This is a genomic window from Spirosoma profusum (assembly GCF_014699005.1).
Classification (GTDB): domain Bacteria; phylum Bacteroidota; class Bacteroidia; order Cytophagales; family Spirosomataceae; genus Spirosoma; species Spirosoma profusum.
Map to the genome: position 1 here is coordinate 403701 of NZ_JACWZY010000002.1, position 57671 is coordinate 461371.

At 46.9% G+C, this 57671-nt stretch carries 45 protein-coding genes (2 of these 45 cut by a window edge); 34 read left to right on the plus strand and 11 right to left on the minus strand.

Going from position 1 to position 57671, the window contains the following annotated elements; genetic code table 11:
• The 15 genes from IC229_RS04015 to IC229_RS04085 all read left to right on the plus strand — a co-directional run.
• Positions 1-1525, plus strand: the 3' portion of a protein-coding gene (locus IC229_RS04015; RefSeq protein WP_190885633.1) for a S46 family peptidase. 635 nt of this gene lie to the left of the window's left edge; 1525 of the gene's 2160 nt are visible here — the last part of the coding sequence; its start codon lies beyond the left edge, outside the window; the stop codon is at positions 1523-1525.
• A gap of 179 nt (positions 1526-1704) precedes the next feature.
• Positions 1705-2238: a DinB family protein gene (locus IC229_RS04020; RefSeq protein WP_190885634.1), complete on the plus strand. Its 534-nt coding sequence runs from the start codon at positions 1705-1707 to the stop codon at positions 2236-2238.
• Positions 2231-4438 carry a S9 family peptidase gene (locus tag IC229_RS04025; RefSeq protein ID WP_190885635.1) on the plus strand — a complete coding sequence of 736 codons (2208 nt, stop codon included), beginning with the start codon at positions 2231-2233 and terminating at the stop codon, positions 4436-4438. Before IC229_RS04020 ends, IC229_RS04025 begins: the two co-directional genes overlap by 8 nt.
• 4 nt (positions 4439-4442) lie before the next feature.
• Complete coding sequence (locus IC229_RS04030; protein ID WP_317171521.1) at positions 4443-5321, plus strand: phosphodiester glycosidase family protein; 879 nt, start codon at positions 4443-4445, stop codon at positions 5319-5321.
• A 152-nt stretch (positions 5322-5473) separates the two neighbouring features.
• A complete protein-coding gene (locus IC229_RS04035; protein WP_190885636.1) occupies positions 5474-6127 on the plus strand; it encodes a hypothetical protein in 654 nt (217 codons plus the stop codon).
• Positions 6128-6304: 177 nt separating this feature from the next.
• Positions 6305-6985, plus strand: a complete 681-nt coding sequence (locus IC229_RS04040) for an NUDIX hydrolase (protein WP_190885637.1) — start codon at positions 6305-6307, stop codon at positions 6983-6985.
• 155 nt (positions 6986-7140) lie between these two features.
• Entirely contained in the window at positions 7141-7575 is a 435-nt protein-coding gene (locus IC229_RS04045) for a nucleoside deaminase (protein ID WP_190885638.1), read from the plus strand.
• Positions 7576-7627: 52 nt separating this feature from the next.
• The gene (locus tag IC229_RS04050) at positions 7628-8452 is read left to right on the plus strand and encodes a hypothetical protein (protein ID WP_317171522.1); all 825 of its coding nucleotides are present in this window, start codon (positions 7628-7630) and stop codon (positions 8450-8452) included.
• A 60-nt stretch (positions 8453-8512) separates the two neighbouring features.
• Complete coding sequence (locus IC229_RS04055) at positions 8513-9484, plus strand: polyprenyl synthetase family protein (RefSeq protein WP_190885639.1); 972 nt, start codon at positions 8513-8515, stop codon at positions 9482-9484.
• Positions 9485-9556: 72 nt separating this feature from the next.
• Positions 9557-10177 (plus strand): rhomboid family intramembrane serine protease, encoded by a 621-nt coding sequence (locus IC229_RS04060; RefSeq protein WP_190885640.1) that lies wholly within the window; start codon positions 9557-9559, stop codon positions 10175-10177.
• 36 nt (positions 10178-10213) lie between these two features.
• On the plus strand, positions 10214-11110 hold the full coding sequence (locus tag IC229_RS04065; protein ID WP_190885641.1) for a LytR/AlgR family response regulator transcription factor: 897 nt from the start codon (positions 10214-10216) through the stop codon (positions 11108-11110).
• A 136-nt stretch (positions 11111-11246) separates the two neighbouring features.
• Positions 11247-11945 carry a DUF2306 domain-containing protein gene (locus tag IC229_RS04070; RefSeq protein ID WP_190885642.1) on the plus strand — a complete coding sequence of 233 codons (699 nt, stop codon included), beginning with the start codon at positions 11247-11249 and terminating at the stop codon, positions 11943-11945.
• Positions 11946-12148: 203 nt separating this feature from the next.
• The gene (locus tag IC229_RS04075; RefSeq protein WP_190885643.1) at positions 12149-12730 is read left to right on the plus strand and encodes a cupin domain-containing protein; all 582 of its coding nucleotides are present in this window, start codon (positions 12149-12151) and stop codon (positions 12728-12730) included.
• A 105-nt stretch (positions 12731-12835) separates the two neighbouring features.
• Entirely contained in the window at positions 12836-13861 is a 1026-nt protein-coding gene (locus IC229_RS04080; RefSeq protein ID WP_190885644.1) for a sensor histidine kinase, read from the plus strand.
• A gap of 317 nt (positions 13862-14178) precedes the next feature.
• Complete coding sequence (locus IC229_RS04085; RefSeq protein WP_190885645.1) at positions 14179-14949, plus strand: LytR/AlgR family response regulator transcription factor; 771 nt, start codon at positions 14179-14181, stop codon at positions 14947-14949.
• Positions 14950-14956: 7 nt separating this feature from the next.
• On the opposite strand, the gene IC229_RS04090 is transcribed toward IC229_RS04085, so the two are convergent.
• The 3 genes from IC229_RS04090 to prfB all read right to left on the minus strand — a co-directional run bounded on the left by IC229_RS04090 (position 14957) and on the right by prfB (position 17651).
• Complete coding sequence (locus IC229_RS04090; protein ID WP_190885646.1) at positions 14957-15658, minus strand: SGNH/GDSL hydrolase family protein; 702 nt, start codon at positions 15656-15658, stop codon at positions 14957-14959.
• Positions 15659-15781: 123 nt separating this feature from the next.
• Positions 15782-16465, minus strand: coding sequence for an SDR family NAD(P)-dependent oxidoreductase (locus IC229_RS04095; RefSeq protein ID WP_190885647.1), 684 nt, complete (start codon positions 16463-16465; stop codon positions 15782-15784).
• Between the two features lie 111 nt (positions 16466-16576).
• Positions 16577-17651, minus strand: a protein-coding gene (gene prfB / locus IC229_RS04100; RefSeq protein WP_190885648.1) for a peptide chain release factor 2 whose coding sequence is annotated in 2 segments (ribosomal slippage) — positions 16577-17590 and positions 17592-17651 — 1074 coding nt in all. Because the reading frame shifts where the segments join, the coding sequence is not laid out codon by codon here.
• Positions 17652-17873: 222 nt separating this feature from the next.
• Here prfB and lpdA point away from each other — a divergent pair.
• From lpdA to IC229_RS04175, 15 genes are all read left to right on the plus strand, one after another.
• Positions 17874-19274: a dihydrolipoyl dehydrogenase gene (gene lpdA, locus IC229_RS04105; RefSeq protein WP_190885649.1), complete on the plus strand. Its 1401-nt coding sequence runs from the start codon at positions 17874-17876 to the stop codon at positions 19272-19274.
• Positions 19275-19580: 306 nt separating this feature from the next.
• Entirely contained in the window at positions 19581-22148 is a 2568-nt protein-coding gene (locus IC229_RS04110; RefSeq protein ID WP_190885650.1) for a TonB-dependent receptor domain-containing protein, read from the plus strand.
• 85 nt (positions 22149-22233) lie between these two features.
• Complete coding sequence (locus IC229_RS04115; protein WP_190885651.1) at positions 22234-22947, plus strand: LolA family protein; 714 nt, start codon at positions 22234-22236, stop codon at positions 22945-22947.
• A 525-nt stretch (positions 22948-23472) separates the two neighbouring features.
• Positions 23473-24144 (plus strand): RNA polymerase sigma-70 factor, encoded by a 672-nt coding sequence (locus IC229_RS04120; protein ID WP_190885652.1) that lies wholly within the window; start codon positions 23473-23475, stop codon positions 24142-24144.
• Positions 24145-24210: 66 nt separating this feature from the next.
• A complete protein-coding gene (locus tag IC229_RS04125; RefSeq protein ID WP_190885653.1) occupies positions 24211-25221 on the plus strand; it encodes a FecR family protein in 1011 nt (336 codons plus the stop codon).
• 19 nt (positions 25222-25240) lie between these two features.
• Complete coding sequence (locus IC229_RS04130; RefSeq protein WP_190885654.1) at positions 25241-28426, plus strand: SusC/RagA family TonB-linked outer membrane protein; 3186 nt, start codon at positions 25241-25243, stop codon at positions 28424-28426.
• Positions 28427-28440: 14 nt separating this feature from the next.
• Positions 28441-29886, plus strand: a complete 1446-nt coding sequence (locus tag IC229_RS04135) for a RagB/SusD family nutrient uptake outer membrane protein (protein ID WP_190885655.1) — start codon at positions 28441-28443, stop codon at positions 29884-29886.
• 165 nt (positions 29887-30051) lie between these two features.
• Entirely contained in the window at positions 30052-31218 is a 1167-nt protein-coding gene (locus tag IC229_RS04140) for a YncE family protein (protein ID WP_190885656.1), read from the plus strand.
• Positions 31219-31415: 197 nt separating this feature from the next.
• The gene (locus tag IC229_RS04145) at positions 31416-32039 is read left to right on the plus strand and encodes a YhcH/YjgK/YiaL family protein (protein WP_190885657.1); all 624 of its coding nucleotides are present in this window, start codon (positions 31416-31418) and stop codon (positions 32037-32039) included.
• A gap of 183 nt (positions 32040-32222) precedes the next feature.
• Positions 32223-33164, plus strand: coding sequence for a D-2-hydroxyacid dehydrogenase (locus tag IC229_RS04150; RefSeq protein WP_190885658.1), 942 nt, complete (start codon positions 32223-32225; stop codon positions 33162-33164).
• 131 nt (positions 33165-33295) lie between these two features.
• Positions 33296-34423 carry a zinc-dependent alcohol dehydrogenase family protein gene (locus tag IC229_RS04155; RefSeq protein WP_190885659.1) on the plus strand — a complete coding sequence of 376 codons (1128 nt, stop codon included), beginning with the start codon at positions 33296-33298 and terminating at the stop codon, positions 34421-34423.
• Between the two features lie 103 nt (positions 34424-34526).
• A complete protein-coding gene (locus IC229_RS04160; protein ID WP_223833841.1) occupies positions 34527-35990 on the plus strand; it encodes an NAD-dependent succinate-semialdehyde dehydrogenase in 1464 nt (487 codons plus the stop codon).
• 190 nt (positions 35991-36180) lie between these two features.
• Positions 36181-37440 (plus strand): MFS transporter, encoded by a 1260-nt coding sequence (locus IC229_RS04165; protein WP_190885660.1) that lies wholly within the window; start codon positions 36181-36183, stop codon positions 37438-37440.
• 251 nt (positions 37441-37691) lie between these two features.
• Complete coding sequence (locus tag IC229_RS04170; protein WP_190885661.1) at positions 37692-39578, plus strand: aldolase/citrate lyase/malate synthase family protein; 1887 nt, start codon at positions 37692-37694, stop codon at positions 39576-39578.
• Positions 39579-39592: 14 nt separating this feature from the next.
• Positions 39593-42313, plus strand: coding sequence for a PQQ-dependent sugar dehydrogenase (locus IC229_RS04175; protein ID WP_223833842.1), 2721 nt, complete (start codon positions 39593-39595; stop codon positions 42311-42313).
• A gap of 162 nt (positions 42314-42475) precedes the next feature.
• Here the strand turns inward: IC229_RS04175 and IC229_RS04180 are convergent, their stop codons facing one another.
• The 3 genes from IC229_RS04180 to IC229_RS04190 all read right to left on the minus strand — a co-directional run bounded on the left by IC229_RS04180 (position 42476) and on the right by IC229_RS04190 (position 45859).
• Positions 42476-43723 (minus strand): NAD(P)/FAD-dependent oxidoreductase, encoded by a 1248-nt coding sequence (locus tag IC229_RS04180; protein WP_190885662.1) that lies wholly within the window; start codon positions 43721-43723, stop codon positions 42476-42478.
• Between the two features lie 82 nt (positions 43724-43805).
• Positions 43806-44810, minus strand: coding sequence for a 4-hydroxyproline epimerase (locus tag IC229_RS04185; RefSeq protein WP_190885663.1), 1005 nt, complete (start codon positions 44808-44810; stop codon positions 43806-43808).
• A gap of 137 nt (positions 44811-44947) precedes the next feature.
• Positions 44948-45859 (minus strand): dihydrodipicolinate synthase family protein, encoded by a 912-nt coding sequence (locus IC229_RS04190; protein WP_190885664.1) that lies wholly within the window; start codon positions 45857-45859, stop codon positions 44948-44950.
• Between the two features lie 132 nt (positions 45860-45991).
• On the opposite strand from IC229_RS04190, the gene IC229_RS04195 reads away from it, so the two are divergent.
• From IC229_RS04195 to IC229_RS35250, 3 genes are all read left to right on the plus strand, one after another.
• Positions 45992-46873, plus strand: coding sequence for a helix-turn-helix domain-containing protein (locus IC229_RS04195; protein ID WP_190885665.1), 882 nt, complete (start codon positions 45992-45994; stop codon positions 46871-46873).
• A 173-nt stretch (positions 46874-47046) separates the two neighbouring features.
• Positions 47047-48051, plus strand: coding sequence for a class 1 fructose-bisphosphatase (gene fbp, locus IC229_RS04200; RefSeq protein WP_190885666.1), 1005 nt, complete (start codon positions 47047-47049; stop codon positions 48049-48051).
• Between the two features lie 403 nt (positions 48052-48454).
• Positions 48455-50854, plus strand: coding sequence for a PAS domain-containing sensor histidine kinase (locus tag IC229_RS35250; protein ID WP_223833843.1), 2400 nt, complete (start codon positions 48455-48457; stop codon positions 50852-50854).
• A gap of 480 nt (positions 50855-51334) precedes the next feature.
• Here the strand turns inward: IC229_RS35250 and IC229_RS04220 are convergent, their stop codons facing one another.
• From IC229_RS04220 to IC229_RS04230, 3 genes are all read right to left on the minus strand, one after another.
• Entirely contained in the window at positions 51335-52597 is a 1263-nt protein-coding gene (locus IC229_RS04220) for a hypothetical protein (RefSeq protein ID WP_190885667.1), read from the minus strand.
• The gene (locus IC229_RS04225; protein WP_190885668.1) at positions 52585-53013 is read right to left on the minus strand and encodes a hypothetical protein; all 429 of its coding nucleotides are present in this window, start codon (positions 53011-53013) and stop codon (positions 52585-52587) included. The genes IC229_RS04220 and IC229_RS04225 overlap by 13 nt, the downstream gene beginning before the upstream one ends.
• A 519-nt stretch (positions 53014-53532) precedes the next feature.
• Positions 53533-54426: a hypothetical protein gene (locus tag IC229_RS04230; protein ID WP_190885669.1), complete on the minus strand. Its 894-nt coding sequence runs from the start codon at positions 54424-54426 to the stop codon at positions 53533-53535.
• A gap of 530 nt (positions 54427-54956) precedes the next feature.
• On the opposite strand from IC229_RS04230, the gene IC229_RS04235 reads away from it, so the two are divergent.
• Complete coding sequence (locus IC229_RS04235; RefSeq protein WP_190885670.1) at positions 54957-55895, plus strand: DUF5677 domain-containing protein; 939 nt, start codon at positions 54957-54959, stop codon at positions 55893-55895.
• 184 nt (positions 55896-56079) lie between these two features.
• On the opposite strand, the gene IC229_RS04240 is transcribed toward IC229_RS04235, so the two are convergent.
• Positions 56080-56895, minus strand: a complete 816-nt coding sequence (locus IC229_RS04240; protein ID WP_190885671.1) for an HAD hydrolase-like protein — start codon at positions 56893-56895, stop codon at positions 56080-56082.
• Between the two features lie 6 nt (positions 56896-56901).
• Positions 56902-57671: the 3' portion of a dCTP deaminase gene (locus tag IC229_RS04245; protein WP_190885672.1), read on the minus strand. 79 nt of this gene lie beyond the right edge of the window; the window shows 770 of its 849 coding nt (coding positions 80-849); its start codon lies off the right edge, out of view; its stop codon occupies positions 56902-56904.

Genomic DNA, 57671 nt, shown 5'->3' on the forward strand with positions numbered 1-57671 from the left:
TAACGACGTGCGTCTGGTGTTTATGCCCGAATTGCAACTTGGCTTTTTCGGGGGCGATTACGACAACTTTACGTATCCACGTTACGCGCTGGATTGTTCGTTCTTTCGGGTTTACGACAACGGCAAGCCACTGCAAACGACGCACTTCTTCAAATTCAATCCGAATGGTATTCGTGATGGCGAGCCAATTTTTGTAATTGGTAATCCGGGCCATACCGAACGGCTCAAAACCGTTGCCGAACTGGAAATGGACCGCGATATGCAGACACCTGCTACCATTCAGCTTTTACAAAATCGGTCGGCGGCTTTGAAAATCTATAATGCAACGGCCAAAAGTGACAGCGTTCTCAACGAAATTTTTAGCTATGATAACAGCCTGAAAGCCTACGGCGGACAACTGGCTGGTTTGAAGGATGCGAGTTTGCTGGCACGTAAAGGCGTTTTCGAAAACCAGTTTAAAGCCGCAGCCAAAACCAAAAATCTCCCAGCCGATCAGCTTAAAACCTGGGATGATATTGCCGCCAACACTGCGCAAATGCGTAAGCTGTTCAATGATGCCAACTACCTCGGTCCCAGCGAACGTACCATGGGCGAGTTGATGACCTTTGCGAACGTAGTGTCTCAATACAGCGAGTTGCTCGCTTCCCGGCCACAGGACGCCGAACGGGCACGTGGCCTGATGATATCTCCGCCTGTGAAAAGTCTGGCGCTGGACGAGGCTTATCTGGCGGCTCACCTAGCCGAAGCACAACAGGCACTCGGAAACGACGACCCTTACGTAAAAACGGCTCTGACTGGTCCTGATGGCAAGATGCGTACGGCGAAAGAAGCGGCCGCCTATCTGGTTAAGAATACCAAACTGCAAGACCCTGCTTTTGTGAGCGAACTGGCTACGCGCCCCTATGCCGCCAGTGTCTCCGACGACCCAATGCTGGTGCTGGCGCGTATCGGTTTTTCGCGTTATCGAAATGCCGCGTTACAAATGCGCGATCTGGGTCAGAAGCAGGAAGTGCTACGTGGTCAGTTGGGCCGGATGCTGTATGATGTGTATGGAACCGCCGTTCCGCCCGACGCTACGTTCTCGCTACGTATCAACGATGGCGTTGTGAAATCGTACGATTACAACGGCACGAAAGCCCCCATTCTCACTACGTTTGCTGGGTTGTATGACCGGAATTATTCGTTTGCTAACAAAGCTCCGTGGGATTTGCCGGCTCGCTGGAAAAACCCACCAGCCGAATTGCTGAAACAGCCGATGTGTTTTATTTCGACAAACGACATTATTGGTGGTAACTCGGGAAGTCCGATGATTAACAAAAACCGGGAAGCGGTTGGACTGGCTTTCGATGGCAATATGGAAAGCCTGCCGGGCGAGTTTATTTTCGTGCCCGACGCCAACCGGACCATTTCCGTACATACGGGCGGCATCGTGGCTGCGCTACGTTACATCTACAAAGCCGACCGGCTGGCTACCGAACTCGTTGGCGCTCCGGCTACTGCAAAACCGGCCCCGACAAAAAAATGAGCGTTTTTGTCATGCTGATGCACGAAGCATCTTAACGTTTCCTAACATTCAAATAAGGAAACGTTAAGATGCTTCGTGCCTCAGCATGACAAAAAATCCATCCTTAGTCATCACTTTTATGCAAACTCCTCGAAAGTCAGTACTTTCGGGGAGTTTGTGTTTTGAATTACTAACCTGAAATGAAAAAGTCTGACATTCCGGTTCTGCCGAAGTTTTTCGACCGGTACATTAACATCGCCGATAATACGTTTATTCTGGATGCGCTGGAGCAAGGCGCTACGTTTGAGAAGCTGATTCCTGCCAGAACTCTGGAAGATCTGGGTGAACTCCGCTACGCTCCCGGCAAGTGGACGGTGAAAGATATTGTCCAACACATCATTGATAACGAACGTATTATGACGTACCGGGCGATGCGTTTTTCACGTAATGACCAAACGCCGTTGCCTGGTTACGACGAAGAATTGTTTGGTCAGTTTGCCAACGCCAACCATCGTACGATAGCCGACCTTTACGATGAATACGCTTCACTACGTCAGGCGAGTATTGCTCTTTACAAAAGTTTTGATGATGAGATGCTGCTACGTAGTGGCGTCTGTTTCAATCAAACCATTACGGTGCTGGCGCTGGGTTTTGTGCTCGTGGGCCACGCTACGCACCATATCAACATTATCAAAGAGCGCTATCTTCCTCTTCTTTCAACAAACAATGCTTAAACGAACACTTCTGCTAATCGCCATTACGGCGCAAACCGTTTGTGCGCAGACAAAATCGAAAGTTACCGTTACCGACCTGACACGTATTAAACAGGTAGGCGGAATCGAAATTTCGCCGGATGGTCAACGGGCGGTGTATATCCTCACGACGATTGAGGCCAACCCCGACCAGAAGGAGGAATACGACTACAAAACGCACATTTACCTGACCGATCTCAAGCCCGGTGATACAAAAGCCTTGACACGCGGTCCGGAGTCGGCACGTCAGGCAACCTGGTCGCCGGATGGGAAACGTATTGCGTTTGTACGTACCATAAAGGCTAAAAGCCAGATTTTCGTTATGCCGCTGGATGGGGGCGAAGCGTGGCAACTGACGAATAGTACGTACGGAGCAACGACTCCACTCTGGTCGCCGGATGGGAAACGTATCGCCTTTACGTCGGGTGTCGGTATGGCTCAGATGCTGACGGATTCACTGCTGAATCCGTCCAAAAATGGGCCTTCCTGGTCGCTGGAGAAGCCGGGTTTCGTGAACAACAACTTTGTGAAAGTCGATAAAAAAGTGAAGCCTAATCCTGATGGCTCACTGGCCGAAATCCGGGCGTATCTGAACAAAGACGTTGAAGATAAAAAAGCAAAAGTCATCAATCGACTCAATTTTCAGGGTGAGTTCACCACCGAACCCGACATTACGTTCTCTCACCTTTACGTTATCGACGTAGCAGAAAACGCCACCCCCAAACCGCTGACCCGTGGATTTGCTTCCTACCAGGCCGCCAACTGGCTTCCGAACGGGCAGGGTTTGCTGGCCGTTACCGACCGCGATTCGCTTAAACACCCAGATCGTGAGCAGGATAACGCCATCGTATTTGTTTCATCCGACGCATCGGGCAAACAGAACGTAGTGCTTGGCGAGTCCGGAAAAAGCTATGGCGCACCAGAGATTTCGCCGGATGGGAAACAACTAGCATTTCTGGTCAGTCCATCCGAAGGGGTGAACTTTCCGTCAATTGGATTAGCTACTTTAAACGGTACGTCGGCGTCTAATCCCCAACTCGTTACGTTCGACCGGGCCGCCGGAAATCTGGTCTGGACTGCTACGTCGACAGCGGCAAAAGGGAAAAAGACAACGACTGAATACGCCATCTATTTCACAGCCAATTCCAACGGTGGTGCTCCGCTTTATAAACTCAATCCGGTAACCCGCCAGGTCGCTCAGTTGACTGATTTTGAAAGCGGTGTAACGAATTTCGACATTGTTGGAAATCGGGTTGTACTGGCCAAAACGGAAGTCACCAATCCTTCGGAATTATACGTAACGGACGGGATTGCAAAAAGCCAGACGAAGGTGAGCAATCATAACGATTGGGTAGCACAACGACAACTCAGTTTCCCGGAAAAACACACATTCAAAAATTCAATCGGGCAGGACGTCGAGTACTGGATTGTGCGGCCCGTAAATTTTCAGGCGGGTAAAAAATATCCCCTGTTGCTGAATATGCACGGTGGGCCAACGGCAATGTGGGGGCCGGGCGAGCAGTCGATGTGGCACGAGTTTCAGTACATGGCCTCGCAAGGTTACGGCATCGTGTACGCAAATCCGCGTGGCTCGGGTGGCTATGGTCTTAATTTTCAGCGTGCCAATATAAAAGACTGGGGAACTGGTCCCGCCGAAGATGTATTGACGGCGGCAACGGCAGCCGCTAAAGAAGCCTGGGTCGATACCACTCGGCAAGTAATTACGGGTGGTTCTTATGCGGGTTATCTCACCGCCTGGATTGTCGCACATGACAATCGATTCAAGGCTGCTTTTGCGCAACGTGGTGTGTATGACCTCACTACGTTTCTGGGAGAAGGCAATGCCTGGCGGCTGGTTCCTAATTATTTCGCCTATCCGTGGACTCCAGAAGCTAAAGTACTGGATGCCAATTCGCCGTATACGTTCGTGCAAAACATCAAAACGCCGTTGCTTATTAAACACGGTGAGAACGACCTACGTACCGGCCCGATCCAGAGCGAAATGATGTATAAAAGCCTGAAAATTCTGGGTAAACAAGTTGAATATGTTCGAATGCCGGGCGCGACACATGAGTTAAGCCGGACAGGGAATGTTCGTCAACGTATCGATAGAATCCTGCGGATTTACGAATTCTTCGAACGGTATATTGGCCCAGATTCGCAGGTTTTAACCCAGAAATAACGTAGTGGTGTTACGTTATCAGATCATACTGATAGTCATTACGTTGCTTGCTGCTACGTTCAGCATAAGTAACGTGTCGGCGCAGTCAACCTCGGATTCGCTACGTATCAAAAACGCTTCCTGGCGAACTACCCGGCTGAGTCGGGAGGTGGTTTGGCGGGAATCACATTTTGATACCTTGTTCGGCTCGAAGCAGAATATTAATCTGATTGTTCTGAAAAATCGTCGGCGCAAACCCCAGATTGCATTGGCTTCGGCTGGCGACAGTTTGAAACCTACAAGCTGGTTTGGTGAGAAATTCGGGGCGATGGTAGCCCTGAACGGTACGTTCTTCGATACCAAAAACGGCGGCTCTGTTGACCTGATAAAAATTGACGGGAAAGTCATAGACACAACGCGCGTAACGGGTAACAAACTGATTGAACACCAGCAGGCCGCCATTGTCATTCACCGGAATCGAGTACGTATCAAATTCGGTGGCAATCAGTCCGGCTGGGATCGTCAACTTGGCGAAGACAACGTAATGACTACCGGGCCGTTGCTTCTTCAGGATGGTAAGCCCCACGTTTTGCAGAAAAATGCGTTCAACGATAACCGGCACCCGCGCACTTGTATCTGCATTGGCCCCCGCAAACAGCTTATCCTCGCAACCGTAGACGGACGTAACGCGAACGCACAGGGCATGAATCTGCATGAGCTAACGAACCTGATGCGCTGGCTGGGCTGCCGCCATGCCATCAACTTCGACGGTGGCGGTTCTACTACGTTATGGCTGAACTCGGTGGGGCAGGGCAGCAATGGCGTTGTGAATTATCCGTCCGACAGCAAGCAGTGGATTCATACGGGCGAGCGACCGGTGAGTAACGTATTGCTAATACTTTAAAGAGTGAATGAGTGAAAGAGCGGCTGCCGGATGGTTTTCACACTTTCACTCATTCACTCTTTAAAAAGCTGACCGAATACTCAAACGTACTGATACGTAGTAGCCTAATTCCGGTAAGTTTGCCGGACAACAAATCTTTTTCGCTACGTATCATGCGTTACTTTTTTTTCTGCCTACTCTTTTTTGCTACGTCGGCATTCGCGCAGATTGCCAACGACAACACGCTGACCGCCCAGGTTGATGGGAAAGAATTTATGACGCAACCGCGCCGGATCAAGATTGGAAATTTCTGGTGGATTACAGCCAATTCGATTAAACCCGATAAATCGCTACGTATCTGGCTCGGAAGTTTCAACGGACAGGATGCGCTCGAACCTGGAACATACGTAGTGGTCGATGCCAAAGACCCCTATAAAAAGGAGTACCGGAAGAAGTATGAAGATTTAGGCAAATACAAAGGCATTGCCGCTATCCGGTACATTGAAGAAACACGTGAACCACGGATGGAATACCACGTTGGCGATTCGGGAAATAACGACGAAACCATTGTCGTAACGACGGGCACCGACGGTACGTTGGAAGCCACTTTCAGCAGCAAACTGGTGGGAACGTACTGGAAAGAAAAGGCATCGGCTACAGTTTTCGGTGGCGTTGGAAGATTAGTGAATAAACTGGAAGATAAAGCCATTACAAAGACGACGGGCTATGATTCTGACATCGACCCGGAAGGTAATGGCTACAAAAAACAATCTAAAACCGACGAGGTTGTCGTAACGAATGGTAAGGTTAAGTTGAAAATTAAATAAGCAAACTTTTTGTCATGCTGACGCAGGAAGCATCTTTAACTTTCCTTACACATTAATAAGGACAATTTAAGATGCTTCCTGCGTCAGCATGGCAAAAACACTGTTCATAATTATAGTTTACGTCTCCGGGCAGTAAGTCTAGTTTGGAGACGTATTTTATTTTCCGAAATTGCCGGTATGAGTAAGAAGAAAGAATCGCTCGAAGAAGCGCACAAATTCCGTTTCTGGAAACGGCAGGCCGAAGCCAATGGCTTGACTATTAACGAAGTAAAAGATTATTACGTTCGCTATAGGCATAACGGCGAGGTACTATTTGCCATGCTCGAAGTGGATGCCGATACGCCCGAAGGCGATAAAATTCCACCGGCTTTATTCCTGAAAGGTCACGCAGCTTCGATGCTGGTTTGCCTGATCGATAAAGAAACACGCGAAAAATTCGTGGTTTTAGTTCGCCAGCGACGTATCGCCGATGGGTCGCATACATACGAACATCCAGCCGGTATGATCGACGCCAGCGATGCCGCTGATGACGTAGCAGCCCGCGAAATTGGTGAGGAAATTGGTCTAACGGTTTCGGCTAATGAACTAACCAAACTCAACTCCCGGCTCTGGTTTCCGAGTACTGGTACCAGCGATGAAGCTATGCACTTTTTCTGTATGGAGAAAGAAATGTCGCGCGAAGAAATTATGGCGTTTCACCTGAAAAACATGGGTAGCGAGTCTGAACACGAACGTATCACGAGCATAGTCGCTACGTTGCCTGAAGCACAAAAACTTATCACAAACGTAAATGGCCTGTTGCTTAATTTTCTTTATCTGAAGCACATTGGCGATTACGAAACGATGAAGTTGTTATAGATTGACCTAAGGTTGCTGCCATTTTCTAGCAATAGTCCATTTTGTCATGCTGACGCAGGAAGCATCTTAATATTTCCTGACCGGCTAGTTTGTAACTTTAAGATGCTTCCTGGTCAGCATGACAAAAAACACATATAAAAAACGCTGAAAATTTCATGGATGAATTCATGCAGGAGGCCATTCGTCAGGCCCGTAAAAGTTTGAGTGAAGGCGGCATTCCTATCGGCTCGGCACTCATAAAAAATGGAGAATTAGTGGCTTCCGGACATAACAAGCGCGTGCAGGAGAATAACCCGATTCTGCATGGCGAAATGGATTGCCTGAACAATGCGGGTCGGGTGGGCTCGTTTAAAAACACGGTTATTTATTCGACGCTGATGCCCTGCTACATGTGTGCGGGCACTATTGTTCAGTTTAAAATTCCGAAAGTGATTGTGGGCGAGTCGCGGACGTTTGCCGGGGCGCGTGAATTTATGGAACAACATGGTGTTGAGGTTATTGACCTCGATTTGCCCGAATGCGTCGACATGATGAACCAGTTCATTGCCGAAAAACCTACGCTTTGGAATGAAGATATAGGTGAGCTGTAAGTTACCTTTACCAATTTGATACGTCACATGGTCTTATTTCTCAAAGACCATCGTGATCCGTATACCATTTATCTGGACCCTAACAATTTCATTTCTTTTTGGTACGAATGCCTGGGCGCAACGTTCAGAAATCTGGCGTGAGCAACCCGGTACGCAGTTGCTGAATATAGGCGTCGGAACGACCCGATATCTGGGCGATCTGAACGAACGCGATAATCTGGCCCATTTGCAACTTGGGTTTGCGCTCAATGCGGCTTTCGCGTATCGCTACTCGCCCCAGCTCACGCTACGTGCCGAAGCTCAGCTTTACTACGTTCGCGGAAGTCAGGAAGATACCCATCTTTCCTACAATCATTTATCGTTCTGGAGCCTGAATCCGGATATTTGGGCGGGCTTGCAGTGGGACTTCTGGAAGGCCGCTGATCGAAACCATGTCGTGATTCCGTATGCGCTGGCGGGTGTAGGGGTGACCTATATAACGCCTAAAACGAGCTATAAGGGGCAGACCGTCAGCCTCGCTCCCCTGCAGACGGAAGGTGTTGATTACAATCGATTTCCGTTCATACTACGTTATGGTATCGGCATTCCCGTCTTTGCTACCGAACGATTTAAATGGCATCTGGAAGGCACCTACACGCATGTATTGAGTGATTATCTGGACGATGTTAGTACCGTTTATCCCGACAGAGACAAGATGACACCACTAGCGGCAGCATTATCAGACAGACGTCTCGAACTGAATCAATTACCGAACGTAGCAGGCGCCAAGCGAGGCAACGCAAGCAAGCGAGATGGCTACTTTGCGCTATCGGCCCGGATGATCTTTCTGCTTAGTACGTCGTCGCAGCGGAATTACCGACGAATGTTCGGCGGTTAGGCTTTTGGCGGCTTTTCGTCTATTTTTGGGGTAAAACCGGTAGAATGCCGCTCTAACCGAATGAGTCCAACCTACTTTATTGACGCTCTCCAGAACGAACTTTCTCAACTTCAATACGGTCAGCATCCGCCTGAACTTTACGACCCGATTCGCTATATTATGAGTCTGGGAGGTAAACGATTGCGCCCATTGCTGACTTTAATGGCTACGTATCTGTTTACCGACGACTGGCAGAAAGCGATACGTCCGGCGCTTGGTATTGAAGTGTTCCACAACTTCACCCTCCTCCACGACGACATTATGGACAAGGCTCCGCTACGTCGTGGTGAGCCGACAGTACACGAGAAATGGAACGATAACATTGCCATTCTGTCGGGCGATGTGATGCTGGTAAATGCGTATAAATTGTTGCTCCACGTAGAGGCCGATAAACTAAAATCAGTGCTGGCTCGCTTTAGTGAGACAGCCGCCGAGGTATGCGAAGGTCAGCAGATGGACATGAATTTTGAGACGCGCTGGGACGTTACTGAGGAAGAATACGTCGAAATGATTCGCCTGAAAACGTCTGTATTAGTCGGATACGCCCTTGAATTGGGTGGCCTCATTGCTGGTGCCGATGACGACACTAATCGGCATCTGTATGAAGGCGGAATGAATATTGGCATCGGGTTTCAGCTCAAGGACGATTTGCTAGATGTTTACGGCGATCCAGCTAAGTTTGGCAAGCAGGTCGGTGGGGATATCATTGCCAATAAAAAAACGTTTTTACTAATTGAAGCCCTTGAACAAACGACGGGCTCCCTGAAAAACGAACTGATCGAGTGGCTGCAAAAATCAGAATTTGATCGGGACGAAAAAGTGCGGGCCGTGACAGCCATTTATGATAAAGTTGGAATTCGCCAACTGACCGAGAGCCGCATCAACGACTATTTCGCTCGTGGTTTTGCTAATTTTGACGCGATCGATGCCGATCCGAACCGGAAAAATGTACTCAGTCAATTTGCGCGGCAACTGGTTGAACGGGAAAGCTAAACGATGTAGGATATATGATGTATAAAGTAGTTTGAGTCATATAGCCTATATCATACATCCTATATAAAAACTATGGATACTACAGTTATCATTATTGCGGTTACGGTCATCATCAGCCTCCTGGCCTGGAATAATTACGGCCTGATGGATCGTTGGGTGATGAACCCCTATATGATTGCCAAAAAAGGCCAATATTATCGATTACTTACTTCTGGATTTCTCCATGCCGACTGGGCTCACCTGTTGTTTAATATGTTGAGTTTATACTTCTTTGGAGGATACATTGAGCAGATTTTCGGGATGTTATTTGGTGCAGCAGCTCCACTTTATCTTATCGGTTTTTATCTGGTTGGTATTATCGTGTCCGACATTCCCACTTTTCTGAAGCACCGCAATGATTCCAATTACAATTCACTAGGCGCTTCGGGCGGGGTGGCGGCCATCGTTTTCGCAGGCATATTGTTTCAACCGCTGACTAAAATTTGCCTGTACTTCACGCTTTGTATTCCAGGGTTTATTTTCGGTATAGTTTATCTGGGATATTCCTATTACGAGTCCCGGCGGGGTTCAGGAACCATCAACCACGATGCTCACTTTTATGGTGCCCTGTTTGGTGTGCTCTTTATGATTATCGTTTATCCACCCGTACTACCTGGATTTTTTGAGCAGATTGCAAGCTGGCGATTATTCTGACCCGAACAACGTAGCGTCCAGGTCGACAGATAGATTATGTTTAAACTACTTGGTCAACCTTATCCAGCCGACGAGAGTATCAGCGTAACGCTTCGCAAAGCATTTGTGATTGGCCTTTTTGTTGCGTTGTTTCTACTTGTTTTTCAGCCATTTGAGCTAGATCGTTGGGGAACTTCCTACAAAACTCTTAAAATCATTGGGTTTGGCGTAGTCACTACGTTAATTACCTTCTTCAATACGGTTTTCTGGAAACAACTACTTCGTGGGCAGTTTTCAGGAGAAAAATGGACCGTTGGTCGTGAAATCGTATTCATTACAGCCAATTTGGTATTGATTGCCATCGCGAATCAATACTATTTGGCAGCACTTTTAGGGTCAGCGGATATGGGCTACCTGCACAACTGGAGCATGTTCCTGATTACGTTTCTGGTCGGAATTTTCCCAATTACGGGATTAGTCGTGCTCAATTACATTACTCAGCTCAAAAAGTATAGCCAGTCGGCCGCCGAATTGCCAATCCACCATTCTCCATCAATTGATCAGGAAAAAGTCGATACGTTACCTAACGACGTAAGCCAGCCGACGGACGACGTGCTACGTCTGGTAGCAGATAATGAAAAGGATACGTTGAACGTAGCGGTCAACGATTTGCTCTTTGTTGAGTCGAGTGATAACTACTGCACGGTTGTTTATCTAAAAAACGACCGGCCTGCCAGGCCGTTGCTACGTAGCAGCCTGAGCCGGGTAGAAAAGCAGATTGACCGATCGGATATTGTACGTTGCCACCGTTCCTACGTAGTGAATCTGAACCGAATCGAGCGCGTAACAGGTAATGCGCAAGGGTACAAACTCCACTTGCTCAACGGGCAGTTTCAGATTCCGGTGGCGCGTCAGTACAACGAAACACTCGTGGCCCGGTTAAAGGCTTTGTGATACGTCCCACCAATCATCCCAGGGGGCTCATCTTCTTGCCAAACGTCCCTAAGGCTGCTGTCTGGCCCTTTTTATAATAGTTGCGTTCTAAGCGACTGTATGTTTGTCTCAACAAACGACAACCGCTGAACCGATTATGAAAACGCTCGTTACGTCTCTATTGATACTCCACATTGCTACCGGTTCTATTGCCCTGCTGGTAGGAATGATTCCGATGTTCTCGAAAAAAGGAAGCCGGTTACACAATCGTGCCGGACTTGTGTATGTGTATTGCATGATAACCGTTGCTATAACTGCCCTGCTTCTATGCGCCCTGCAACCCTTAACCATGATGCGGCTTTTTCTGACGGGTATTGCTGTATTTAGCTTTTACCTGAGTATGAGCGGATGGCGCGCTACCAAACAAAAGAAATCGGGGCCAACCGTTGCTGATCGAGTGATGATGTACACTACGTTGGCGGTGAGCCTTGCTATGATTAGCATGGGTGTAAATTTGATGAGTCGCCCTGGTAACGTATTCTTTCCTGTCCTGTTTACATTTTTTGGTGTGCTGACGGCCGTTTTTGCCACGCAGGATATTCAGCGATTAAGAAAACCAACCGAGAAGATGCATTGGTTTTTTCAGCATTTCACTCGTATGGGCGGCTCTTATATTGCTACGTTCACGGCGGCTCTTGTCACAAACATAGGGCGCATTTTACCCCCCGATGCCCCCGCCTGGACAGGTACAATTGGGTGGATTGCACCGAGTATTGTCGGAGGAATGCTTATTGGCCGAACGGTACGTTATTACAAACAGAAATTCAACGTAGCAAAAGCAGAGCTGGTGGCTTAAGTAAGGGTTGAACCTGCGTTCATTGGGGCAGGTGCTTGCATCTGCTCCAATGAACGCAAGTTGCTATTAAGCCGTAATTGTCAACCGGTTCTGCATGCGACTGTGACGCTTCGGTCGATCGAAATGATGCTTCGGTAGTTAGCTCCTCTGCCATGATAGTACGCTGGCTCACCTTTGCATCATCAATTCAAAACACCAGGCACATGCAAACGACCAAAACAACAGCTACTGCGTCAGCCAAATCACGTACTATTACCAATCCTGTTCTGAAAGACGAAGTAATCTTTCTGGAAACCAGCCGCGAAAGCAACGGCTATCACACGCTGGTTGAAGTTACCTTAGCAGCCGGAGGGGAAAATCCGCTGCATTACCACGAAGATTTTTCGGAAGAATTTACCTGTCTGGAAGGCGAACTAAGCATTCAGGTGGGCAATGAAATTATTCGTCTCCAGCCAGGCGAGTCGGCCACGGCATCGGCTTATAGCAAACACCGATTTTTCAACCAAAGCAAGCATTCCTGCCGTTTCCAGTGTCGGATTGCGCCGGGTTGCCCTGGTTTTGAACAGACGCTTCAAATTATGTATGGCCTTGCCCGCGATGGTCAAACAAATGCGCAGGGCGCGCCCAAAAGTATATATGCGCTGGGATACACCGTTATGATTAGTGGTACGTATATGACGGGGTGGATGGCTATACTGCAACCCATGCTGCACTGGTTTGGGCGTCAGGCGCTTAAGAAAGGAATTGCCGCTGAATTGCAGCGTCGTTACCTGACAATCTGGTAGTCTGTACAAACCGGCTAAGTGATTTGAACGCAAGCTTAGTCGGCTTGCTACGTTGATTAAGCCACACTTAACCCCTATTTTTGATAGAGAATTATTACTCTTCTTATGAAAAAGTGGGCTACGTTTGACCGCTTCGATTTTCTGGTTTATTTGCTGAATTATCCGGCTGTCATCATTGCCAATTACCTGATTTTTGGACCTACTTATTTTCAGAATAAGTCGCTGTTTATTGGGTCTACACTGATCGTCAATATCTGGGCAGCCTTAATTTTCGTAGGATTAACAACCTGGATGAAATACATGCGGTTCCGTTTTGGCGGACCGGATCAATTTGGTCAGCGACTGCTGTATTCCATGCTCATGTACGTTGGGGTGATGGAGACGACCATTCCGATTGTCTTCTGGATTTATGGCCAATTCGGATATCCCTACAAACCCGAAATAATCCCCTGGATCATGATGATCGGGTTTGTAACCAATGTTATCTCCGCCGGATGCCATGAAGCGATTTTTACGTACAACCAATTGCGGGAAAGCACTCGGCGCGAGTATCAACTGAAGCAACTGCACATGCAGCAACAGATGGACGTACTGAAACAGCAGGTAAATCCGCATTTTCTGTTCAATAGTCTTAATTCGCTGCTAACTCTGATTGGAGAAAGCCCCCAACAGGCCGAAGTTTTTACCGAAGAGTTAAGTTCGGTGTACCGCTACGTATTGCGAGCTAATGAACAGGACCTGACCGATTTAGCAACTGAACTGGATTTCATCAACTCCTACACGCATCTGCTACGTACTCGCTACGGCGCTGGTTTCGATCTGATCATTCAGGTCGATCAGCGTTTTCGAACGTATCAGCTTCCGCCTTTAACGCTACAATTGCTGGTCGAAAACGCGGTAAAGCACAACGTGGTCATGAAAAATAAACCGCTGACCATTGAAATTCAGACCGATGAGTTGGCCAACCTGCACGTTCGGAACAATATTCAGAAGAAAAAACAGAGCGTAGTATCCAACGGAGTGGGATTGACCAATATTCTGGCGAAGTACGAAATGTTGGGCCAGCCCAGGCCATCTGTTCGGGAAGAGACGGGTCAGTTTGTAGTAGCCTTACCCCTGATTCCATCCTGATTTTACTACGTAACGTGAGTTATGAGTAACGAATAGAGTAAAGTGCTGATTTACAGGAAATTGTCGAATTTTTTGTCATCCTGACGCAGGAAGGATCTTAAATTATCCTAGTGTTCTAGTGAGGATACCTTAAGATCCTTCCTGCGTCAGGATGACAAAATTAGCTACCTATAATTCACGTTACGTAGCAAGTCATCCTGTATCTATTCCGCTTCAGTGGTCATTTTGGTACGTTGGTGCATATTTCATTGGCCTAACGCTCGCTCTTAATCTAGTTTAGCAGAACCATTTACCCGTACGGGTAAGCCAACAACTACATGAACGTACTGATTATTGAAGATGAAGATTTAGCCGCCCTTCGTCTAACTAAATTATTAGCTGAAATAAATCCGCAGATACGTATTATACATACCACGTCAAGCGTCGAAGCCTCTGTAGACTATCTACAAACGAAACCAGCCCTTGATTTAATCTTCATGGATATTGAGCTGGCAGACGGGCAAAGTTTCGAGATTTTTGAACAAACGGTCGTTGCTGCGCCGGTCATCTTCACTACGTCATACGATGAATACGCTATCAAAGCTTTCAAAGTCAACAGCATTGATTACCTGCTGAAGCCGATCAAACAACCCGAACTGGTGGCCAGTCTGCAAAAATTTCAGCAATTGACTCAACCTGCTCCGGCACTCCAGCACGAAGCTATCGATGCGCTGGTTGATCAGTTACGTCGGCAGACGTTGCCAGCCGAATATCGCCGTCGTTTTTTGGTGCGTCATCTTTCGCAATGGTTGCCAGTTGAGGTCAGTGAGATTGCCTATTTTCACTCCGAGGAGCGCGTAACGCTGTTCCGTACGTTCAAAGGACAAAAGTTTTCGCTGGATTATACGATGGATCAGGTGATTGATATGCTGGACCCAAATCTATTCTTTCGGGCTAGTCGGCAGTTTATCGTGAACATTCAGGCAGTGCAGCAGATACATCCATATATCAACAATAAGCTCAAGCTGACGCTGAATCCTGCGCCTGATGAAGATGTACTGGTGAGCCGCGAACGCGCTACTGAGTTTAAAAACTGGATGGGTAAATAGTGACAGCTTACTTCATCAACAAGTCTTTAGCCACGGGCAATGCTTTGGTGGCCCATTGTTGCATCTGTTTGCCGGAATAATGCAGTCCATCGGAAGCAAACTGCGAATCATCGCCCGCTGCTGATCTTGTGAGCGGAGTGATGTCTACAAATGGAATGTTCGCTTTCTGGCATTCGTCTTTAGCAATGGCGTTGAACTGGTCGATTTCCTGCCCAATTTTCGTTTTGTTTTGACCCGTTGCATACGGAGAGGCTCCCCAGTCGGGGATGGAGAGCACAAAAACATGGTTGCTATTTCCTCCTGCGAATTTGATAGCTGTCTGAAGTAACTCCTTAAACTCGGTTCGATACCGATCCTGACTTTGCCCTCTGTACTGATTATTTACGCCAATCAGTAGCGAAACCAAGCTGTATGTTTTCTGATTGCCACTGGCTTTAATGGCGTCCTGAAGTTCGGCGGTCGTCCAGCCGGTTCGGGCAATAATATCGGGAGTCGCTACGTCTACACTTTCTTTACGTAGCATTCCGGCCAACTGAACACTCCAGCGGTCGGCTTCCGAAACGCTTTCCCCAATTGTATATGAGTCGCCAAGCGATAAAAAGGAATAGTTGGCTAATGGAGCAGTTGGAGTGGGCATAGCGTCAGAATCAGTGCTACGTTGCACGCAGGCCAGTAGGAGAGGGGCGAAGAAAAACAGCAGTTTCGTCATGGTCGTATTCGTTCATTAAACACTACGTTACGTTCACGAATCGGGTCTAAAATCGGCAGATTCGTGAACGTAACGTAGTGAAATTACGTACGAACGTAACAAACGGATTGTTGTTCTATACGTTCAGGCCCGATTGTAGAGTTTAATAACGGTTTCCCGCATCATTTGGCCGGTATCGTTTAGCAGAAAGCCAATTAATTCGGCGATGTTGCTGGCGGGTACCCATCGACTTGGGTCGGCGTCGGGCATCGCGGTTCGGTTGGTGGGCGTATCGATGGTGCTGGGCACAATAACGGTGGCCGTAATATTTTTCGACTTTCCCTGCGCATTAATAATGTCGGCCAGTTCAAAGACAAGCGTTTTGCTCAACGCATACGCCACTACGTTCTTTCCTTCATTGGCGTGGAGGGCCGGTCGGGCACCGATAAATACAAACTGCCCTTTCCCCTGTTTCTCGAACTTGGCCATCAGCGGTTTGACGAGGTTGAAAACAGATAGGAAATTAACGTCGAACATACTCTGCAACAACGCTGTATCAGTTTCCTGAATGGTTCCCATTGCAAATCCACCCACCAGCAGAATAGCCGCCTGAATCGAGTCGGATTCATGTTCATTCAGAAACGTATTGACACTAGTTTCGTCCACTACGTTCACTTCCTTCGTTTCAACATTTGGTAACGTATCGAATAAATTGACGTGTCGGCCTGAGCCAACTGTAGCTAGTATATGGTATCCTTGCTCATGCAAATGGGTCACTACGTCCTGACCAAGCCCGCCTGATGCCCCGGTAATCAATAGCGTATTCATAAAATTGGTGGTGTTACGTTAAAAATGGGTGTCGATTAAAGCACTAAAGCCAAAATAATCGAAAAACCCTGCCCGAATGTTACGTCAGGCAGGGTTTTTCGATGAATCCTATTACTGATCGAGCAGAAAGGCTTTGATGAACGGGTCCAGATCACCATCTAGAACCGCATCCGTATTGGACGTTTGATGGCCAGTACGATGGTCTTTCACGCGCCGGTCGTCCAGTACGTACGAACGTATCTGCGATCCCCATTCGATCTTCTGTTTACCGGCTTCGACTTCGGCGCGGGCCGCGTTACGTTTCTGAACTTCAATCTCATACAGTTTCGATTTCAGCAAACGTATCGCCACCTCTTTGTTCTGCAACTGACTCCGTTCCTGCTGACATTCAATAATCAATCCAGAAGGCCGGTGGCGCAATCGAACCGCCGTTTCTACTTTGTTTACGTTCTGCCCACCAGCACCGCCAGATCGGAACGTATCCCAGTCAATATCAGCCGGATTCACTTCGATGTTAATGGTATCATCAACCAGCGGATAGGCAAACACCGACGCAAAGGACGTGTGCCGTCGGGCGTTAGAATCGAACGGAGAAATACGAACCAATCGATGAACGCCATTCTCTGATTTCAGAAAACCATACGCCAGCGGACCGTCGACTTCAATGGTAGCCGATTTAATTCCCGCCGTATCGCCTTCCTGGTAATCGACCTGTTTAAGGTTGTAGCCGTGTTTTTCGGCCCAGCGCATGTACATTCGATACAGCATATCGGCCCAATCCTGGCTTTCGGTACCACCGGCACCAGCGTTAATTTCGAGGACGGCGCTGAGCTGGTCTTCCTCGTTACCGAGCATTTTTTTCAGCTCAAGGTCATCGAGCGTGATTAGTACTTTTTCCTTTTCTTCATCGACCTCTTCTTCGGTTACCTCGCCCGCTTCGTAGAACTCAAACAGCGTTTCGAGGTCGCCGAGTTGGGTGTTCAGGTTTTCGTAGCCAGAAATCCAGCCTTTTAGTCCGCGTACCTGCTTCATTACACCTTCGGCGCGGGCAGCATCCGACCAGAATTCGGGCTGAAAGGTTTGTTGTTCGAGTTCGGCTAATTGTTCTTTCTTGTTATCGTAGTCAAAGATACCCCCTTAGAGCCTCTACTCTGGCTCTCAAGTCGGTCAACTGGTCAGTTGTCATGAACTTGTTTTCTTGGTTTGAAAATTTGGTTGTTACGCAGAGGTATTTCTATATTTTTCTCTGTGAATCTTTTTTAACCTCTGCGTAACAATTTTAAATCACAAAGATAGAACAAAAGCAGGTGGTAGAAGGGTTTGGTCTCGGTATCAACTTTTCAACCTACCTTTGCGTTCTCCTTCAAGAGATCGCATTACTCATTTTTCATTATACATTTCATAGATAATGGCTTCACAGTACGATGTAATCGTTGTGGGTAGCGGGCCGGGCGGCTATGTAGCTGCTATCCGGGCGTCGCAATTGGGATTGAAAACGGCTGTCATCGAGCGCGAAAGTCTCGGCGGCATTTGCCTGAACTGGGGTTGTATTCCCACCAAAGCTCTGCTGAAATCCGCGCAGGTTTTTGAATATATCAAGCATTCCGCCGATTACGGCATTACTATTTCGGGCGAGTCGAAACCCGATTTTGGTGCCGTAATCAAACGGAGTCGGGGCGTTGCCGATAGCATGAGCAAAGGCGTTACGTTCCTGATGAAGAAGAATAAAATCGATGTCATTGCCGGCACGGGTAAAGTGAAAAAAGGCAAGAAAGTAGACGTAACGGCTGCCGATGGTAAGGTTACGGAATACGAAGCCAAACACATCATCATCGCCACCGGTGGTCGGGCGCGTCAGTTGCCAAGCGTCCCCATCGACGGCAACAAAGTGATCGAATACCGGAAAGCGATGTCGCTCGAAAAACGGCCTGATTCGATGCTGGTGATTGGTTCGGGTGCCATTGGTGTTGAGTTCGCGTATGTGTATGCCAGCATGGGCACGAAAGTGACCATCATTGAATTCCTGCCGAACGTAGTGCCCGTTGAAGATGAAGACATCTCCAAAGAACTCGCCAAGCAGTACAAAAAACTCGGTATAGACATCTACACAAAATCGGAAGTAACGAAAGTCGATACGAGCGGCAACGGCTGCAAAGTGTTTGTGAAAACGCCCGACGGTGAGAAAACCTTCGACGTCGACGTCGTACTGTCGGCGGCTGGCGTTGTGGCTAACATCGAAAACATTGGTCTTGAAGAAACGGGTATCGCCGTTGATCGGGGCAAAATCGTAACCGACGATTATTACCGCACCAACGTAGATGGTTATTACGCCATCGGCGATTGCACGAAAGGTCAGGCGCTGGCACACGTAGCGTCGGCTGAAGCCATCATCTGCGTTGAGAAAATTGCTGGCTTGGCACACGTAGAGCCACTGAATTACAACAACATTCCGGGTTGTACGTACTGCTCACCTGAAATCGCTTCGGTGGGTTACACGGAGAAAGCGGCTCGTGAAGCTGGTTACGAACTGAAAGTGGGTAAGTTCCCGTTCTCGGCATCGGGTAAGGCGAAGGCCGCCGGTACTCCGGAAGGTTTCGTGAAGGTAATTTTCGATGCCAAATACGGCGAGTTTTTAGGGGCTCACTTCATCGGTAACAACGTAACGGAAATGATTGCCGAGGTAGTAGCTGCCCGCAAACTCGAAACCACAGGCGAAGAAATTCTGAAAGCCGTTCACCCGCACCCCACCATGTCGGAAGCCATCAAAGATGCGACGGAAGCGGCTTACGGTGAGGCTATTCACTTGTAGAATTCGATAGCTTTTTGTCAATGCCGTTAAGTTGTGATACGTAGCAACTTAGCGGCATTTTGTTTTAATACGTAGCATTTCTTTGTCATGCTGACGAAGGAAGCAGCTTAACGTTTCCTTTTTGGCTCGTTCGGATGCCTTATGATGCTTCCTTCGTCAGCATAACAAATAAAATGCATAGCGAAAGAGCTCCTCATTCATTCGTCACCAATAAACCGGCATCCATCCGGTTGAATACTGAGTTTATCCCTTTTCCTTTTTATAGGAATTTATCTGGAGTCACCTTTGTAGCATCAATCTGATGCTATGAAAACGAACATCGCTCTACTCACAACACTTCTACTTGCTCTTACTTTGCTAGGCCCGGTTCAGGCTCAATTCCCAATGGGAGGAGGAAGCACTCAACCCAAAGCCTTACCTGGAACTGCTGGGGACACAAGACCCACAGGAACTGCTAAAATCATTGGCTCTGTAGCCGACTCAGCGCAAGGCAAAGCGGTTGAATTTGCCAGCATTGCTCTCTTCAACAAATCGAACGATAAAGCCGTCGATGGTACGGTCGCCGATGAGAAAGGCAAGTTCACTCTACCAAAACTGCCTGCTGGTCAATATCGGGTGCTGGTTAGTTTTGTAGGTTTTCGCAATAAGACCATCGATAACGTTACGTTGGTCGATGGTCAGAATCTTGATTTAGGGTCTATCAAACTGAGTTCCAGCATTAAAACCCTGGAAGAAGTAACCGTAGTGGGTCAGGCGGCTCTTATCGAAGAAAAAGTTGACCGGCTGGTTTATAATGCCGAGAAAGACATTACCGCTAAAGGTGGAGACGCCACCGACATTCTTCGTAAAGTGCCGATGCTCAGCGTCGATTTGGATGGGAACGTATCACTACGTGGTAGCCAGAATATTCGTGTGTTGATCAACAACAAACCATCGACTATCGTTGCCAACAGCGTGGCTGACGCGTTGAAGCAAATCCCGGCCGATCAGATTAAAACCGTTGAAGTCATTACGTCTCCATCGGCCAAGTACGATGCTGAAGGATCGGGTGGTATCATCAACATCATCACTAAAAAGAACAGTTTGCAGGGTCTGAACCTCAACATTGATTCGGGCGTGGGGAACCGGGGGGCGCAACTGGCGCTAAACGGTAACTACCGCAAAGGCAAAGCTGGCTTTACGCTAGGCGGCTTCGGTCGGGCGATATACAACACAAAAACGTCGACCAGTCTGGACCAAAGCAGTGAAGTAAACGGTGTGCAAACCTTGACTCGTCAGATAGGTGACGGACGTAGTTCGGGTATGTTTGGTCAGTATAATCTGGGATTTGACTACGATCTGGCTAAAGATCAAAGTTTAACGGCGGGAGTTCGCTATGGCGTCCGCAACTTTGCAAACCAACAGGATCTGGTTACTCAGCTATTTAATAACAACTCGCTTACGTCGACGTCGAATCGGAATGTTGATGCCAAAAACCTATCTGGAACTGTCGATGCCAACATCGATTACCTGCATACGTTTAAACCACAACAGGAGTGGAGCATTTCGACCCTATATAGCCGCAACGATCTGACTAACAACTTCGATGCCGATCTTCTGAACAGTTCCAGACAGTTGACGAGTCGTCAGCGGAACCTGAATAGTAATATAAACCAGGAGTTTACGCTGCAAACCGATTACCAGACGCCAATTAAGAAAAACCAACTGATTGAATTTGGTGGTAAAGCTATTTTTCGGGAAGTAAACAGTGATTATAAATACCTGGTGGCTGGCCCTTCTGGTGTTTTCAGTACCGAAGCCAACAATACGTTGGGCGAACTAACGTATCACCAGAACATCGCTGCCGGTTATACGTCCTACACCTACACGACCAAAAATCGCTATACGTTCAAAGGCGGAGCGCGTTACGAACACACCTTTATCGATGCCAGCACCCGCGAAGGAGGTAACTTAGGCGTTGGCGACTATGGCGTGCTGGTACCCAGTGTGAATGCGTCGAAAACCTTTAAAGGCACTACGTTGAAACTGGGCTTTAACCGCCGGATTCAACGTCCTGGTCTGCAACAATTGAACCCCAACTTCAATGCAGCGAACCCACAGGTGATTCAGGTCGGTAACCCAACACTACGTCCTGAGTTAACCAATAATTTTGAACTGGGTGTAAGCAAAACCATCGGCAAAACGTTCGTGAACGCTACGTTCTTTGGCCGGTCAACCAACAACGCGATTACGCAGGTGAGCCAGCCTTCCGATTCACTTCCCGGAGCCATCGTTACTACGTATCAGAACATTGGCCGCCAGCACAGTTATGGCATCAACCTGTTCACGAACATAGCTTTTACGTCGAAAATCAACATGGGTATCTTCCTGAACGGGTTCTATACCAGCTTAACCGGTCAGGCGATGGGCCGCGACAGAGTATCGACCACATTCACCAACACAGGCGTAAACATAAGCGGTGGTTCGTTCCTGAATGCTACGTTCAAAAATGGCTGGGGAGCGCAGGCATTTGGGTTCATGCAGGGAAATCAGGTGCAGTTGCAGGGTACACAGGGTGGTTTTGCTTTCTACACGGTTGGCGTGAAAAAAGAATTCAAGGACAAAAAGGCCAGTGTGGGCTTAGCGGCTGAAAACTTCCTGAACAATCGGTTCAATATTCACACGGTTCTGAACTCGCCGTTGTTTAATCAAACAAATGATGTGTATCTTTATAACCGGGGTATTCGTCTGACGTTTACGTACAAAATTGGTAAGATGACGATGGAAGCGCCCCGCAAAAAAGCGAAATCGGTTAATAACGATGACGTGAAGAGTGACGGCCAGAACCAGGGTGGAGGTGGAACTTCGAATGGGGGCGGAACGCCACGTCAATAAATAAGTAACGCGAACGGTTCACTACAACCGTTCGCGTTACGTTCAAATCCCTAATTACTTAACTTAATCAAACCCCAGTTAACAAATGAAAACCAATAAATTTCTGGCCGCGACACTGGCCGTTTGCTTCTCCGTCGGCGCATACGCTCAGACCGTGGACGAAATCGTTGATAAACACGTTGCTGCCCTGGGTGGTAAGGATAAATTGAGCGGTGTGAAATCAGTTTATACCGAACGCTCGCTATCGGTGCAGGGCATGGATATACCAACCAAATCGACGGTGGTAGTCGGTAAAGCCATGCGTACCGAGTCGTCGGTGATGGGTAATTCGATGGTTCAGGTAGTGGATGGCAGCACCGGCTGGATGATTCGTCCGGCCATGATGGGCGGCTCAGGCGACCCTGAAGAAATGCCTGCCGATCAGGTGAAGCAGCAAATGGGCCAGCTTGATCCGTTTGGGCCGCTGGTTAACTACCAGGAAAAAGGTAACAAGATTGAACTGGTCGGCAAAGAGAAAGTTGACGGTAAAGACGCTTACCACCTGAAAGTGACCACGAAAGAAGGACAGACCGTGGAAGAGTTTGTCGATGCCGATACGTATCTGATCAGCAAAATCAAGATGGCGATGAACGGGCAGACGGGCGAAATCAGCCTGTCGAACTACAAAGAGAAAGATGGTATTAAATTTCCAAATACCATGGAAATGAATTCGCCACAGGGTGCCCTTACATTTACGACCGAGAAAATAACGATCAACGGCCCGGTTGACGAAGCTATTTTCAAGAAACCAGCTAAGTAAATAGCTTATTCGGCACTTCATAATGCTCATTTCAAAACGTCCGCCGGGTCAGTAGCCTAAAAACTGCTGACCCGGCGGTCATTTTGTATTACTACGTAAGGTGAATAATGGGTTAGTGATTTTTTGTCATCCTGACGCAGGAAGGATCTCAAAGTATCCCTACTAGAGAGCTAGGAAACCTTAAGATCCTTCCTGCGTCAGGATGACAAAAAGCACTACGAAACCTTGTTAACTAGGAATTTATCTTATCAAATATTCATAATTCACGTTACGTTACGTATATTCTCGGATGCTCAAAGGTCACAGAGTACTTTTGCTCTGTGACCTTTGAGCATTCTTCCGTACTTAACTAGCTTTCACATTAAAATTCAATAATTCAAAAAAATAATTAAAAATTGACTAAGTGTTTTTGGGAACTTAGTCGTCTTTAGAGAAACGTAGCATTCGTATCTTGTACTTACCGAGTGAAGTCTACGCAACTAACCTAACCTGATATAAAATCAATACTTTCCTCTACCAACCAAAATGGGACCAATTCAGCCGCTACCTGTTTCCCAAAAGATGGTGCATCCAAACTTTTGGAGGGAAGATAATCCTGATTCCATTCCGCTGGAAAAGTCGTATCTGGACACAGAGTTGTTCATTCGCAAAACGTTTGAGCAGGATACCGACAAAGGAATCAGTCTGTTGTTTCGCCAGTACTACGTCGTTTTATGCAGCCATGCTGTGCGCTACGTTGCTTCAAAAGCCATCGCTGAAGATATTGTATCGGATATTTTCTATGAATTTCACAGTGAACTTCGGTTTAAGTCAATAACCACTTCATTTCGGGCTTATCTCTTTACGGCGGTTCGTAATCGGGCATTCGATTACATCCGGGCCGAAATGCGGCAGAGTATTTCGCTCGATAATGCTGAATTTGTGCCCGCCCATAGCACCCAAAGCCCCGATGCCATTACCCAATACGAAGAACTCTACCACGATCTTGAAAATGCCATCAACGAAATGCCTCTGAAACGGCGTCAGATCTACGTAATGCATCGATTTGAGGGCAAAAAATACCAGGAGATCGCCGAGGAGTTAAGCCTGTCGCTTCGAACCGTGGAGTCGCATTTGTATCAGGCCATTCATCAGATTCGAAATGCGCTCAAAAATAAATGGCAGTTTCTACTTTGTCTACTCGCAGGGCTCTGGTAATAAATCCGACATCGACTAAGTGTTTTTCCGGGGCTAAATCGTCATGAGATTACAACTTATCTACACATGAAACCGCAGGTATCGAAAGAATCCCTTTTCAACTATTTTGCCGGACGGGCTACCGCTCTGCAAAAGCAGCAGATTGATGAGTGGGCGAAAGAGGAACAGAATCGGGAATTATTTTTCGAGTGCCTGGCTATTTGGGAAAATCAGAATATTCAATTCGTTGCCGACGTACAGGATGCCATGCAACGCCACACAAACCGGATGATTTCGGAACCGGATGATACTAATGCGCCTGTTTCCTTACCTGAAGTTGTAGAGCGTCCGTTGGGGGCTGGTTCCTTGTTTCGCTGGCTAGTAGCAGCTACTGTTGCGGGGGTTTTGCTGGTCAGCGGTGTTCGTTTCAGCGACAAACTTATATACACGACGTATCAGGCACCCTTTGGCCAAACTCGTTCGATTACACTTTCCGACGGTAGCCGGATTACACTCAACGCCAACTCTACATTACAAGTACCCCGATTTGGATTTGGTCAGCGAACCCGTAAAGTGATACTGGCTGGTGAAGCGGATTTCGCCATTAAGCACATGCCCAATCACCAAAAATTCATTGTACAGACCAATAAGAATTTTGAGGTTGTCGTACTGGGCACCGAGTTTATGGTGAACACCCGCGAGCACGGTCGGAAAGTGATTCTGAATAAAGGGAAGGTACAGCTTCTGTATCAGGAAGGCGAAATGAATAAGCAGCTTACGATGAAACCGGGTAATCTGGTGCTGTTCGACCGGCAGGGACACGTCAGTTTAAAACAGGCAGCTAACCCGCAGGAACTCAGATCCTGGAAAGTACATCGGTTTGTGTTCGACCAGACCACTCTGGAGGAAATCAGTACACTTTTTAGGGAAAATTATAGTATCTACCTGGATTTCCCGGACGAAGAATTAAGGCAGTGGGCTGTTTCGGGCGCCTTTACGGCTAACAACGCTGAAGAACTGATTGAGGCCCTCACTAGCGCTTCTAATCTGACCTACAAGCGACAAGGCGATACGCTCATCGTGGTGCAACCGCATTAACTAAATAAACCCTTACCATATGGAAAAATTAGTACGTATTCTACTCCTGCTGGGGGTAGGGATGGGAGGAGTATATCCAGGCTTTTCCCAAACGCTGGCAAGCGTGAAGCATTTGCAGGAACAGAATTCTCCAACGGGGAGGATGAACGTAGCAGGAGAACAGGCAGCCGATATTTCGGTTCAGGGTACTGTATCAGATGAAAAAGGTGAAGGTTTGCCGGGTGTGAGTATTCTGCTGAAAGGAACCCAGAAAGGCTCGACCACTGATGCTAACGGGCGGTACAAACTAGACGTGCCGAACACGGCTGCTACGTTGATTTTCAGTTTTGTTGGCTATGCGTCGCAGGAAATCGTTGTGGGGAGCCGCACGAGCGTGAACGTTACGTTGGTAGCTGACGACAAAACGTTGAATGAAGTCGTTGTAATTGGCTATGGCACCGTTCAAAAGAAAGATCTGACGGGGGCTGTGGCTTCGGTAGGCAGTAAATCCATTCAGGAAATGGCTGCGCCACGTATCGACCAGGCCCTGATCGGGAAAGTGGCGGGCGTGCAGGTGAAACCCGTTTCGGGTGAACCCGGTGCCGCTCCGCAAATCAGAATACGTGGTGTTGGTAGTATTTCGGCGGGGGCCGGACCGCTCTACGTTGTGGATGGTTTTCCAATCTCCAGCATACAAAACCTGAACCCGAACGATGTTGAAACCATCGACGTATTGAAAGATGCGTCGGCTACCGCCATCTACGGATCGCGGGGCGCAAACGGCGTGGTGATCATCAACACGAAACGAGGAAAATTAGGTAAGGCTGCTATTAATTTCAACTATCAGTTTGGCTTTCAGAACATAGCCAAACGGCCCGTGCTGCAAACAGGGATAGAAGAAGCGCAGCATTATTTCGACGGCGTGCGCAACCGAAATCTGGATGAAGGCAACGACGTATCAGGTAACCCGCTTAACTGGAAAGCCCCCGTTCCGCAAACTATTCTGGACGTGCTTTCGGGAAAACTCACCACCAACGAAGACCCACTTGATGCGATTCTACGTAGCGGTCCGCAGCAGCAGTACCAATTAACGGCATCTGGCGGCAGCGAGAACATGCGCTATGCCATTAGCGGAGAGTATTTTAATCAGGACGGGATTATTCTGAATACCAATTTCAAACGGTACTCCGTCCGGGCAAATCTCGACGCGAGACTCTCGCCAAAACTCACGTTGAAAGTGAATTTGAATCCTTCGTACACCGATAAATTCAATGTAGGTGGAGCGGGTGCCGAGGACGTAGCAACGTTTTCTGATATTACCAACAACCCGTTGTATAATGCACTGGTCATTCCAACGTATCAATCGCTGCTAAATCCTGACGGGAGTTATTATCCGTTTGGTAATGGGCTGGATGCCGTGGTGACCAGCAAAAACCCGCTCGCGCTGGCTAAAGAAATTAAGGCCCGGCAAAAGGGGGTTGGTTTTCTGGGTAATACGTTCATCGACTATGCCATCATGGATAACCTGAAGGTCAACGTCATGCTTGGCATCAACCTGATGAACATTAAAGGAAGCTACTTCAAGCCTCAAATGGCGGCCTTCCTGAATGAACTGGCATCGGGTACCGACAATGCATCGCAACGACTGAACTGGATTACGGAAACGACGCTGAACTATACCAAAAGCCTGGGCAAACACAACTTCACTGGACTATTGGGCTACACGACGCAACGGGAAACGTTTGAATACAACTCGTTGACCAGCAACCGTTATCCGAATAACCTCGTGCCAACGCTGAGCGCGGTGAGCGGTATTCTGACCGGTGGTTCTTCTAACGTAGCGGAGTGGTCGTTGGTGTCGTATCTGGGACGTATCAACTACAACTATAACAGCAAATACTACGTAACGGCATCGTTACGTACCGATGGCTCCTCACGTTTTGGTGCGCAGAACAAATATGGCCTGTTCCCTTCAGCAGCGCTGGCCTGGCGGATTTCGGACGAGAATTTCATGAAAGACGTTAGGTTTATCAGCGAACTTAAACTACGTACCAGCTACGGAAAAACCGGGAATAACAACATCGGTAACTACGACCACCTCGCCACCATTAACTACGAAAAATACGTACTGGGTGGAACGGGTGTTGGCGGCTTCTCTCCGGGACGGCTGGCCAACCCAAATCTGACCTGGGAAACGCAGCAACAGGTAAACGTAGGTGTCGATGTGAGTTTCCTGAACAGCCGGATAGCCCTTTCCCTGGATCATTTCCGGTCAAAAAATACAGATTTGCTGCTGAACGTCAACATTCCTGACATTACTGGCTTCAATACGGCGTTGCAGAACATCGGTGAAGTGAAAAACACCGGCTGGGAAATTACCCTGAACTCATTTAATACGCAGGGCGCTTTTAAATGGGAAACTTCACTGAATTTCTCAGCCTATAAAAACGAAGTGGTTCGGTTAGGGCCTTCCGGTGATCCAATTATTTCGGGGGGAAATATTACCATGATCGGTCAGCCCGTGGGTATGTTTTACGGCTGGCTGACCGACGGTATTTTCAAAACCAAAGCTGAACTGGACCGGGGACCGCTCTGGAATCCGGGCGGACGCGATGCCTCGCGGGTAGGCGACGTTCGATTCATCGATGTCAGCGGTCCGAACGGAACGCCGGATGGTGTCATCAATAGCCTCGACCGAACGGTTATGGGCTCGCCCTATCCTGATTTTTATTACGGTATGACGAACAGCTTTTCCTTTAAAAATCTGAGTCTGAGCATCAGTTTGCAGGGTGTACAGGGAAACAGCGTACTTGCCCTGTCGAGAGAGCAACTTGCCAACGACCGCGCTCGCTTCCGGCAGTACGCGTTCATGAACAATTACTGGAAATCGGAGACGGAGCCGGGCGATGGCTACTCCGTACGGCCCAACGACGTACCGACGGGGAATTTCAGAGGTACCTATAGCCAACGCTGGCTTGACGATGGGTCTTACCTACGTATCAACAATATCGTTCTCGGCTACGTCCTGCCCGAAGCCATTACCCGGAAGGCCAAGCTCAGTTCAGTACGTTTGTCCGTAACGGCGAATAACCCGTTCCTCTTTACGAAGTTCATCGGCTTCAACCCGGATGTTAGCCGGAGCGATAGCCCACTGACCCCCGGTAACGAACGGTACGATTACCCCACGGCCAAAAGTCTTCTGTTCGGTATCAACATCGGTTTCTAATCCTTCTAATCTCCATGAAAAAGATAGTTTCAGTTGTGGCGATGGTCATGTTACTGATGACCTCCTGTCGGAAAGATTTTATTGAAATCCTGCCAATAGATACTGTAACGGTTGATGTGCTCTATAAAACCGACAAAGATTATCAGGATGCTATTGTTGGTATTTACGGAATTTATCAGGATCAGTACGCAAACATGTATTACTACGGCGATATCCGGGGTGATGATGTGTGGGATGAACTGGTTAAGGGTACGGCGGGCGCCTTTGATAACTTCACCCTCTCGAACGACGACGGAACATTGATCACCACCTGGCGCAACTATTATAAAGCCATTACCCGGGCCAATACGTTGTTGGAGCGAATCGGTTCGACTGATGCGGCTGTCATCACCAACAAAAACCGTCACATCGGCGAGGCCGAATTTTTGCGGGCGCTGGCTTATTTCGATCTAGTCAGAATCTTCGGCGACGTACCGATGGTCACGAAATCGTTGAGCATCGCTGACTCATATACTACGCCCCGCGAAAAAGTGGATAAAATTTATGATGAAGTTATCATCAAGGATTTGCTGGATGCCGAAGCCAAATTGCCAGCCACCTATGCTGGTTCCGAAGTTGGCCGGGCCACGAAAGGGGCCGCTCGGGCGTTGCTGGGCAAAGTATATCTCACCCGGAAAGATTTTACAAAGGCCGAAGTAAAACTACAGGAAGTAACTACTATGGGCTATTCGCTGCTACCCAACTGGGCCGATTTGTGGGATTACACCAAAAACGAACACCATAGCGAATTCATTTTCGATATCGAATACGAGCAGGGGTTGGGTGGTGAAGGCAGCATTTATACCAATCGGTTTACGCCCAAAGTCACATCTATGATCGCTTTCTATGGAATCGCTGGTTCGGTCGATGATCAGAACACGCCCCACCAGGTCTTGTTTGATTTGTTCGAAGCGAAAGACAAACGCAAAGACCTGACGGCTTCGAAAGGCTATACGGATGCTACTGGTAAATTCATTCCATTGCTGGTTTCTTCGAACAACATGTCGGCCTACACCCGCAAATACATTGTCAAGATTGCCACGGCCAACGACAGCCCGGCAAACTGGAAGGTAATCCGCTACGCCGACGTATTACTGATGTACGCCGAAGCACTGAACGAGAACGGTAAAACGACAGCCGCTCTGCCTTATCTGAATCAGATACGTACCCGAGCTGGTATCGACGCCCTGGCAGCGGGCATAACCCAAGCCGCACTACGTGAGCAAATTGTGCTGGAGCGTCGGCGGGAGTTGGCTTTTGAAGGACATCGGTGGTTTGATCTGATACGTACCGGCCAGGCGCTTAATGTCATGGCGAAATACGGAATGAAAGCGCACCATGTCTTATTCCCGATTCCGCTGGCTCAGATTCAGTTAATTAATAACACGACCATATTCCCGCAGAATCCGGGTTATCAATAAATCAATTGCCAATACTGATGGAACGTTGTCTGTTTACCCCTAAATCCCCTAAAGGGAACTTTGTCTGATCACGAGCCAAGTCCCCTTTAGGGGATTTAGGGGTAAACAGACAACGTTTTATTCTTCCATAAAAATGAATTTGAACCCTTTTCTATCACCAAATTTATGAAGACAATTAAAACCGCTTTTCTGCTGCTGTTAAGCGGCCTGATTTTCGTATCGGCCACTGCCTGGATAGCGTCATCGGGCGACAAACTGACAACTTCTGCCCCAAAACCAGCCCCTAAAGTTCAGCGTCTGTTGTACGTAGTAACGCCTGGTATTCGTAACTATCTGGGTTATGGCGGTCATGGGATTCAGGTCTTCGACATCGACAATAATCACAAGTTTCTGAAGTTCATCAAAACGCCCGGTGGCATGATGAAAAAAGGTATTCCATCGAACGTAAAGGGGGTCGATGTGAGTCTGTCTACCAACTGTATCTATATCAGTACGTTAGAAGCAATTCAATGCATCGATCTGGTCACGGAAAAAACGCTTTGGGAAAAGGAATACGAAGGGGGCGTCGACCGGATTTCGATTTCGCCCGACGGCAAGATTATTTACGCACCCTCACTCGAAAAAGCGCACTGGAACGTAGTAGATGCCAAAACAGGAGACGTAATAACCAAAATTGTTACCAATTCCGGTTCACACAACACCATTTACGGACCTGATGGTAAAGAAGTGTATATGGCTGGTCTGAAGTCGACCATGCTGAACGTAGCAGATACGAAAACGCATACTGTGTCTAAACAGGTAGGTCCGTTTGGCGCCGAAATCCGCCCGTTTACGATCAACGGTGCGCAGACGCTCGTTTATGTAAACGTCAATGGATTGCTCGGTTTTGAGATTGGGGATCTGGTAACCGGTAAATTCCTGCATCGGGTAGTGGTCGAAGGATGGAATGTTGGTGAAGTAAGGCGGCATGGTTGCCCTAGTCACGGCATTGGCCTGACGCCCGATGAAAAAGAACTCTGGTTATGCGACGGCCATAATCTCCGCCTGCACGTTTTTGACAACACAGTGATGCCACCGGTCCAGAAAACCACGATCGCGCTGAAAGATATGCCCGGCTGGATTACGTTTAGCCTGGATGGTAAATACGCCTATCCAGCAACCGGCGAGGTTATCGATGTGAAAACCCGCAAAATCATTACGAATCTGGAAGATGCTGACCACAACGACGTTCAAAGCGAGAAAATGGTCGAAATTCACTTCAATGGCGGAAAACCCGTTGCCGCCGGCGATCAGTTCGGTCTTGGCCAGGTGAGAAAGGCGACCAAGAATTAATTGAATAAGTAGACATTTCAGCCCACTGCTTTAGCTGTGGGGCATCGAGTAAAACAAACCCATTTACGATTGAACCGTTTCAACGGTTTTTACTCAGTAAACCGTTGAAACGGTTCTTTTGCCAAAGAATATTTCCTTAATTACCCATAGCTAAAGCAGTGGGCTGATACGGGTTAATTGTTTGTTATTCAAAGGGTATGAAAAAACTCTCCGCATATATTCTCGCGCTCTTAGTATTACTGATCGGATCTGCCGTTCGCGCTCAATCGGCTGAAGAGTGGACGGGGAAGAAGGCTGAGCAATGGTACACCAAGATGGAATGGCTGAATGGCTTACCCGCCAAACCGGGCGAAGGCATCAACAAAGAAGAGTTCGCCAAACGGTATCATAACAACCCGGCTGCCTGGGATAAAGCATTCCTGTTTCTGAAAAACACAGATTTCACCCGCCTGCGTCCGGGCAAGTACCCCATCGACGACGAGAATGTATTTGCGACCATTTCAGAAGGTCCACCCCGCGAAATCAACAGTTCGAAGTGGGAAGCCCATCAGACTTACACGGATATCCATTTCGTTGTGAAAGGAAAAGAAAAAATCGGTATTACGCCTGTCGAGAAAGTAAATGGGAACGTAGCAGTAGGTTATGACTCGGCGAAAGACATCGGTTTTTATTCGACTGACGATGGGCCGTTCTACGTTGCCGAACCCGGTATTTTCTACATCGTTACGCCCACCGAAGCGCATAATCCCAGCAACAAAGTCGAAGGATACGACGGCGTTAAAAAAGTGGTGGTTAAAGTGAGAACAACGCCAACTCCCTAGCCTATTCATGAACCTATTTTACACTTTCGGGAAAAATTAAAAATGGGTGTTTTTGTCAGGCTGACGAAGGAAGCATCTTTCTCCTTATTTGAGAATTAGGATACCTTAAGATGCTTCCTTCGTCAGCATGACAAAAACACCCTCCATAGAAAAGTTTATCTAGCTTCCAGCTCTCGACTTAGTATGCACGTAGTGTTTTTAGATACCAAAACGGTCGGTGACGTACCGAATCTGAATCGGTTCGAAAAATATGGTCAGGTAACGTATTACGAAACAACCCAGCCCGAACAAACTTCGGAGCGCACAAAAAACGCGGACATTATTATCTCGAACAAAGTTGTCCTGGATAAGGCTGTTATCGAAGGTGCTCCTAACCTGAAGCTGATTTGTATAGCCGCCACCGGAACCAATAATGTCGATAAGGAAGCCGCCGAAAAACGGGGCATTCCAGTGAAGAACGTAATGGATTATTCGACCCAGAGCGTAGCACAGGGAACGTTTGCTATGCTGCTTCATCTGCTGGTCGATATGCCTTATTTTGACCACTACGTGAAAAGCGGAGGCTATTCGAAAACCGACATATTTACCCATTTCGGAAACGGATTCTGGGAGCTAGCCGGAAAACGGTTTGGCATCGTTGGGCTGGGGAATATCGGGCGACAGGTGGCGAAAATTGCAGATGCTTTTGGTTGCGAAGTGGTTTATTACTCGACGTCGGGCCAGAACAATCAGCAGCCTTACCAACGCCTGGAATTAGATGAGTTCTTACGTACCTGCGACGTTATTTCCATTCACGCGCCCCTAAACGAGCAGACGACTAACTTCATCAACTACGTCCGGTTGCAGCGTATGAAAAAATCGGCGATTTTGATCAATGTTGGAAGGGGCGGAATTGTGAACGAAGCGGACCTGGCCAGAGCTTTGGACGAAGGCTTAATCGCAAAGGCAGGTATCGACGTGTTTACCAAAGAACCCATCTGTCCGGACAATCCGTTGCTGCATGTTCGGCACAAAGAAAGACTACTCCTGACTCCGCATGTTACCTGGGCCAGCATCGAAGCCCGAACCCTGCTTATAGAGAAAGTAGGACAGAATATTGATGAGTTTTTGAAAAATGGGAATTAGTCAATAGTTGGATTGAATATAGGCCCCGACAGGCTCCGGCTGTCGGAGTCGCGACAGCGACTAACTGAGTAGTTACTACGGAGTATCCGACAGCCGGAGCCTGTCGGGCCTAAAATTGACTAAATTATTACATGAAAATCAGAGCCGCCGTTTTACATGAGATGGGCCTGGAGCGCCCATACACCAACAGCAAGCCGCTGAGTATCGAAGACATTGACTTGCAGCCTCCACAGGCGGGCGAAGTTTTGGTAAAGATCAAAGCAGCAGGGCTTTGTCACTCTGATCTGTCGGTAATCGACGGCAATCGACCCCGCCAGATGCCGATGGCTTTGGGGCACGAAGCGGCTGGCGAAGTGGTTGAGCTTGGTCCCGGCGTCCATGATCTGGCGGTTGGTGATCATATCGTGTTCTCGTTTCTGCCCATTTGCGGACACTGTATGCCCTGCATGACAGGTCGTCCGGCCCTCTGCGAAAACGGTTTGGCGTCCAATAACAAGGGAGAATTGTTAGGTGGCGGCTCAAGACTTCAGGATGAGCATCATCAACTGGTTCATCACCACATGGGCGTATCAGGTTTTGCTGAATACAGCGTAGTTTCTCGTAAGTCCATCGTCAAAATCGACCCAACACTCCCTTTTGATATTGCTGCCCTGTTTGGATGTGCTATCATGACGGGAGTAGGGGCTGTCATCAATACGGCCAAATTGTCGCTTGGGCAAACTGTACTCATTACCGGAATGGGCGGAATTGGCTTTGCCGCCTTGCTGGGTGCGCTGGCGGGCGGAGCCAGTAAAATCATCGTAGCCGACGTAAATAAGGATAAAATGACCAAAGCGCTTGAATTAGGTGCCCATGCAGTAGTAGATTCTTCCCAATCGGATGCCGTTGAGCAGGTGAAAGACCTGACTCGTGGTGGTGTCGACATTGGGTTCGAGTTTGCCGGTGTTGTAGCGGCACTAGAATTCACGTATTACGCCACAGCCCGAGGGGGAAAAACGGTTACGGCAGGTTTGCCACATCCCAGTAAAATGATGCAGTTATCGCCAACTAAGCTGGTCGCCGACGAGCGGACGCTGCAAGGCTCATACATTGGTAGTTGTGTTCCGGCACGCGACATTCCCGCTTACATCTCACTCTATCAGGCCGGGCGCCTGCCAGTCGATAAGCTGATGACGCATAAACTTCAGTTGGACGACGTAAATGAAGGTTTTGAACGACTGGCCAAAGGAGATGCCATTCGCCAGATAATCACGTTTTAAGAAAGTCATCTATAGTCATTAGTTGTCAGTCAATAGTCAGGAGTTGCATTTGTTTTTACGTAGTGAATAATAAATGACGACAAATGACTATTCCTGACCATAAATGACAAAAGAATTAAACATGAACTCAACAAACACCTTAATTCGGACGCAGGCTTACGTAAACGGCCAGTGGGTCAGTGCCGCTAGTGGTGCTACGTTCGACGTAGTGAATCCGGCAACCGGCGACGTAGTGGCCTCCGTAACGGACATGAATCGGGATGACGTACGTAACGCCGTCGAAGCTGCCCACGCTGCCTGGCCTGCTTATCGCGATAAAACCGCCAAAGAACGGTCCATTCTGCTACGTAAGTGGTGCAACCTGATTCTGGAAAATAAGGAAGAACTGGCCCGGCTCATGACCATTGAATGCGGTAAAGTGCTGACGGAGAGCCGGGGTGAGGTCGATTATGGTGCTTCGTTTATCGAGTGGTTTGCCGAAGAAGCTCGACGTACCTACGGAGATGTGATTCCGGCCAACACCAAGGACAAACGTATCGTGGTGATTAAGCAGTCCATTGGCGTAACGGCAACAATTACACCCTGGAATTTCCCGCTGGCTATGATTACGCGAAAAGTTGGTCCGGCGCTGGCGGCTGGTTGCCCGGTCATCGTGAAACCACCTACCGAAACACCCCTGACCGCTCTCGCCATTTCAGAACTAGCTGAAAAAGCGGGTTTTCCACCTGGTGTTTACAATACGATCACTACGTCCCAGAATATCGAGGTGGGGCTGGAACTCTGCGAGAACAGCAAAATCCGTAAACTTTCGTTCACGGGTTCAACGGCCACCGGGAAGTTGTTGATGAAACAGTGCGCGTCGAATCTGAAAAAAATATCGCTAGAACTGGGTGGTAACGCGCCGTTTATTGTCTTCGAAGACGCGGACCTGGACGCGGCTGTGAAAGGGGCGATGGCTTCGAAATTCCGCAACAGCGGCCAGACCTGTGTGTGTGTCAACCGTCTGTACGTGCATGATGCTGTTTATGATACATTCGTGGAAAAATTAACGAAGGCTGTGTCAGCGTTACGTGTGGGCAACGGGCTCGACAACGATGTACAGATTGGCCCGCTAATCAACGAAAAAGGCCGGGATAAAGTGAAGCGCCATCTGGAAGATGCCCTGTCAAAGGGAGCGAACATCTTAGTTGGTGGACACGAACTCGACGGATTGTTTTTTGAACCGACTATTCTGACGGATGCTACGTCCGACATGATTATCGCTCAGGATGAAGTGTTTGGCCCCGTAGCGCCCATATTTCGATTCACCGACGAACAGGAAGTGATCGAACAGGCGAACGCAACTCCCTATGGTTTGGCTGCCTACTTCTACAGCCGCGACGTCAACCGATGCTGGCGGGTAGCCGAAGCCCTGGACTACGGCATGGTGGGCATCAACGATGGCATGATTTCTACCGAAGTAGCTCCTTTTGGTGGCGTTAAAGAATCGGGCATCGGTCGGGAAGGCTCCAAATATGGCATGGATCATTACACCGAAGTCAAGTACATGTGCTTTGGCGGATTATAAAGCTGTCCGTTTCTAGTAACCCATTGAGAATGTGTTTTTTTTGTCATTCTGACGAAGCCGGGCCGCCGGAGCGGAAGAATCTTAAAGCTTCCTAACTCTCAGGTAATGACACCTTAAGATTCTTCCGCTCCGGCGGCCCGGCTTCGTCAGAATGACAAAAATGACGGGAACCCTAAATCGATAATTTCCTATGCTTGAACCTGTCACTAAATCTAAACCGTCGCTTTCTCCGTCGTTGCTGCGCCAATTGCTGCAAATCCCAGTCATCGTAGCGGCTTTGGGGTATTTTGTCGATATCTACGATTTGCTCTTGTTCAGCATCGTTCGGGTGCAGAGCCTCAAAGATTTGGGCGTTGCCGACACCGCCATGCTGCCTCAGGGCATTTACCTCATCAACATGCAGATGGCCGGTCTGTTGGTTGGTGGAATTATCTGGGGTATTCTGGGCGATAAGCGCGGGCGTCTGTCGGTACTCTTCGGGTCAATCCTGATTTATTCGCTGGCCAACATTGCTAATGGATTTGTTACGTCGGTGGATCAGTATGCCGTGCTACGTTTCATTGCAGGGGTTGGTCTGGCAGGAGAGCTAGGCGCTGGTATTACGTTGGTAGCCGAAATTCTGCCGAAAGAAATTCGGGGGTATGGTACGTCGCTGGTGGCGTCGGTTGGGATGCTGGGCGCCGTTATGGCTTATTTTATTGCGAATCAGTTTGACTGGCGTAATGCGTATTTCATTGGTGGGGGCTTGGGTTTACTGCTCCTGATTATGCGGGTAAGCGTTGTCGAATCTGGTATTTTTAGCCACGTCAAAGCACAGGAAACGGTTACGAGGGGTAATTTTTTCAAGCTGTTTTCGTCAAAAAATCAATTCCTGAAATACCTGCGCTGCATTCTGATTGGCCTACCGGTCTGGTTTGTAGCGGGTATTCTGATGACGTTCTCGCCTGAATTCGGCAAAGCACTCGGCCTGAGTGAACCCATTGTGGCGGGTAAAGCGGTCATGTGGGAATACATCGGTCTGGCAATTGGCGATTTGTCGAGTGGCTTTTTTAGTCAATACCTGAACAGCCGGAAAAAGGTACTCGCCCTGTTTCTGCTATGGACCGCTTTACTGATTATTGTGTATCTCTACGTACCATTTCAGTCGGCCACGATGTTTTATACCATTTGTGTAGCCCTGGGTTTTGGGGTTGGCTACTGGGCGTTGTTCGTCACCATTGCCGCCGAGCAATTCGGCACGAATCTGCGGGCAACTGTGGCGACAACCGTGCCTAACTTTGTTCGGGGAAGTATCAACATCATGACGCCGTTATTCCTGCTCTTTAGGGAACAAATAGGTATTGTTGATGGAGCCGCCTTACTGGGTTTCCTGACCATGCTTATTGCGTATCTTGGACTCTGGAAAATGGACGAAACCAGCGGTAAAGACCTGGATTTCCTGGAGGAATAGCGTAATTCAGTGAAGGCGTTTTTGTCATGCTGACGCAGGAAGCATCTTAAAGTTTCCAAACTCGTGTGTGAAGAAACCTTAAGATGCTTCCTGCGTCAGCATGACAAAAAACACTTATTTGTAGGCTTTGTCCCTAAAACAGCTTCAATGAGCGAATAGAGAATAATCAACCACACCTGACAATAAAATTGACCAAAAATTACCTACTTCACAGACTAATTATTCCTAATCTGCTTTTGAGTTCTAAGACTATGACGAATGACGTAACCATCCGCCCGCATCTTCAGGAAAGCTATTCCGATGTTTACACGCCTGAAGCTCTGGCGGCTCTTTCCGCGCTGGCTCCTTTTAACCGACGTATCAAAGAGGTGATGGACACCCGGATGAAGCGCCGGGCACTTCGCCAACAAACTAAAACCCGCATTACGTTCCTCGACCCCGATAGTGTGATTCCCGGAACGACCATCCGCGTGCAGGACGCCCGCGATGGGAAATTTGAAGGAGCCGTGATTCCGGCTGATTTACAGCGTCAATGGATTCAGGGAACGGGGCCGGCGGCTAAACCAAATGCACCTACCGAAAACAGTATTCGGAACGTAGCGTATGCCCTACTGTCGGGTGCCGACGGCTGGATGTTCGATGGTGAAGATGCGCTGGGCCAAACCGCAACCATGTCGCTCGATAACCAACGCAATCTGAAACTGGCCATTCATAAAGATCCACTTTTCCTGAACGTAGCGCAGCAGGTTGCTACCGAAATGAACAAATGGGCTGAGTCATTCTTAGGACGTAGCACAATTACCGATTGGGAAAAACAGCTCGATTTCACGACGAAAATTTTCCGGGCACGCGGGCTTCATCTCGATGACCGCCACATCCGTGATGCTGACGGCGTAGCGATGGCCGCTTCCATCGTGGATCTGACGCTCTACGTAGTGAATAATTACCAGGCATTGCAAAACGCGGGTTCGTCGATTGTGCTGTATCTGCCTAAAATACAAACGGCCGAAGAAGCCGCTGTCTGGAACGCCCTTCTCAGCGCTCTTGAAAATCATCTGGGATTAGCAGAGGGCACAATTAAAGTCTACCTACTGGTCGAGCAACTGGAGGCAACGCATCAATTGATGGAAATTCGGGCGGTTTTGGGTAAGCATTTCGTAGGTTTTAACACTGGTCGTTGGGATTACATCAATAGCGTATCTGATGCCTTGGCCTGGGATAAAAGCTTCGTCAATCCCAACATCGAAGCCATTACCATGACCTATGGCTACATGCGTAATTACGAAGACCGGGTACGTCGGGCGGTCAACACGCCGGACATCAATGGTAATTTTGCGCTATGGCAGGGCGGCATGGAGCCGAACATTCCGGTAGGCTCCGAAGCGGGCGTATCGGCCAGTATGCAGAAAGCGGTAGCCGGTGCCGAACGGGAACAACGTGAAGGGGCAAGCGGTAAATGGGTGGCTCACTGGAAAATGGTTCACGTAGTGAGACCGGTTTGGGAGAAAGTGGATCAGGCTAATCAATTAGGCCGCCAATTCCCGCGCCTGACGTACACGCAACAAGACGCCGACGGGCTGATGCAGCTTGAGCCAGCACCAACCGATATTCGCGGAGCCCGCAACTTACTGAGCGTAGCGCTGCAATACGGTAACGCTTTTGGGCAGGGAATGCAGGCAGCCGCCCTGAAACCCGCCGACTTCTTCGGAAACGACGATATTCTGTATCTGATGGAAGACATGGCAACAGGTGAAATTCGATTGAGCATTCTCTGGGAATGGCTACACAAAGGAGCCGTCCTGACTGAAGCTGACTCTGCGCTGGGCCTCGAAGCCGGTTCGGTTTTTTCAGCCGAACTCTATCAGAAATTACTGGACGAAGAGTACGAAAAGTTATTGAAAGCCAGCAGTAAAGATGTCTTCGATGCCTCAAAAACCACTACGTTGCCCATCTCCAGGGAGATAGCGACTGTGTATGTCTTTAGCGAGATAAAAGCCCCCTGGTTCATCGACTTGCTGAACATCAATCTGAATAACACCGACCTGGCAGAGGCCAAAAAACGCATTCAGTTGTACATGGATACGTTAATCAATGACGGGAAACGTATCACGGAAAACCTCGATTTCAAAACAACGTAGCACAGTTGATACGTATGGTGCGGGCTAGGCTAATCCTGAGTTGCATTGGACTGATTGGTCTGTTATCCATGACCAGCCAGTACTACGTAGATAAACCTGACGACAATCGGTTTACGCGCGAAATACTGGCTGAGAAACTGGACGAGCCAATGGCGCTTGCCCCGCTCGATGATGGGCGCATTTTGTTCATCGAACGAAAAGGCGATATCCACCTCTACAACCCGGCTACCACCCGCCTGAGTCTGATTGCTACCATACCTGTCAGCACAAAATACACGAATCGGGAAGGGGTGGTACGCGAAGCTGAGGATGGATTGATGGGAATTGTTCCCGACCCGCAATTTGCTCAGAATCACTGGGTGTATCTGTACTACGCCCAACCAGGCGAACCCGCCCGAAACGTACTGACCCGTTATGAAATGCGCGGTGATCTACTGGCGATGGAAACCAGAAAAATTCTGCTGGAAATCCCGACACAGCGCGACGAATGCTGCCATACCGGGGGCGGCATGGTGTTCGATAAAGACGGAAATCTGTGTTTGCTGACGGGCGATAACACCAGCCCTTTCAGCAGTCTGGTGGCTGGATACGCCCCCATCGATGAACGCCCCGAACGTAGTCCATGGGATGCTCAAAAATCGGCATCCAACACCGCTGATTTGCGCGGAAAACTCATCAGGATTCATCCAGAACTCGACGGTACATACAAGATTCCACAAGGCAACCTGTTTCCGATAGGAAATACCAAAGCTCGCCCGGAAATTTACGCGATGGGGCTTCGCAACCCCTGGCGGCTTTCGGTCGATAGTCGAACTGGCTATTTGTATTGGGGAGAGGTCGGCCCCGATATGAAAGATTCGGTTGGTCTGGGGCCATACGGCTATGATGAATTTAATCAGGCTCGTCGGGCGGGGAATTTTGGCTGGCCATATGTAGTGGGTAACAACGCAGCTTACTGGGACAGGGATTATGCCACCGGTAAAGCAGGTAAACAGTTTAACCCGGCTAAACTTATCAATGATTCGCCCAATAATACAGGTTTGCGGGAGTTGCCACCGGCGCAGAAATCGCTGATCTGGTATTCGTACCGGGCTTCCGACGAGTTTCCGCTCATGGGCAACGGCGGACGTAGCGCCGTGGGCGGCCCTATTTATCATAAAGCAGATCTTCCCAACGCGCTCCGTCCGTTTCCTGATTATTACGAAGGTAAGTGGCTGATTACCGACTTCATGCGCGGCTGGATTATGGCCGTTACGCTGGACGAGCAAAGCAACTACGTATCGATGGAGCGGTTTCTGCCCAACGAGCGTTTCGATAGCCCAATCGACATGAAATTTGCGGCCAATGGCGATTTGTATCTGCTGGAATACGGTAGTGCCTGGTTTCGCGGAAACGATAATGCCCGACTGGTACGTATTGAATACAATGCGGGAAATCGGAAACCCGTAGTGCAAGCGTCGGCTGATAAAACGGCTGGAGCTGTCCCGTTGAACGTAGCGTTTTCATCGGCAGGTACCATAGATTTTGACCGCGATGCGTTAACCTACGAATGGCAAATCATGACAAAATCTGGCGAACTGGTACAGACGTACTCGACGCCGAATCCAAGCGTTACGTTCGATAAGGCCGGTTTGTACACAGCGCGATTAACGGTGACGGATGCCAAAGGCGCGCAAAACAGTAAAACGCTGGACATAAAAGCGGGTAATGAGCCGCCTAACGTAACGATTAATCTTCAGGGAAATAAAACGTTCTTTACGGTAGGTCAGTCGATTAATTATGACGTAGCAGTAACAGACAAAGAAGATGGCAGTCTGGCGGGCGGGCAAATTTCTCCTGAACAGGTGTCGGTGAGCATTGATTATCTTCCTGAGAGTTTCGACAAGGTTGCCGTTTCGATGAACCAACGTAGCGTCGATATGACTGCTACGTATGCCACGGCACAAAAACTCATTACCGAGAGCGATTGCCGGGCCTGCCACACCATCGACCGGCCATCAGTTGGACCGACGTACCAACGTATCGCTCAGAAATACAAAGGTGATCCGAACGCCGTTGAACGCTTGTCCCGGAAAGTTATTACTGGGGGAAGTGGAGTTTGGGGTGAAGCGACCATGAGTGCCCATCCCCAACTTTCTCAGGCGGATGCGTCTACTATTGTTACGTATATTCTCAGCCTGTCTGATGAGCCGAAGTCGGTGAAGTCGTTACCGGTGTCGGGCAATTATACGCTCAACATTCCCACGAGCCAATCCAGCAAAGGTGTTTTTATCATTCGGGCGGCTTATTCAGACAGAGGAACGCCATCCCTGCCTCCCATCTCGACCGAAAAGTTGGTGATGCTACGTAGTCCGGTACTTTTCCCCGAGCAGGCTGACTCTTCGAAAGGAACTGAACGTATTACCGATCAAAACCGCCCGTTCTATCTGGTAGGATCTGGAGCGTACCTAGGTTATTTCAAACTGGATATGACTGGTATAAAACAGATTGACGTAGCAGCTCAGGTACCTGGCCGGGCCGATGCCACTGGAGGAACTATCGAGGTGCGGCTGGATTCGCCAACAGGCAAGTTGATTGGCGAAACGGCTGTTACGTCAAATACGGGGCAGGGTTCAGCGAAAATAGTTAACGTAGCACCTACAGATAGTATGCATGACGTTTATTTTGTGGGTAAGAATCCGGCGGCACGATCCAATCAGGTTCTGGTTCAGGTAACATCTGTTACATTCAAATAGGGAGGGAGTATATTTGACTCCTCGAAAATAATCCCCAAATGAGCATTTTTTGTCATTCTGACGAAGGAAGGATCTTAAGGTTTCCACACTCACATGTAAGGAAACTTTAAGATTCTTCCTTCGTCAGAATGACAAAAGGCCCCGTTTAAACAGCTTTAGGCGCTAAGAGAATCGCTCCGGATCAAACGCCGAGATTTCCATACTGTCGACTTTGTCGTTCACTAGTTCACTGACCAGTTCGCCTGTGGCTGGCCCTAAACTCAGTCCCATCATGCCGTGACCAGTTGCTACAATAACATTGTCGTAGTGGGCCATTTTACCAATGTACGGCAACCCATCGGGCGAGCAGGGACGTAACCCCCGCCAGACTTTTTCTACGGAAGGCATCTCGACGGTAATATCCGGGTAGTAATTATTGATTGACGACACGATGCCTCGCACCCGGTTCATATTCAGGCTCATATCTGTACCAGCCACTTCGAGCGTACCGGCAAACCGGAGATCGTGGCCCATAGGCGTAGCGGTAGCGCGTGCTTCGAGCATTATGGCCGGAATGCGGACGTTACGTTGTGCATTACGTAACATGAAACTATACCCTTTGCCGCCCTGTAGAGACAGATTCAATCCTAGCTGCCCGGTAATTTCCGGCGACCAGGCCCCACCCGCAATCACAACCGCATCTACGTCAACAGAACCTTGTTCCGTCTGAATCGACTGAACCTTTGAATCAGTTTTACCGAAACCAAGTACGTGCCGATTTTCTAAAATTGTAGCCCCCACTTTACGCAGGTGAGCCAGCAACGACTTGATTAATTCGGTAGGATTCAGATGGGCGTCGCCGGGAAAGAGAATGCCTCCTCGAACGTCTACGCGCGTGTCGGGTTCGAGGTCCTGCACTTGCTGGCTGGTGAGTATCTGTGCTTCAATACCTGCTCGGTTCGCTACGTCGGCCTCTTCGGCCATCTCGTGTTCGGCGGAGGCTGTTTTGTACAGCATAAACAGACCCCGTTCCTGCCATTCAAATTCCAGATCACCGTTGGCGGCTAAATCCTGATAAAGTGTTTTACTCAGCAAACTCAGGTCACGTAGCGCCGGAATCGAACGTTGCACGTGGGCGTCGTTGGCGTGTCGGTAAAAGAGCCATCCCCAGCGTACTAAATCCAGATTCAATCGGGGTTTGACATAGAACGGGCTGGTCGATTTGAGCATCCAGCGCATGCCTTTAGCAATCATGCCCGGCTGCGCCAGTGGTATAATATGACTGGGTACAATCATTCCCGCATTCCCGAACGAACAGCCATCGGCGATGGTATCCCTATCGAAAACCGTTACCTGATGTCCCGCCTTTTGCAGGTAATACGCCGAACAAAGTCCGACAATACCGCCACCAATAATTCCAACGTGTGACATTTTACAATGAGTGATGAGTGATGAACGATAAGTGATGAGTTGGCTGACGCATTCTATTCATCACTCATCGTTCATCGCTACTTTAGATGACCTGAAATCCGTGAATGTATGGATCGTCATCGTCCAGAATAAGGTGGTTATAGCCGTGAATACGTGCCCACCCTTCAATGCTTGGAACAATAGCCGGAACGCCAGCCAACTCGGTTTCGGCTTCGATACGTCCGTTGAAAATCGAACCGATGATGCTTTCGTGGACAAATACGTCGCCGGGTTTTAGGAACCCTTTTGCGTAGCGCTGCGCCATACGAGCAGACGTACCGGTGCCGCAGGGCGAGCGGTCGATGGCTTTGTCGCCGTAAAAGACCGCGTTACGTGCCGATGATGTTTCTTTCAACGGTTTTCCGGCCCAAAGAATATGGCTCAGGCCGTTAATGGTTGGGTTTTCGGGATGAACAAACGTGTACTGTTCATTCATCCGCTGCCGCATCACTCTGGCCCAGCCGATGAGTTGTTCGCCTTTGTAATGCTCCAGTCCGGGGAAGTTCGGTTGCTGGTCGACGATTGCGTAGAAGTTACCGCCGTACGCTACGTCCACCGTTAACGTACCCAAATCCGGGCATTCGACGGTTAGGCCTTCTGCCGCCAGATACGACTTGATGTTGGTGATTTTTACGGACGTTACTTTCTTGCCTTCCTGAACGTATTCGGCACGTACCAGACCCGCCGGAACTTCCAGATTCAGTACGCCCGGCGTTTTCGGCCTAATCAGATTCTGCTCGATAGCGACTGTTACGGTGCCAATGGTTCCGTGACCGCACATCGGCAGACAACCCGACGTTTCGATGAACAACACACCCGCATCGTTGGCCGGATTGGTGGGCGGATAGAGAATGCTTCCTGACATCATATCGTGACCACGAGGCTCAAACATCAGGCCGGTACGTATCCAGTCGTATTCGCGCAGGAAATGCTGCCGCTTTTCGCTCATGGTTTCGCCCTGCAAAAACGGAATGCTGCCTCCCGTTACTACACGTACCGGATTGCCGCATGTATGCGCATCGATACAGAAAAAATGGTACTCAGCCATTTTATGGGTATGATTAATGAACAATGGTCCGATTGGTGGAATACGTAGCGATGATTTTTGTCATGCTGACGAAGGAAGCATCTTAAAGTTTCCTTCGTCAGCATGACAAAAATGCGCTGTCATTTCCTTCGTACTAATTACGCTACGTTCAAAACGGGCCGTTTTGCCAGGGCTGTTTGAATAATGTTCAGTACGTGTTCGCGTTCGGCGCCAATTAGTGGTAGGCGAGGGGCACGCACGTATTCTGAACCCAAACCTGTAGCGGTAGCAGCCAGTTTGATGTACTGCACCAGTTTTGGGTGAATGTCCAGTTCGAGCAGCGGCATGAACCAACGATAGATTTCCAATGCTTCGGTCACCTGACCCGCTTTGGCGAGATCGTAAATAGCCACCGTTTCGGTTGGGAACGCATCGACCAGTCCACCAACCCAGCCGTCGCAGCCCAGCAATAAAGCTTCCAGCGCCAACGTATCGACACCGCCCAGCAACTTGAAACGGTCGCCAAACGCATTGCGCATTCGTGTTACGTTGGTTAGGTCGCGAGTCGATTCCTTTACGGCCTGAATATTAGGAAGTTCGGCTAATTCCTCGAACATGGCAACGGTCGTCATGATTTTATAATCGTACGGATTATTATAAATCATGATCGGCAGTGAGGTTTCCTGCGCCACAGCCTTGAAGAACGTAACGGTTTCACGCGAGTCGGCTGGGTAGCGCATGGGCGGGAGGAGCATCAGACCGTCGGCACCGTTGGCCTCAGCTTCTTTGGCGCCGGCAATGGCCTGTTTAGTAGCCTGTTCGGCGATGTTGATCACCACCGGTACGTTGCCGCCAGATACCGCTAAAGCCGACTTCAGGAGTTCAATCTTCTCGGCGTTCAGTAACGTACTGGCTTCGCCCAGCGAACCGCCAATGATGAAGCCATGCACACCCGCTTCCAGTTGCGCGTTAAGATTCTTTTCGAAAAGAGGCAAATCGAGCTGATCATCAGCCGTAAAAGGAGTCAGCAGGGCCGGATAAACACCTTCCCATTGTACTGATACGTTCATGGAGAAAATTACTTTTAGGATGAATCAGAATTGATTATCAAAAATACAATATTCTTTTATCGGCGTTTTGATGGAGATTAACGAATTCTGGTATTATTTTCACTAATTGATCACAAAGTATCCAGAATTATAGTGAAAAAAACACCAGAAAAGCCGTTGCTATTCAAAGTGCCCGCTATCGATGATAGTACGTTTCGGGTTGAACACGATAGTTTTCCACATTTCTATGGACATCTTCACTTTCACCCGGAAATTCAACTCACGCTCATTCAGCAAGGAGAGGGTACGTTGATTGTTGGCGATAAAATTGATCGGTTTGATCGCAACGATGTATTACTGCTGGGGTCGAATTTGCCTCACGTACTACGTAGTGACCCCGAATATTTTGCGCCTGATTCGGTACGTCGATCTGTGGCGGTTTCGGTGCTGTTTCGGCCTGAACACCTGGAACCAACCGTACTTCAGTTGCCGGAAACCCGTCATCTGCAACAATTGCTACGTGAATCGCAGCATGGCGTTCGGTTACGATGCCCCGAAGGTCACACGCTTACCGAACAGTTTGCTACGTTGCCCGGTCAACGCCCATTTGATCAGTTATTGACTTTTCTGCATATACTGGATTATCTGTCTACCAGTGCTAGTCGGGAAGTACTCTCGGTTACGGCTTTCGAAAATCCACGACGCCCTGACGATCACCAGCGACTGGAACGCGTGTTTTCGTTCATTCTGGAAAATTACCAGTCTGATATTACGCTGGACGACGTAGCGGGCATTGCTAATTTAACACCGGGGGGCTTCTGTCGATTTTTCCGGTTACATACCCAGAAAACGTTTTCGAAGCTGCTCAATGAAGTCAGGATCGAACACGCCTGCCGCCACCTACGTGAATCCAGGCTGAGTATCAATCAGATTGCGATCCATTGTGGCTTTAGTAGTCTTTCAAATTTCAACCGTCAATTTAAAGAAATCGTTGGCCTGTCGCCCAGCGAATACCTTCGCAACTATGCCGGTTGACAAAAGCGGAAACTACGATTTCAAGTCTGTTTATTGGTAAGTCGATTGCCTTTCCAGAGAGTACAGGAAGGTGCTTTAGCGGTCCTGGTTTAAATTCGTTTTTGAAATAGGAACGCGGGTAGAAGTCCGCAATTGTTGGCTCAAAACAGCGGGTTTCCCCGCGTTACGTACAGATGGAAATCACGACTTCACATCCCCTGGCTTTACCGGTTGGCGTTACGCTCGACCGATATATTATGAATCGTCAGACAGCGTTTGCCTATGCAACGGGCGAGTTGTCTCAACTACTACGTGATATCGCGCTGGCCAGCAAAATCATTCATCGCGAAGTAAATCGTGCTGGATTGATCGACCTGACGGGTGGTATGGGCGTGGAAAATGTGCAGGGCGAAAGTCAGCAAAAACTGGACGTAATTGCCAATATCCGTTTCATTCGCGCCCTTAAAAACGGTGGAGAAGCCTGTGCGTTGCTGTCGGAAGAGGACGAAGAGATTATTTACACCGGCAATAATAACGGCAAATACGTTGTCGCGATTGACCCATTGGATGGTTCTTCCAACATTGATGTCAACGTATCAATTGGGACCATTTTCTCCATCTATCGACGGGTGACGCCGGTCGGTACGTTGCCCCAGCGCGAAGATTTTCTGCAAGGGGGGCAGGAGCAGGTGGCTGCGGGCTACATTCTCTACGGATCGTCGACCATACTGGTTTATACGACGGGTTGTGGTGTGAATGGCTTTACGTACGATTATTCGTTGGGTGAGTTTATTCTATCACATCCTGATATCAAGAGCCCGGAAGATGGTACGATTTATTCCTGCAATGAGGGTAATCTGGAGCAGTACGATTCAAGCATTCAGAGCTACCTGGCCGCGTGTCGTCAACAGCAGTACACAGCCCGGTATATTGGTTCGTTAGTGGCAGATTTTCACCGGAATTTGCTGAAAGGTGGCATTTATCTGTATCCGGCAACTACCAAAAATCCGAACGGCAAACTTCGGCTATTGTATGAGTGCTATCCACTGGCATTCATTGCCGAGCAGGCTGGCTGTAAAATATCGGATGGTAATCAGCCGGTGCTTGATATTATCCCCACTGATTTTCACCAACGGAGCCCGCTCTTTATGGGTGCTCCCAGGATGGTGAAAACATTGTTGGACTATATGGCAACGTAGTCATCTTCAGCAACTAGTTGAAAGCAATAGATAAATGCAAAGCCAGATCATTCCAGGTCTGGCTTTGCTCGTTTATACCCCTCCAGTATATAAGAGTTACTTAACGTTACCAGGCTACTTAGTTCCTTTGTAAGCCCACTGAATCGCAGATACTAAAAAGTGTCAATAATATACAAATGCTCATCATGTAATGGATAACCATCATGGCTATTTTTGAGATAACTATTACTGAAGACGACGGCTTTTTGGCTAAACTACTTGGTGTTGATTCTCGTTAGTACATTATTTGTTTCAGCGAAGCTCCATCAAGTCAAAAGAGATTATTTTACAACTGAAATGGATTTGCTAGTTAGTTTTAATCGATAGTTTTTTTCGAGCGGTACTACTTTTACCTAATTCAACCATGACCGGTGATCAAGGGCCTTTTGATTCAACTCAAAAACTAACCCAGCAACTGGATATTGACTTTGCCCTCCAGGCGGCTGGACTGGGTGTTTGGGAGTTGGACCCTGTTACTAGTCAGGTAATATGGGATGACCGGTGCAGGGAGTTATTCGGACTGGCCAAGCACAATTACCTATCCTATGAGCAGGCAATTCAATACATTCATACCGATGATGTGAGTCGGGTTAGCCAGGCTGTGCAATGGGCGATGACCCCTCAGTCGAATGGTCTATTTGATGAAACATATCGGACAATAGGTGCCGATGACGGTCAGTTGCGTTGGGTGCGCTTCCATGGGCGAAGTTACTTTTCAGAAGCCGGTGAGATTTACCGTTTTGCGGGCGTGGCCCAGGAAGTAACCCAACAGATACTGACTCAGCAACGGGAAACTAGAATCCGGCAGGATGCCCAGCGGCAGCAACGTATCTATGAAGCTATTGCAGGTAGTACCCCCGACCTGATGTATGTCTTTGACCTGAACTACCGGTTCATTTACGCCAATCAGGCACTGCTGAATATGTGGGGCAGTAGCTGGGAGAAATCGATCGGAAAAGATTTGCTGGCAAATGGTTATGAACCCTGGCACGCCCAGATGCACGAACGGGAAATCGATCAGGTGGTGGCCACCAAACAATCCATTCGTGGCGAGGTTTCTTTCCCCCACGCCACGCTGGGTAAACGGATTTACGATTATGTGTTTGCCCCCGTTCTTAACGAGCGGGGAGAGGTGGAGGCTGTTGCTGGTACAACCCGTGACATTACTGATATTAAGCAGGCTGAAGAGACCTTGCGTGAATCGGAGAAAAATTACCGTACCCTTTTTGAGTCCATGCAAGAGGGTTATACCGTTTGCGAGGCTATCCGCGACCCAAGCGGGAAGATGATAGATTACCGTTTTCTGCAGGTGAATCCTGCTTTTGGGAAACTGACTGGTTTGGAGCCGGCGCAAACGCATGGGAAAACCGCCTGGGACATGCTGCCAGGGTTGGATGAAAAGTGGTACGCCATTTATCAGCAAGTCATCGACACCCATCAGACGATTCGCGTTGAAGATTATATTCCACCCCTCAACGAATGGTATAACCTCACGGTATTTTGGTACGCAGACGAACAGTTTGCTGTGCTGTTTGATGAAATCACCGAACGCAAACGTGCCGAAGCGGCTTTACGGGTCAGTGAAGAACGTTTCCGCCTATTTGTAACGGCTAGTTCAGACGCGGTCTACACCATGAGCGCCGATTGGCGGCAAATGAATCAGTTAGTAGGTAAGACGTTTCTGGCCAATACTCAGGCACCCAACCGCGACTGGCTTCTGAAATATATTCCGGTGGAAGATCATCTGCAGGTAGAAACCGCCATTGAAGAAGCTATTACGACCAAAAGCGTGTTCGAGTTGGAGCACCAGGTTATTCAAGCTGATGGAACTGTTGGCTGGACTATGTCGCGCGCCGTACCTATTCTGGATGAGCAGGGACATCTGCTGGAATGGTTTGGCACAGCCAGCGACGTAACCGAACGCAAACGGGCCGAAGAAGCCCTGCGTCAGAGCGAAGAACGCTATCGGCATCTGTCGGCGGAGTTAGAAGAACGGGTAAAAGCCCGTACTTTGGCATTAAGTCAGGCCAACGCTGATCTAAAACGGTCAAATGACAACCTGCAACAATTTGCATACGTAGCGAGTCACGACTTGCAGGAGCCGCTACGTAAAATTCAGTCGTTCAGTACGTTGCTTACCCAACAACTGGATACGCAATTGAATGAAGTGACTAAAGATCACTTGCAACGTATTACGGCTGCAGGTGCTCGTATGTCTGCCTTAATTAGAGACTTGCTGGCTTACTCCCGCATTTCGACTCGCCAACAGTCCTTTGGCCTCGTTTCACTAGAAGCTATTGTGGCAAACGTACTCACTACCCTCGACTGGGAAATTAGCCAATCGGGTGCTCAAATAAGCGTCGATACGTTGCCTATGACCAATGGAGATGAGTCGCAACTAGGTCAGCTCTTTCAGAACTTACTGACGAATGCCATCAAGTTTGTAATTCCTGGGCAATCTCCTCAGATACGTATTGAGTATTTTAAGCGGACTCTTATTGAGTTACCGCCAGATGTACATCCTGGTATAGAGACTCCGTTATACCACCAAATTAGTGTTAAAGATCAGGGGGTGGGCTTTGACATCAAGTTTCGAGATCGCATTTTTCAGGTATTTCAGCGACTCCATAGTAAGAGTGAATATCCTGGCACTGGGGTTGGGTTAGCGATTTGTCAGCGGGTGGTGGAAAATCACGGCGGGGCCATTACAGCTAGCAGCTACCCTGACCAAGGGACTAGCTTTGATGTATATCTTCCGGCTTGAGGATTAACTACTGGGAATGAACTGAAAGGAAAGACAAATAGACATTACATCAATTGTTTAATCTGTAGGTAGATTTTGACATCCTGCAGAAGGTGGTCACGATTGATATAGTCTATGACATACTAAAACAGGACTTGGCAATAGATAAATAGTATAAGTGTAATTACTTTATTTTAGTGAAGTTCTAGTTGGTATATTCGGCCTTTCCCATTTGCAAAAAGGGGATGGTGTTGAAAATTAGTAAAAGAAAAACGGCCCATACAACATGTATAAGCCGTTTTTTTGTCTTTTCAGTGCTCCCGAAGGGACTCGAATGATAAAGGTTATAAGGTTGATTATGAAAGTGTTGAATTTATATGAAAACGACAGGGGACGGAAAAGGGGACGAAATGGTGAATTATACATCTACAACCTGTTAAATATTGAGTAGATAACTGTGCTATTAAAACATTTGAATTATCTCTTACCGAATAGACATATCTAAAGATTACTAAATCTATAAAGTCTAGTTGAGTTACTTTCGGTTATATGGTACTCAAGTCCTAATGTTTTTGTATCCTGCTCTTGAAAATAATCTTGATTAAAAGAATAGATATCCAGCCTGTCTTCTAAAACCACATGTAAGTGATTTTGATAATTGAAAGATCTAGGGTAAATTCTCCATCTAGTGACCGGGCCTTTTATTGTATGTGAACTATTGTCACTAAGCAACACGATTAAGGCGTTTTCACACTCGACAACAACGCCGAAATAACTTGTAGAGCCAGATAAAACCTTTCCTTTCCAAGGGGCAATTGAAATATTTTTCAATTTAGTAAATATCTTTTCTCCCTTTTCTAATTTAGCTCTGTTATTGTACCTTACCACTTCAAAAGTGTTTTCATTAGCACGGAATATAGTGTCGTCTACACCCCAACTAATATAATTTCTGACATGTTTATTCGTATCTTCAAATATTATATTGTCATCAATTTCCTCGTCAAAATTTCTAATAAACCGTCTTTGTTGTGTTAGTTCATCTTCATGTATATCCCACTTAAACTTTGCCATGAATGACTTAGATATAAGCGAGCTATTGTATAAATTTAAATATGTGTAATTTGAAAATGAAGAATGCTCAGTACTAACTTGATAGATTGGATTATTTGTATCAACTTGTTTCAGATTTTCGCTAACAGATTTTGACATATTCAATTCAAATAACCCTTGTTCGCCACCAGAAAGAGCAATTTGAGGATATTTGTTAGCCTTTATTGATAAAAGATTACAATCCCAAAGCTTTATCGCTTTACTACTGACGGGGTTTCTGTCTCGCCTTGCATGTGCAGTGCTTGAAAACAAGCCTTGTTCTGTTATAAAATATAACTTATTTCCATAAATTTCTGTATCAGTTGGTATATCATTTGTCGGTGTGTCTTGTTCGCCTATTAGAAATTTTGCAAGTGTTTCTTCATTTATTTCATAATGACGATTAGCGACTCTTAAGAACTTATTCAGAAATAATAATCTAAATTCTGCGTCTTTTTTAATCAGCTCCAATATCGAACTTTTGTAGAGTTGATTTCCATCAAGAAAGCAATATTCAAATGTTAACCTGTCCAAATCGTTTTGAATCAAAGATTCAATTATAGCATACCAATCATATACTTTTAATGAGTTATCAAAGAGCCATAAATATAAACGCCCCCTGTATAACTGACAGTCTAGATAATCTCCATAGATAGATAACTTTACAGGTTGCATGCTTTACCTTGTCTAATTTTTATAATGTGATGTTTTAAAATTATGTTTTTCTCCCTCCATATTTTTAAAACCGGGATTCCGGGACGATCTTGTTGTCTTCTAATATAGTCTGCTGGATATCCATGCCATTTATTATTTTTACTGCTATCTATAAACTTAGCAAATTTCAGCTCGTCATCTTGAGTGGAGAAACCTATACATTCAAGGCCATTACCGTTAGACCTAATTCCCCATGAAAGATTTGATTCTATCCATTCTTCCTCTTGACTTTCAATAAAACATTCAACTTCTTCCCCCATTGAAATTATCCATCTAGACTTATCTTTTGTAACATCATTTCTATGAGCTGATGAAATATAATATGTTTTATCGCTATCTGGACTTAGTTGAATTTCTGTATCTAGTTTGAAGGTCATGTACGGAAGTTATTTAAAATACGCTCTAAATTATTTCTATTCAATTCTAATCAGGTAAGGATTTAACAAAAAGTATTTTTCGCAATTATATACTATGCACTTTTACTAAATTAAGTGAAGATATAGTGATTTTATTAAAATTAGATTCAGAATTACTTATTATAGGCTACTATTTAATGGTTTAAGTACACTAAATATTGGTCTGAAAAAATGAAACGGTTGAAATTAGAAGAGTAGATTGCATATTTGCGTTTCAATTGAGCAGCCTTTATTGGCTACTTGGTTTGGTCAGAGCCGGGCGGTTGGTTCCCTCGGCTCATCGGGTCGGGTGGGTGGTTCCCCCGGCCATTTTTATTGACTTGTATTATCATATACTCAAGGGGGATGAATCTGCGACAGTAATAACAAGCTCTATTATTATAATAATCTGTTGAGCTACTAATTGTCGCTCAAAATGGGCGTTTTCTGCTAAGGTAAATAGACTAATAAATTGTTAGGCGACGCCGGGAATAAGACATATTAATTATATTCTTGCTTTGCGCCAACCAATACCATGATATCAGTATTTTTAATTTTTTTTATATGAATAATTCGAGATGAAATTCCCATTTCATTTAATATTTGTTTAAGATGCGTTGCGTGTTCAGGGGGGGCTGTAGGATTATCCACACAAATATATATACCCTTAGCAGGCATGTTTGAATAGTCTGCACCTTTATTATCATTTACTAATGGCCAATTTGCAACTTTTAGAAACTTTTTTAAATCAGTTGCATAAGTTTTTGCTTCTGGATCATGCATAACAGAAACAACAAAGGTCAACCCTGTCGGAATAGGATAAGTAGTTAAACAACTATTAAAAACCTGCCTTTGAAAATCTGTGAACTTTCTATCTTTTTGAAATTCTACAAGAGATTTTACTGATTGTTGTAGAGCCATTTGCAATTTAGCATTCTCTCTTTGAGCATTCAGTCGCTCTGTTTCAGCATTTGCTAGCCTAATTTCCAATTCTTTTCTTTTATTTTCTTGCTCAAGACGTGTATCGCTCAGGCTATTTCTAAGCTCTTCAGTTTTATGGATTGCATTTGCTGCAACTGCCCTAGCGCTATCTGCCTTAGTTTTGGCTTCTTGAATTTTTAGATTAGCCGCACTTTCTTTTTGGGAGGATAAGGTTTGGTTAAGGGCAAAAAGTACTACAGTCATCAAGGCTACTAGGGCGCTCATTCCAATATTGATCCATTCCCAAGTTTTCTTATTGCGTTTATGGGGATTCCTATGCATCCCTTTAGCCTTTTCAAGTTTATTAGAATAATAAAAGATTAGGAAAGTAATAATTGGAATTGCTACGGCTAAAAAAATATTGATATAACTTAGCCTGTCAATCGTTTTTTCTAGGGCATCAGACTCTGACATATAAATATTTAAACTTAGTGAATTGTAAACATAACAATTGGCTGATTATTAACAAAGAAGGCACTAATAGCTCTTCGTTTAACTTCTTCTTTCAGAATAGCCAATAGGTTATGTACTAGTTACGACTTCATCTTTTTCCCTTTTCTTAATGCAGCACCCAAGTTGTAGTTCTCATAATTTAATCCTTATATAGGATTGATATTTATTCATATGAAATCCCCACTGCGTAGTGAATTTTAACAGTGCATGGTTTGAATAGGCCAACGGTCATGAGTTGCCTTTGGGCCATAGGTTTTCAATACCATCCAAATTATGAAGAATAGAACCATCTTTACTGGTTGCGTGGCATGGCCAGTGCCGGGTGGGTGGTTCCTCATCCTTTTTCATTAGTTAATGCAGGGTTTTCATTTTATAGTTACTACGCAGAAAGGCTGCGTAGTAACTATAAATCTTTGAGCCACCTTAGATACTACTTCATTAATTATTAATGAAGTAGTATCTAAGGTGTTTAATATAAAAAATAAAATCATATGAAAAGCAAATTAATATATCCTGACGAGCCGATAGAAGGATTGTACTCATCAAATTTAATAGATGAGAATACTCGCCAAAGTCTTATTAAATACAGACGGGCAATCTATGAACTAGTTTGCGTAGGAACACATCTATTATCATGGGAATTCACTATTAATACAGGGAGCTACTTTGAAAAACTTGCCGTGGCTGCCTTTTTTCGGCGTATACTACAATTATTGGATTCGATCTCTATCTTGATAGGGGAAGGGGCGGCAGATATTTGTGAAATTCAAATGCGAAGTTTGGTAGAAATTACATTAGGATTCGAGTATTTACTTAAAGATGACATAGAGAATCGCTCTTTAATTTTCTTTCTTTATGAGTATAATAGGAAAAAGAAGAGTTACGAGAAGTATAATGCTGCGTATAATTCGAAATACAGTAACTTACAACAAGCGTATAAAAGCGACGGGTTTATTTTAAATGATATTAATGAAATACCTGAGAACACTGATATAATAATTCATTACGAAGAAAAAATAAATGATCCCATATTTGACCCCTTTCGCGTAGATTTTAACCTGAAAAAAAACAATAATAATTTAAAATGGTATCATTTAGGATCTAATATTCAAAGTTTAGGATTACTTGCAAGAGAATTGGGCCGATTTGAATTGTATGATATTGTTTATCAGCAATATAATAATCCTGTACACGGCACTGATTTAATGAATGGTGTGTTTGAGCATGATGGTGTAAATATCAATCTAAAGGAAATTCGTGATCCAGCTAATTCAAAAGATATTACTAGATTGGCTATACAGATAGGATGCATGGCCTTTGATCATATTTCAAAAAGATTTACTAAAGACCAACAGGAAGAAGTACATTTTCGTTTAGGTCGATATGAAGTCCAACATACTAAAGGAATATTCGATAAAAAACACATTTAGTTTTGATAATTTATTGCGTTGTAGTTTAAACATATTATTTTTTAGACTACAAAATATCCTGTTTACTGAATTATAGATAAGCAAAATATAAGACATACCATATAGATTGTTTGGATCCAAGAAGTCAATGCAGTATAGCCTGACTTACCTACCTTAATTATTAAAACAGTATTGGTGATTTTGGTCATTTCCTAGAAATATAAATTGGGTGACCTTCAAGTCTTTTATACACGCTCTGCGTTTTTTGCTTTATCTGTGATTGATTTGTTACATTGTCATGGAGCCTGATGATTGAAGCAACTTCTGATAATGAATTACATTTATAATAGTTTGATTTATTTATCTTCATATTATGTTCCTGCGTCCAAGTGTAGTGTACATGTTTGTATATATAGTGAATACATTTAGCATTTATCTCTAATCCTGGATTTATTTCTGAGCGAATTGAATCGCCCACTATCCAAGTTGTCTCAGGTGTTGAGCCGAATTCATAGATGTAATTGCGGAATAATTCTGTATCTTTTCTACTAACTACTCTTATATCTTTAAAGTAAATATTTAGCTTATGGGTATATATTTTTCGAAACTGAACCTCTTCAACACCTCTAGTGATCAATGTTAAGCGATAATCAGTTTGTAGAGTTTTCAGCATATTTACAGCACCTTCAATCAATTCTGGTACTCCCTTTACAACCAGCTCCCCAATTTCCGTTATTATATCCTGTAATAACTGCGGGTGTTTTACTTTACCTGCCTTAATGAGATTAGCATAAACATCTTTCATGGTTTTGCCATATCTGCTCGGATGAAAGCCTAGCGTAACCATGTTGGCTGTATCTTGCTGCTCAAAGTAGTTCTCTATGTATTCCTCTGAAAAACCGTATTTGTGTAGCAGGGCAATGAATACAGTCTTTGCCTGCCAGTATAGCTCACTAGTGTCTACAAGAGTATCATCTAAATCAAAGATGATTAGTGGCTTGTGTCTGCCTACATGAGCCATAATGAGTTACTGATTAGTGGTTGCTGATGTAGGAGCTGTTCCAGAAGCTGGAATAGTAGGCTTAAGAATGTTGGATTCTATATTTTTAAAACGAGACTCATAAGTTTTTGTTATATTCCTCAATGAGTCTATTTCTTCTGTTTTAGCCTTATTGTTGGTTATCACTTCAATTGTTGGAATAATGACAGTACGCCAAAAGATAATCAAGGAAACTAAACCGGCAATTATTGTAAAGGCTAGTTTTATTGCTCCATCTACAGTGTCTTTTATATCTTTTCTCGCATCTTTTTTTGCTTCATCTATCTTTTTTTCATTACTGTCAAGAATATCCCTCTTAACCTCCTCAATGGTTTTCTTTAATGACAAAAATTTACTGTCAAGGCTTTTGGCATCCTTTATTCGTTCTTCAAGATACTCACCACGTGTATCAAAAACTGGCATCTTCCTGCCTATGGGTGCAAGGCGTTCTCTGTCAAAAGTATGGAAAGTAAGGCGGAGGAACTGTCTGCCTTTTTCAAGTACGAAATTATCTCGTCCAAAATTTATTAGTAAACTAGCAATAGGCCCGCTAAAGCCGGGATCAACCACACCAATATTGACTGCCATTATACCTTTCAATGAAAGACGATTCTTAACTGTTGTATAGGCTGTGACATTATCGGGAAGATTGAACTCTTCCTTTGATATAGCAATAGCCATACCCTGTGGGGGAAGAATAACTTTATCGACAATGCCATAATTTTCGAGTTCAATAATTTCATTGATTTGTAAATCGT

Excerpts from the sequence above, each read along its gene's own strand:
- IC229_RS04060 (WP_190885640.1), top strand. The coding sequence starts at position 9,557 with ATGGATACTACAGTTATCATTATTGCGGTTACGGTCATCATCAGCCTC.
- IC229_RS04140 (WP_190885656.1), top strand. The coding sequence starts at position 30,052 with ATGAAGACAATTAAAACCGCTTTTCTGCTGCTGTTAAGCGGCCTGATT.
- IC229_RS04220 (WP_190885667.1), bottom strand. The coding sequence starts at position 52,597 with ATGCAACCTGTAAAGTTATCTATCTATGGAGATTATCTAGACTGTCAG.
- IC229_RS04155 (WP_190885659.1), top strand. The coding sequence starts at position 33,296 with ATGAAAATCAGAGCCGCCGTTTTACATGAGATGGGCCTGGAGCGCCCA.
- IC229_RS04240 (WP_190885671.1), bottom strand. The coding sequence starts at position 56,895 with ATGGCTCATGTAGGCAGACACAAGCCACTAATCATCTTTGATTTAGAT.
- IC229_RS04235 (WP_190885670.1), top strand. The coding sequence starts at position 54,957 with ATGAAAAGCAAATTAATATATCCTGACGAGCCGATAGAAGGATTGTAC.
- IC229_RS04040 (WP_190885637.1), top strand. The coding sequence starts at position 6,305 with ATGAGTAAGAAGAAAGAATCGCTCGAAGAAGCGCACAAATTCCGTTTC.
- IC229_RS04080 (WP_190885644.1), top strand. The coding sequence starts at position 12,836 with ATGAAAAAGTGGGCTACGTTTGACCGCTTCGATTTTCTGGTTTATTTG.
- IC229_RS04120 (WP_190885652.1), top strand. The coding sequence starts at position 23,473 with ATGGGACCAATTCAGCCGCTACCTGTTTCCCAAAAGATGGTGCATCCA.
- IC229_RS04190 (WP_190885664.1), bottom strand. The coding sequence starts at position 45,859 with ATGAACGTATCAGTACAATGGGAAGGTGTTTATCCGGCCCTGCTGACT.
- IC229_RS04130 (WP_190885654.1), top strand. The coding sequence starts at position 25,241 with ATGGAAAAATTAGTACGTATTCTACTCCTGCTGGGGGTAGGGATGGGA.
- IC229_RS04165 (WP_190885660.1), top strand. The coding sequence starts at position 36,181 with ATGCTTGAACCTGTCACTAAATCTAAACCGTCGCTTTCTCCGTCGTTG.
- IC229_RS04075 (WP_190885643.1), top strand. The coding sequence starts at position 12,149 with ATGCAAACGACCAAAACAACAGCTACTGCGTCAGCCAAATCACGTACT.
- IC229_RS04020 (WP_190885634.1), top strand. The coding sequence starts at position 1,705 with ATGAAAAAGTCTGACATTCCGGTTCTGCCGAAGTTTTTCGACCGGTAC.
- IC229_RS04170 (WP_190885661.1), top strand. The coding sequence starts at position 37,692 with ATGACGAATGACGTAACCATCCGCCCGCATCTTCAGGAAAGCTATTCC.
- IC229_RS04095 (WP_190885647.1), bottom strand. The coding sequence starts at position 16,465 with ATGAATACGCTATTGATTACCGGGGCATCAGGCGGGCTTGGTCAGGAC.
- IC229_RS04070 (WP_190885642.1), top strand. The coding sequence starts at position 11,247 with ATGAAAACGCTCGTTACGTCTCTATTGATACTCCACATTGCTACCGGT.
- IC229_RS35250 (WP_223833843.1), top strand. The coding sequence starts at position 48,455 with ATGACCGGTGATCAAGGGCCTTTTGATTCAACTCAAAAACTAACCCAG.
- IC229_RS04135 (WP_190885655.1), top strand. The coding sequence starts at position 28,441 with ATGAAAAAGATAGTTTCAGTTGTGGCGATGGTCATGTTACTGATGACC.
- IC229_RS04125 (WP_190885653.1), top strand. The coding sequence starts at position 24,211 with ATGAAACCGCAGGTATCGAAAGAATCCCTTTTCAACTATTTTGCCGGA.
- IC229_RS04145 (WP_190885657.1), top strand. The coding sequence starts at position 31,416 with ATGAAAAAACTCTCCGCATATATTCTCGCGCTCTTAGTATTACTGATC.
- IC229_RS04045 (WP_190885638.1), top strand. The coding sequence starts at position 7,141 with ATGGATGAATTCATGCAGGAGGCCATTCGTCAGGCCCGTAAAAGTTTG.
- IC229_RS04115 (WP_190885651.1), top strand. The coding sequence starts at position 22,234 with ATGAAAACCAATAAATTTCTGGCCGCGACACTGGCCGTTTGCTTCTCC.
- fbp (WP_190885666.1), top strand. The coding sequence starts at position 47,047 with ATGGAAATCACGACTTCACATCCCCTGGCTTTACCGGTTGGCGTTACG.
- IC229_RS04065 (WP_190885641.1), top strand. The coding sequence starts at position 10,214 with ATGTTTAAACTACTTGGTCAACCTTATCCAGCCGACGAGAGTATCAGC.
- IC229_RS04160 (WP_223833841.1), top strand. The coding sequence starts at position 34,527 with ATGACAAAAGAATTAAACATGAACTCAACAAACACCTTAATTCGGACG.
- IC229_RS04185 (WP_190885663.1), bottom strand. The coding sequence starts at position 44,810 with ATGGCTGAGTACCATTTTTTCTGTATCGATGCGCATACATGCGGCAAT.
- IC229_RS04225 (WP_190885668.1), bottom strand. The coding sequence starts at position 53,013 with ATGACCTTCAAACTAGATACAGAAATTCAACTAAGTCCAGATAGCGAT.
- IC229_RS04180 (WP_190885662.1), bottom strand. The coding sequence starts at position 43,723 with ATGTCACACGTTGGAATTATTGGTGGCGGTATTGTCGGACTTTGTTCG.
- IC229_RS04055 (WP_190885639.1), top strand. The coding sequence starts at position 8,513 with ATGAGTCCAACCTACTTTATTGACGCTCTCCAGAACGAACTTTCTCAA.
- IC229_RS04025 (WP_190885635.1), top strand. The coding sequence starts at position 2,231 with ATGCTTAAACGAACACTTCTGCTAATCGCCATTACGGCGCAAACCGTT.
- IC229_RS04230 (WP_190885669.1), bottom strand. The coding sequence starts at position 54,426 with ATGTCAGAGTCTGATGCCCTAGAAAAAACGATTGACAGGCTAAGTTAT.
- IC229_RS04150 (WP_190885658.1), top strand. The coding sequence starts at position 32,223 with ATGCACGTAGTGTTTTTAGATACCAAAACGGTCGGTGACGTACCGAAT.
- lpdA (WP_190885649.1), top strand. The coding sequence starts at position 17,874 with ATGGCTTCACAGTACGATGTAATCGTTGTGGGTAGCGGGCCGGGCGGC.
- IC229_RS04090 (WP_190885646.1), bottom strand. The coding sequence starts at position 15,658 with ATGACGAAACTGCTGTTTTTCTTCGCCCCTCTCCTACTGGCCTGCGTG.
- IC229_RS04110 (WP_190885650.1), top strand. The coding sequence starts at position 19,581 with ATGAAAACGAACATCGCTCTACTCACAACACTTCTACTTGCTCTTACT.
- IC229_RS04035 (WP_190885636.1), top strand. The coding sequence starts at position 5,474 with ATGCGTTACTTTTTTTTCTGCCTACTCTTTTTTGCTACGTCGGCATTC.
- IC229_RS04085 (WP_190885645.1), top strand. The coding sequence starts at position 14,179 with ATGAACGTACTGATTATTGAAGATGAAGATTTAGCCGCCCTTCGTCTA.
- IC229_RS04175 (WP_223833842.1), top strand. The coding sequence starts at position 39,593 with ATGGTGCGGGCTAGGCTAATCCTGAGTTGCATTGGACTGATTGGTCTG.